Origin of the sequence: Cohnella phaseoli (genome assembly GCF_003386235.1) — a bacterium.
Classification (GTDB): Bacteria; Bacillota; Bacilli; order Paenibacillales; family Paenibacillaceae; genus Cohnella; species Cohnella phaseoli.
Window position 1 is genome coordinate 57672 of sequence record NZ_QRDZ01000008.1, and the last position, 57110, is coordinate 114781.

The 57110-nt window shown below is 49.2% G+C and carries 57 protein-coding genes and 2 pseudogenes (1 of these 59 only partly in view); 15 read left to right on the forward strand and 44 right to left on the reverse strand.

Annotated features, from left to right (window positions below; all coding sequences use genetic code 11):
* Positions 1-342: the 3' portion of a hypothetical protein gene (locus tag DFP98_RS11910; RefSeq protein WP_116060819.1), read on the forward strand. Its footprint begins 384 nt before the window's first position; only the last 342 of its 726 coding nucleotides appear in the window; its start codon lies beyond the left edge, outside the window; it ends in the stop codon at positions 340-342.
* Here DFP98_RS11910 and DFP98_RS11915 read toward each other — a convergent pair.
* The 4 genes from DFP98_RS11915 to DFP98_RS11930 form a co-directional block, all read right to left on the reverse strand.
* Positions 326-1156, reverse strand: coding sequence for an ElyC/SanA/YdcF family protein (locus DFP98_RS11915; RefSeq protein WP_220377083.1), 831 nt, complete (start codon positions 1154-1156; stop codon positions 326-328). The genes DFP98_RS11910 and DFP98_RS11915 overlap by 17 nt on opposite strands.
* 54 nt (positions 1157-1210) lie before the next feature.
* Positions 1211-3319: a penicillin-binding transpeptidase domain-containing protein gene (locus DFP98_RS11920; protein WP_181917640.1), complete on the reverse strand. Its 2109-nt coding sequence runs from the start codon at positions 3317-3319 to the stop codon at positions 1211-1213.
* Positions 3320-3597: 278 nt separating this feature from the next.
* Entirely contained in the window at positions 3598-4542 is a 945-nt protein-coding gene (locus DFP98_RS11925) for a hypothetical protein (RefSeq protein ID WP_116060822.1), read from the reverse strand.
* A 26-nt stretch (positions 4543-4568) separates the two neighbouring features.
* Positions 4569-5336 carry an RDD family protein gene (locus tag DFP98_RS11930; RefSeq protein WP_116060823.1) on the reverse strand — a complete coding sequence of 256 codons (768 nt, stop codon included), beginning with the start codon at positions 5334-5336 and terminating at the stop codon, positions 4569-4571.
* 61 nt (positions 5337-5397) lie between these two features.
* Between DFP98_RS11930 and DFP98_RS11935 the strand changes: the two genes are divergently transcribed.
* Entirely contained in the window at positions 5398-6375 is a 978-nt protein-coding gene (locus DFP98_RS11935) for a stage II sporulation protein M (RefSeq protein WP_116060824.1), read from the forward strand.
* Here the strand turns inward: DFP98_RS11935 and DFP98_RS11940 are convergent.
* From DFP98_RS11940 to DFP98_RS11965, 6 genes are all read right to left on the reverse strand, one after another.
* Positions 6335-7753, reverse strand: a complete 1419-nt coding sequence (locus tag DFP98_RS11940; protein WP_116060825.1) for a DUF58 domain-containing protein — start codon at positions 7751-7753, stop codon at positions 6335-6337. The two genes, DFP98_RS11935 and DFP98_RS11940, sit on opposite strands and share 41 nt — an antisense overlap.
* A complete protein-coding gene (locus DFP98_RS11945) occupies positions 7704-8624 on the reverse strand; it encodes an AAA family ATPase (RefSeq protein ID WP_116060996.1) in 921 nt (306 codons plus the stop codon). The genes DFP98_RS11940 and DFP98_RS11945 overlap by 50 nt, the downstream gene beginning before the upstream one ends.
* A 17-nt stretch (positions 8625-8641) precedes the next feature.
* A complete protein-coding gene (locus DFP98_RS11950) occupies positions 8642-9787 on the reverse strand; it encodes a DUF4350 domain-containing protein (RefSeq protein ID WP_116060826.1) in 1146 nt (381 codons plus the stop codon).
* A gap of 1 nt (position 9788) precedes the next feature.
* Positions 9789-10421, reverse strand: coding sequence for a DUF4129 domain-containing protein (locus DFP98_RS11955; RefSeq protein ID WP_116060827.1), 633 nt, complete (start codon positions 10419-10421; stop codon positions 9789-9791).
* Positions 10418-11329 (reverse strand): hypothetical protein, encoded by a 912-nt coding sequence (locus DFP98_RS11960; RefSeq protein WP_220377084.1) that lies wholly within the window; start codon positions 11327-11329, stop codon positions 10418-10420. Before DFP98_RS11960 ends, DFP98_RS11955 begins: the two co-directional genes overlap by 4 nt.
* 134 nt (positions 11330-11463) lie before the next feature.
* Positions 11464-11964 carry a DUF6022 family protein gene (locus DFP98_RS11965; protein WP_116060829.1) on the reverse strand — a complete coding sequence of 167 codons (501 nt, stop codon included), beginning with the start codon at positions 11962-11964 and terminating at the stop codon, positions 11464-11466.
* A 150-nt stretch (positions 11965-12114) separates the two neighbouring features.
* On the opposite strand from DFP98_RS11965, the gene DFP98_RS11970 reads away from it, so the two are divergent.
* Positions 12115-12822, forward strand: a complete 708-nt coding sequence (locus tag DFP98_RS11970) for a MerR family DNA-binding transcriptional regulator (protein ID WP_116060830.1) — start codon at positions 12115-12117, stop codon at positions 12820-12822.
* A gap of 136 nt (positions 12823-12958) precedes the next feature.
* Here DFP98_RS11970 and DFP98_RS11975 read toward each other — a convergent pair whose 3' ends face one another.
* From DFP98_RS11975 to DFP98_RS11990, 4 genes and pseudogenes are all read right to left on the reverse strand, one after another.
* Entirely contained in the window at positions 12959-13858 is a 900-nt protein-coding gene (locus tag DFP98_RS11975; RefSeq protein ID WP_116060831.1) for a HEAT repeat domain-containing protein, read from the reverse strand.
* A gap of 14 nt (positions 13859-13872) precedes the next feature.
* Positions 13873-14199, reverse strand: a pseudogene (locus DFP98_RS11980) (DUF2441 domain-containing protein); the annotation flags it as partial.
* 243 nt (positions 14200-14442) lie between these two features.
* Entirely contained in the window at positions 14443-15099 is a 657-nt protein-coding gene (locus DFP98_RS11985) for a GNAT family N-acetyltransferase (RefSeq protein WP_281275133.1), read from the reverse strand.
* A gap of 188 nt (positions 15100-15287) precedes the next feature.
* Complete coding sequence (locus DFP98_RS11990) at positions 15288-15857, reverse strand: dihydrofolate reductase family protein (protein WP_116060834.1); 570 nt, start codon at positions 15855-15857, stop codon at positions 15288-15290.
* A 366-nt stretch (positions 15858-16223) separates the two neighbouring features.
* Here DFP98_RS11990 and DFP98_RS11995 point away from each other — a divergent pair, with 366 nt between their 5' ends.
* Entirely contained in the window at positions 16224-17171 is a 948-nt protein-coding gene (locus DFP98_RS11995; protein ID WP_116060835.1) for a helix-turn-helix transcriptional regulator, read from the forward strand.
* A gap of 63 nt (positions 17172-17234) precedes the next feature.
* Positions 17235-17783: a DinB family protein gene (locus DFP98_RS12000; RefSeq protein ID WP_116060836.1), complete on the forward strand. Its 549-nt coding sequence runs from the start codon at positions 17235-17237 to the stop codon at positions 17781-17783.
* A 72-nt stretch (positions 17784-17855) separates the two neighbouring features.
* Here DFP98_RS12000 and DFP98_RS12005 read toward each other — a convergent pair whose 3' ends face one another.
* The 7 genes from DFP98_RS12005 to DFP98_RS12035 all read right to left on the reverse strand — a co-directional run bounded on the left by DFP98_RS12005 (position 17856) and on the right by DFP98_RS12035 (position 24840).
* Entirely contained in the window at positions 17856-18437 is a 582-nt protein-coding gene (locus DFP98_RS12005) for an SUKH-4 family immunity protein (protein ID WP_181917641.1), read from the reverse strand.
* Between the two features lie 115 nt (positions 18438-18552).
* Positions 18553-19776 carry an RNA polymerase sigma factor gene (locus DFP98_RS12010; protein ID WP_116060838.1) on the reverse strand — a complete coding sequence of 408 codons (1224 nt, stop codon included), beginning with the start codon at positions 19774-19776 and terminating at the stop codon, positions 18553-18555.
* A gap of 7 nt (positions 19777-19783) precedes the next feature.
* Positions 19784-20131 (reverse strand): YciI family protein, encoded by a 348-nt coding sequence (locus DFP98_RS12015; protein ID WP_116060839.1) that lies wholly within the window; start codon positions 20129-20131, stop codon positions 19784-19786.
* Between the two features lie 155 nt (positions 20132-20286).
* A complete protein-coding gene (locus DFP98_RS12020) occupies positions 20287-21630 on the reverse strand; it encodes an SMI1/KNR4 family protein (protein WP_116060840.1) in 1344 nt (447 codons plus the stop codon).
* 18 nt (positions 21631-21648) lie between these two features.
* Entirely contained in the window at positions 21649-22158 is a 510-nt protein-coding gene (locus DFP98_RS12025; RefSeq protein ID WP_116060841.1) for an endonuclease V, read from the reverse strand.
* A 107-nt stretch (positions 22159-22265) separates the two neighbouring features.
* Positions 22266-24182, reverse strand: coding sequence for an AraC family transcriptional regulator (locus DFP98_RS12030; RefSeq protein ID WP_116060997.1), 1917 nt, complete (start codon positions 24180-24182; stop codon positions 22266-22268).
* 91 nt (positions 24183-24273) lie between these two features.
* Complete coding sequence (locus tag DFP98_RS12035) at positions 24274-24840, reverse strand: winged helix DNA-binding protein (RefSeq protein WP_220377085.1); 567 nt, start codon at positions 24838-24840, stop codon at positions 24274-24276.
* A gap of 304 nt (positions 24841-25144) precedes the next feature.
* Here DFP98_RS12035 and DFP98_RS12040 point away from each other — a divergent pair, with 304 nt between their 5' ends.
* Complete coding sequence (locus DFP98_RS12040; RefSeq protein ID WP_116060843.1) at positions 25145-25762, forward strand: NAD(P)H-dependent oxidoreductase; 618 nt, start codon at positions 25145-25147, stop codon at positions 25760-25762.
* Positions 25763-25866: 104 nt separating this feature from the next.
* Here the strand turns inward: DFP98_RS12040 and DFP98_RS12045 are convergent, their stop codons facing one another.
* Together DFP98_RS12045 and DFP98_RS12050 are read right to left on the reverse strand one after the other, a co-directional pair.
* Positions 25867-26961 (reverse strand): sensor histidine kinase, encoded by a 1095-nt coding sequence (locus tag DFP98_RS12045; RefSeq protein ID WP_116060844.1) that lies wholly within the window; start codon positions 26959-26961, stop codon positions 25867-25869.
* Positions 26951-27652 carry a response regulator transcription factor gene (locus DFP98_RS12050; protein ID WP_116060845.1) on the reverse strand — a complete coding sequence of 234 codons (702 nt, stop codon included), beginning with the start codon at positions 27650-27652 and terminating at the stop codon, positions 26951-26953. Before DFP98_RS12050 ends, DFP98_RS12045 begins: the two co-directional genes overlap by 11 nt.
* Positions 27653-27841: 189 nt before the next feature.
* Between DFP98_RS12050 and DFP98_RS12055 the strand changes: the two genes are divergently transcribed.
* From DFP98_RS12055 to DFP98_RS12065, 3 genes are read left to right on the forward strand one after another with little or no spacing between them, the layout of a single operon-like run.
* Complete coding sequence (locus tag DFP98_RS12055; RefSeq protein WP_116060846.1) at positions 27842-28918, forward strand: D-alanine--D-alanine ligase family protein; 1077 nt, start codon at positions 27842-27844, stop codon at positions 28916-28918.
* Between the two features lie 14 nt (positions 28919-28932).
* On the forward strand, positions 28933-30123 hold the full coding sequence (gene alr / locus DFP98_RS12060) for an alanine racemase (RefSeq protein WP_246016515.1): 1191 nt from the start codon (positions 28933-28935) through the stop codon (positions 30121-30123).
* Positions 30075-30923, forward strand: coding sequence for a D-alanyl-D-alanine carboxypeptidase family protein (locus DFP98_RS12065; RefSeq protein WP_246016503.1), 849 nt, complete (start codon positions 30075-30077; stop codon positions 30921-30923). The genes alr and DFP98_RS12065 overlap by 49 nt, the downstream gene beginning before the upstream one ends.
* A gap of 188 nt (positions 30924-31111) precedes the next feature.
* On the opposite strand, the gene DFP98_RS12070 is transcribed toward DFP98_RS12065, so the two are convergent.
* From DFP98_RS12070 to DFP98_RS39730, 4 genes and pseudogenes are all read right to left on the reverse strand, one after another.
* A complete protein-coding gene (locus DFP98_RS12070; RefSeq protein WP_116060847.1) occupies positions 31112-31453 on the reverse strand; it encodes a DUF1801 domain-containing protein in 342 nt (113 codons plus the stop codon).
* A gap of 51 nt (positions 31454-31504) precedes the next feature.
* Entirely contained in the window at positions 31505-32161 is a 657-nt protein-coding gene (locus DFP98_RS12075; protein WP_116060848.1) for a DUF998 domain-containing protein, read from the reverse strand.
* A gap of 102 nt (positions 32162-32263) precedes the next feature.
* Positions 32264-32836 (reverse strand): dihydrofolate reductase family protein, encoded by a 573-nt coding sequence (locus tag DFP98_RS12080; RefSeq protein WP_116061000.1) that lies wholly within the window; start codon positions 32834-32836, stop codon positions 32264-32266.
* A gap of 346 nt (positions 32837-33182) precedes the next feature.
* Positions 33183-33338 (reverse strand): annotated as a pseudogene (locus DFP98_RS39730) (class I SAM-dependent methyltransferase); the annotation flags it as partial.
* 245 nt (positions 33339-33583) lie between these two features.
* On the opposite strand from DFP98_RS39730, the gene DFP98_RS12085 reads away from it, so the two are divergent.
* Entirely contained in the window at positions 33584-33988 is a 405-nt protein-coding gene (locus DFP98_RS12085) for a CcdC family protein (RefSeq protein ID WP_246016516.1), read from the forward strand.
* 53 nt (positions 33989-34041) lie between these two features.
* Here DFP98_RS12085 and DFP98_RS12090 read toward each other — a convergent pair whose 3' ends face one another.
* Positions 34042-34710, reverse strand: coding sequence for a TetR/AcrR family transcriptional regulator C-terminal domain-containing protein (locus DFP98_RS12090; protein ID WP_181917642.1), 669 nt, complete (start codon positions 34708-34710; stop codon positions 34042-34044).
* A gap of 96 nt (positions 34711-34806) precedes the next feature.
* On the opposite strand from DFP98_RS12090, the gene DFP98_RS12095 reads away from it, so the two are divergent.
* Complete coding sequence (locus DFP98_RS12095) at positions 34807-35178, forward strand: VOC family protein (RefSeq protein ID WP_116060851.1); 372 nt, start codon at positions 34807-34809, stop codon at positions 35176-35178.
* A gap of 97 nt (positions 35179-35275) precedes the next feature.
* Here DFP98_RS12095 and DFP98_RS12100 read toward each other — a convergent pair whose 3' ends face one another.
* From DFP98_RS12100 to DFP98_RS12140, 9 genes are all read right to left on the reverse strand, one after another.
* Positions 35276-35710 (reverse strand): SMI1/KNR4 family protein, encoded by a 435-nt coding sequence (locus DFP98_RS12100; RefSeq protein WP_246016504.1) that lies wholly within the window; start codon positions 35708-35710, stop codon positions 35276-35278.
* A gap of 275 nt (positions 35711-35985) precedes the next feature.
* A complete protein-coding gene (gene mle / locus DFP98_RS12105) occupies positions 35986-36828 on the reverse strand; it encodes an alpha/beta fold macrolide esterase (RefSeq protein WP_116060852.1) in 843 nt (280 codons plus the stop codon).
* Positions 36829-37304: 476 nt separating this feature from the next.
* A complete protein-coding gene (locus DFP98_RS12110; protein ID WP_342772486.1) occupies positions 37305-37754 on the reverse strand; it encodes a DUF2269 family protein in 450 nt (149 codons plus the stop codon).
* 71 nt (positions 37755-37825) lie between these two features.
* Complete coding sequence (locus DFP98_RS12115; RefSeq protein WP_116060853.1) at positions 37826-38410, reverse strand: TetR/AcrR family transcriptional regulator; 585 nt, start codon at positions 38408-38410, stop codon at positions 37826-37828.
* 38 nt (positions 38411-38448) lie between these two features.
* Positions 38449-39360, reverse strand: coding sequence for an SDR family NAD(P)-dependent oxidoreductase (locus DFP98_RS12120; RefSeq protein WP_116060854.1), 912 nt, complete (start codon positions 39358-39360; stop codon positions 38449-38451).
* A 295-nt stretch (positions 39361-39655) separates the two neighbouring features.
* Positions 39656-40396, reverse strand: coding sequence for an aminoglycoside phosphotransferase family protein (locus tag DFP98_RS12125; protein ID WP_116060855.1), 741 nt, complete (start codon positions 40394-40396; stop codon positions 39656-39658).
* 61 nt (positions 40397-40457) lie between these two features.
* On the reverse strand, positions 40458-42032 hold the full coding sequence (locus tag DFP98_RS12130; protein ID WP_116060856.1) for an ABC-F family ATP-binding cassette domain-containing protein: 1575 nt from the start codon (positions 42030-42032) through the stop codon (positions 40458-40460).
* A 14-nt stretch (positions 42033-42046) separates the two neighbouring features.
* Positions 42047-43786 (reverse strand): ABC-F family ATP-binding cassette domain-containing protein, encoded by a 1740-nt coding sequence (locus DFP98_RS12135; protein WP_116061003.1) that lies wholly within the window; start codon positions 43784-43786, stop codon positions 42047-42049.
* A 15-nt stretch (positions 43787-43801) separates the two neighbouring features.
* Positions 43802-45073: a DEAD/DEAH box helicase gene (locus DFP98_RS12140; protein WP_116060857.1), complete on the reverse strand. Its 1272-nt coding sequence runs from the start codon at positions 45071-45073 to the stop codon at positions 43802-43804.
* Between the two features lie 346 nt (positions 45074-45419).
* Between DFP98_RS12140 and DFP98_RS12145 the strand changes: the two genes are divergently transcribed.
* Entirely contained in the window at positions 45420-45659 is a 240-nt protein-coding gene (locus DFP98_RS12145; RefSeq protein WP_116060858.1) for a hypothetical protein, read from the forward strand.
* A 102-nt stretch (positions 45660-45761) separates the two neighbouring features.
* Here DFP98_RS12145 and DFP98_RS12150 read toward each other — a convergent pair whose 3' ends face one another.
* A complete protein-coding gene (locus DFP98_RS12150; RefSeq protein ID WP_116060859.1) occupies positions 45762-46085 on the reverse strand; it encodes a DUF2834 domain-containing protein in 324 nt (107 codons plus the stop codon).
* Between the two features lie 287 nt (positions 46086-46372).
* On the opposite strand from DFP98_RS12150, the gene DFP98_RS12155 reads away from it, so the two are divergent.
* The 3 genes from DFP98_RS12155 to DFP98_RS12170 all read left to right on the forward strand — a co-directional run bounded on the left by DFP98_RS12155 (position 46373) and on the right by DFP98_RS12170 (position 51261).
* Positions 46373-46927: a dihydrofolate reductase family protein gene (locus DFP98_RS12155; protein WP_116060860.1), complete on the forward strand. Its 555-nt coding sequence runs from the start codon at positions 46373-46375 to the stop codon at positions 46925-46927.
* A gap of 309 nt (positions 46928-47236) precedes the next feature.
* Complete coding sequence (locus tag DFP98_RS12160; RefSeq protein ID WP_116060861.1) at positions 47237-48685, forward strand: serine hydrolase domain-containing protein; 1449 nt, start codon at positions 47237-47239, stop codon at positions 48683-48685.
* Between the two features lie 959 nt (positions 48686-49644).
* Positions 49645-51261, forward strand: coding sequence for a stalk domain-containing protein (locus DFP98_RS12170; RefSeq protein WP_181917643.1), 1617 nt, complete (start codon positions 49645-49647; stop codon positions 51259-51261).
* 310 nt (positions 51262-51571) lie between these two features.
* Here the strand turns inward: DFP98_RS12170 and DFP98_RS12175 are convergent, their stop codons facing one another.
* The 6 genes from DFP98_RS12175 to DFP98_RS12200 all read right to left on the reverse strand — a co-directional run bounded on the left by DFP98_RS12175 (position 51572) and on the right by DFP98_RS12200 (position 56898).
* Positions 51572-52288 (reverse strand): response regulator transcription factor, encoded by a 717-nt coding sequence (locus DFP98_RS12175; protein WP_116060864.1) that lies wholly within the window; start codon positions 52286-52288, stop codon positions 51572-51574.
* A gap of 1 nt (position 52289) precedes the next feature.
* Entirely contained in the window at positions 52290-53771 is a 1482-nt protein-coding gene (locus DFP98_RS12180) for a sensor histidine kinase (RefSeq protein ID WP_116060865.1), read from the reverse strand.
* Positions 53772-53774: 3 nt separating this feature from the next.
* A complete protein-coding gene (locus DFP98_RS12185; protein WP_116060866.1) occupies positions 53775-54497 on the reverse strand; it encodes an ABC transporter permease in 723 nt (240 codons plus the stop codon).
* Complete coding sequence (locus DFP98_RS12190; RefSeq protein ID WP_116060867.1) at positions 54494-55219, reverse strand: ABC transporter ATP-binding protein; 726 nt, start codon at positions 55217-55219, stop codon at positions 54494-54496. The genes DFP98_RS12185 and DFP98_RS12190 overlap by 4 nt, the downstream gene beginning before the upstream one ends.
* 30 nt (positions 55220-55249) lie before the next feature.
* Complete coding sequence (locus DFP98_RS12195; RefSeq protein ID WP_116060868.1) at positions 55250-56221, reverse strand: hypothetical protein; 972 nt, start codon at positions 56219-56221, stop codon at positions 55250-55252.
* 293 nt (positions 56222-56514) lie between these two features.
* A complete protein-coding gene (locus tag DFP98_RS12200) occupies positions 56515-56898 on the reverse strand; it encodes a DUF3221 domain-containing protein (RefSeq protein WP_116060869.1) in 384 nt (127 codons plus the stop codon).
* Positions 56899-57110: the final 212 nt, after the last annotated feature.

Here is a 57110-nt window from a genome sequence, read left to right on the forward strand (position 1 = left end):
CGCAGATTTTTCGCTCAAATTCTTAAAACCAATGTTGGCCAGACACCGACAACCGCCCCGTTCTGGGAAGGCTCCGTTTTTTCGCAGATCGAACCTGCGATGGCTTTTCAATTTGGCCTTCCGATATTATTACTAAGAGAAACGGGTACGGACGTCACCAATGGCATTTGGGCGGGAGGCATTGCGCCGCTTAACATTTTTATCGATTGGGATTCCGACAATCAATCCGTCGAGGAGTTTTTCAGCAGCATTCAATGGAGAGAAGTTTTTGCCAACTGGTCGGCAGAGGTAAGAGCTTATTATTATCTCCGTACGGAGCCGCAGTTCATCGTTCAGACTTAAATTCCGTTGAATGCGTTTTGGAGGCATATAGAGGATTTGCAATCCTCGCCGAATCCCCATACTCCGCTTTTAATTGTTCAAATGCTTCCCACACGTTCACAGGAATCTCAACGTGCGCAATATAGTTTTTTCCGTTAGGACCGTAACCGTTAGCATCGTCTGATAATCTTGGGATCTCCCCCATCAATAAGGAAATATATCTGTCTATGTCCCACATGCCCCAAATACCCGACGGTTCGATCGCCAATTTTTCATTTCTGACTTCCACTCTAACCTTATACGAAGCAAAATTTATGACTTCGACTTTCGTATCCTGAAGGTATTTACGAAAACCGGCCTCCATTCTGCACTGCATCGTTGCGTCCTGGACAATAATGATGTTGTTCGGGGAAAGATTATTTTGATTCATAACATCCAACGCGTAAGTAATGTTATTTCCGCAATTCGTTGAATTACGCTCTATTAAAATGTTGTCAATCCCATACTTCCGTTTCATGTACTCGCTCATAATATCCGCTTCCGCTTTTTCCGCAGTTTCGATTTCGGGAAAAGCCCGGTGGACGATTCGACGCAAACTCTCCGTAGTGTGTCCTTCCCCGCCAACAATCATAAAGTTTTTGGCGATCTTGTTCGAGACGGCTTGACCTACTACATCACAACCATAAGCTATGCTAGCCCCGAACAAAATCAACAAATCCGTCTGCGAGATTTGATATTTTTCTTCCAATGCCATGCTGGACAAAGTATCTATGTCTCTTTTTCCAAGAAAATCGCCTAATACATTGATATTCTTTGCCATTTTATATAAATCCAACTTAACGCCCTCCATACAAGCCAAAACGTCTTTGGCGTTCTACTGCTTTTCCTATCAATGCTCAAAAACCCGTTTTACTTTAGCGGCCACATAGCGGCTGCCCCCGCGACCCTGTACGTTCTCGATCATCATAGAGATCAGCAGCTGCGGGTCATCCGCGTCAAAACCGACGAACCAGCCGTTTTCCTGCCCTTTTGTGCCCTTGCTCGCTTTTAGCTCCGCGGTTCCCGTCTTGCCGGCGATCGAAGCGCCGGCAATATAGGCGCCATGCCCGACCCCTTCCGGACTCGCCACCGCCTTCACAAGATCGGCCTTGATTAATTCCGCCGTATCCGTCGACATCGCTTGCTCCTTCCACAGCTTTCCCGCAAAAGCGGAATCGGCCTCCGACAGCTGCGGATAGGCGATATTGCCGCCATTGACAAGCGCGGAGAAGGCGAAGGCGACATGCAGCGTCGTCATCTCTACCTGTCCTTGTCCGTAGCCGGAGTCGGCAAGCTGAATATCGCCGGACGGCGCGCCTCCGCCGCCGGCAAGCTGCGAAGCGCTGAACGGATAGGTCAGCGGAAGCGGTTCGCCTATCCCGAAGCGTGCCGCGCCTGCGACGAATTGCTTTTTGCCGATGGCCAGCGCCGTCTGAGCGAAATAGATATTGTCAGAGTAGGTCAACGCCTTCGACAGATCGACCGGATTCAGTTCATGCACCCGCTTCACGTAATACTTGCCCCAGGTACTGTCTTTCTTCCAGGTCAATCCGGCAATTTCCTTCGCCTCGTTTGGATCAAGCGCGCCGCTGTCGAGCCCAATCGCTGCCGTTATGACCTTAAAGGACGAGCCTGGCGCATATGTCCGGGAGAAGCGGTTCAGGAACGGATGACGCGGATCTTCATTCCATTGTCGGTATTGTTCCTTGGACACGCCTTGAACGAAAGCGTTCGGATCGTAAGACGGGCTGCTGAGCAGCGCCAACACCTCTCCGGTCTTGGGCTGGATCGCCGCCACGGAAGCTTCATCAGCCTTTACTTCCTCATAGATCGCTTGCTGCAACGCCGCATCGATCGTCAATTTGTACGTCGTGCCGTTCCTGGCATCTTGCCCTGCGATCACGGATTTCTGCACGCCTGCCCTATCCGCAATAACAACCGCTTTGCCTGACGTACCGCGCAATTGCGTCTCAAGCATAAGCTCCAGCCCCGCCTTGCCGATCAGATCTCCGGTCTTGTAGCCCTGAGCTTCGCGCGTCTTCAGCTCATCGGCGTTGATCTCTCCAATATAGCCGATCAGATGAGCCGCCACTTCGCCCAGCGGATAACGCCGTACCGTAACCTTCTGAGCGGAAACCCCCGGAAGCGCTATGAGTTCTTCCCTCGCCGCATTATCGACCACTACGGCGATCGGAACGAACAGATTCGGCTTCACCCACGACGCGCCAAGCTTGCGGTCGATCTCCTGTACAGTCATGCCTAATTTCTTGGCCATCGACGCTTTAACCGTATCGGCCGAATCCCCGAGCTTGCCCGGCACAATGCCGAGTTGCGCCGCCTCGACGTTGACCGCCAGCGGATTGCCGTTGCGATCGACAATCTCCCCGCGTATCGCAGGAGTTTTCTCGATTCGCACCGTATCCCCCTCTTCCATACCGGGGAAAATATACGAAGGATTCCAATCGATTAGCCAGTTCGTTATACCGTCGTCCTGCACCGTCTTTCTGACCCGACCCTGGTTATCGAATGAGATAGGTCCTTCCTCCGTATCCATAGAGACGCGATAAGCGAACCCTTTAACAGCGGTTCCGGCCCCCGTCACCGCCCCGTCCTCTTCGGTCGGTAGCGCCGTTACGACCAGATTGGACACCTTAAGCGCATCGTAGATCGTCTGGTATCGCTTGACGAACTGTTCTTCCGTCAGATCATTTTTCACGAAAGGCGAGAGCAGCGCATACATCCCCGCATAATCAAGCCGTTCCCACGCTGACAAGTACGCGATCACGCTCCCCGACGAATCCGGCGCGACTGATGGCTCCGAAGAAGGAGCGTCCGTGGACGTTTCCGAAGCCGAAGGCTCCGGAGACGATTTGCCGAACAAATCGGAACAACCTCCGAGCAGGAATGAAAGCATCATAAGAATAATCGCCGCCAAGCGAACGCTGGATTGTCGTTTCATCTGAATTGCCTCCTCGATACCAAAATCACCGATCTGTAAACACATTGCTTATTGTTTATACTGCGATCGCGGTTCGATGTTTCTGTTACCCGGAAATTTTGTCCCGTAAAGTCTGTAGCGGCTTCGGCCCCACCTTGTAGAGGCTCCATGCAGTAAGGTAAACTTGTTTTCCTCTTTCTGAACTCACTATACAAATAAAAATCGGCGCAGTATTACAAAAAACCGCAGTCCACTTCACTTGTGAAGGGAGTAGCGGTTTATGGGCTTTATTAATCAGCTTACTTTTCAGACGCAATCCGATTGGCAGGAGCCGTCCAAGCGGAAGCTTCTTGACCAAAGAGGTCCAATTCCCGGATATTTATTCTAACCCCAGATCTAGCCGCTTCTCCCTTTTGCAGCTCAATCGTCGCTCTTCTATGTTCGGCAGGCTCCGATATTGAAGCAAGAGCTTCATCCAAGGCTTGCAAAAACTGCTTAAAAAATTCTTCCGGCGAATCCTGAAAGCTTGCTCCATCAAGCATCACGCGCATAATCCGATTGTCCAAGGTCCCCATGGAGACCAACAAGCCTTCACCTTGTTTTCCGTGTTCAATTACCCCTAATTTTCTTATATCCTTCATCCTACATTCCATGCGAATAGCGTCTATTTTACTTTCCATGATTACACAAACAAATGAATCCTGCGTCACGAGAAGAATCTTGTTTCCCTTCTGCACCTGATCCCAGCTCTCAAAATCTTTATAAAGCGCTCTCACAATATCTTTGGATGCAATAATCCCAAGCTCTTCGAGCTCAAATAAGGAAGCCTCGTCGATTGGAGTATGAAGATGGATTCTTCTTTTAAGATAATATTGGATAAAAAGAATGCCCGCTATTCCGCTTACTAACGCCTCATCCACAGAAATTCGGAAGAAAACGCACAATAATGCAATGATGGCTAGTCCGCATTGGGACAGGGTAAGCTGTTTCAGCTTGCCCTCTTTTGTTTTTCGAAAGTATCTGAAGCCTTGACCCGGATGATAATCCCTAATATCCTGGCCAAATCCCTTTAGCTTATCAAGACCTACGACTCCTGCTGCAACAAAACCGAACCCGATAACGGTAAGTAAAATCCCTCCGCCAAGAAGACCGACGATACCGCAAAGCCCGAAGAATAGAATCGCCAGCCAAATGACTTGCCTCTTTTTCTTTATCTCTCGTAAAACCTCATCTTGAGAAGTCATCTTTACTCCTCCCGCTTCCAGAATATCTAAATCCCCCAATCCCCGCGCAGCTGCTCGTACAACCAGATCAGAAAGATCGTATCGTTCGGCGCAATGTCTTGGACGACGCCGAGTCGGCCTGCAAAGTGTTGGGCGATCGGCTGAGCCAATTGCGCGAGGCGCTGCTGCGAGACAAACGGCAGCCGCTCCGCCCAAGTAGCGAGCAGCACCCAATCGGAATACCCGACCGCCCTGCGGCTCTCTTCATCCAGTTGCTGACGCGGCAGCGATAGGCGCCTTCGGTCGATTTGCTTGTTAATCTTCTTCCGCAGCTTAAGCCGTTCCTTCTCTTTCTCGACGACGACAATCGTTCCCGCCACCATATCCCCGATTCTGCGGTCCATGGAGCTGCTCATGACGACGATCATCCCCAGAAAATAGCCGACAGGCAGCATATCGATCAGCCGAAACAGATTGCGAATGAAGACCGCGAGCAGCCCGGCGTTCCGGCCTTCCATCTGCACGACGCGGATGCCGACCGCACGCTTGCCAACAGTCTGCCCGCCCATGTAGTATTCGCACCCGACATAATAACCGCCCGTGCCAACCGCCCCGATAATGAGCAGCGCCGCGATCGCGTAATCGCTGTTTTCGAAGAATATAGAAGCGAAAGCAAGAGCGATATAGACGGCGACCAGAATCAGCATGTCGATCAATTGCGCAATGGCCCGCATCCCCACTCCCGCCGTTGGGAATTCCAACCGGACCTGCTCGGGCGTTACGATCGACACTTCTTTTTCCAACGGATAGCTCATTCTTATGCTCCTCGTTTCCGGGAATTTATGGTAGGATAATAAAAAATAGGAGGTCTGAGCGATGGATCCCGCACAGCGAATTCAGCGATACAAAGAGGATTGGTCCGAGCTCGAGCGGCTGCTCGACGCGTTAAATCACATCCGCCGACCGATTAGCGCTGGCGATATCGACCGTTTGACCGCGTTGTACAAATCGGCGGCGGCACATTTGTCAGCCATGCGTACGCAATGGCCGAACGACCCGACCACGACTTACTTAAACCATCTTGTCGCCAGAGCGCACCATGTCCTGTACAAGCAATCCGACAAAGGCGCAAGCCGCATCGGACGCTTCTTGGGCACGTACTTTCCGTCCTTAATTCGTCGGAGACAGCCGTTCATTCTGATTGCGGGAGCGCTGTTTCTTCTCGGAATGATCGCCGGATTCGCAGCGGTAGGGTCGGACCCGCTTAACCTATATCTGGTGCTGCCCGCGAATATCGCCAACGCGATCGATCCCGCTGCGACGAACGCTCCTCGCGGCGATCTTCATAGCCCGCTCGTCTCGACGGAAATCTTCATCAACAACATACGCGTTGCCATGCTGATCTTCGTAAGCGGAGTGACGCTGGGGATTGGCACCGTGTATTTACTTGCCTACAACGGCTTGATCGTCGGAGCTCTCGCGGCCGTCTTCATGCAGGCCGGCGAAAGCTATGTTTTCTGGGCGTATATTCTCCCCCACGGCATTATCGAGCTGACCGCGATCTTCATCGCCGGCGGAGCCGGCCTATATATGGGGTACCGCTTTTTCGTACCGGGCGCATACCCGCGCAAGCGGCAGTTCCTCCAGGCTGCTAAAGAGTCCGTGCAGCTGCTGCTCGGCACGATTCCGCTATTCGTGATCGCGGGCATCATCGAAGGATACGTCACGCCATCGCAGCTGCCGTTGGGCGTCAAATATGCCGCTGCCAGCGGCACGCTGCTGCTGCTCGTTCTCTATTACGTTTACGGCCAGTTCAGAGCCCGTTCCGCGCTTTCAAATCCAGGTATTCGTTGACCGCGCTAAGCGCCAATCGGTCGGCCGGCACATCCATCACCTGAATGCCCAAGCCGGCCATTTGACTCACGTATTCGCTGCGATCGAGACGGAACTTATGCGCCAGACTCTGAATATAAGCAGTCCGCTGGTTCACCGGCTCGGTTCGCGCCCATTCTTGCAGCAAAGGATCGTTCAAGGAGACGAGAAGCGGCACATGGCTTCTGCGCAGTCGACGCGCGTAGACGGGCAGCTCCTGGTCGTACAGATAGCTCTCCATATCGGAGAACAACACGACGAACGATCGTTTCTTGGTCTGCCGCAGCACATGCGACAAAGCCAAACCGAATCCGGGTTCGACGAAATCGGATTTCAGGTCGTAAGCGGCCAGCGTCAGTTGGCGCAAATGCGGGAGACCGCGCCCCGGGGGGACGTACGTCTTGATTCGGTCGGAGAAAGCGAGCAGCGCGACGTAATCCCCCTGCTTCAACGCGACCGCGGCCAGAACGAGCGCAGCTTCGAGCGTGCGGTCCAGCTTGGTCTGATGCTCAAGCTCGACTCCCATCATTCTTCCGCAGTCGAGTACAATCGTGACGACTTTGCCTTTCTCGGGCCGGAGAATGTTCGTCATCAGTTTTCCGCTGCGGGCCGTCGCCCGCCAGTTCACCCGCCTCGGATCGTCTCCCTGCGCGTAGCTGCGGATCGAATCGAAGTCCGTACCGGACAGATGGGGCCTTGCCAGCCTGCTGCCATCAAGCACCAGAGAATCCTGAGCTGCAGCCAGGATTCCGCGTACCCGCGAGAGGTCCGGCACGATCCGAACTTCGCTTCGGCATGTCAGCCTCGTCTGCTTCTTCCACAGCCCGACTCCGCCCCAATAGCGAAGCATCGCGCTTCCGAACGTATAAGCTCCCCTCTCCTGCCCTGCGGCGTCGTATTCGAAACCGATCTCGCTTTCCTCCAGGCGGCCTCTCCATACCTCCTGCGGAATCCGAACATCCTGCTCGTCCTCCCGTTGCGTGCGGTAATCCGTGAAGGAAATCGGAATGTCATCGGCCAGCTCGACGTTTAGAGAAAAGCCCAACGCCGGATCGGCCAGCAGAGAAAGCCGAACCTTGAAGGATTGGCGTACGTCGGCCTCCTCCGGTATTGTCCTCTCTGCGGAGAACCGCTTCCGCGAGGGCAGCAGAAGCAGATCGACGACGCTGAATAGCGCCAGTACCAGATAAAATCCCCAGAACGAATAAGCGCCGTAACCTAGCGCATAGACGGCCCCGATCAGAACGGAACCGATAGCCGTAATCGCGACAAGGCGGCGAGTGGGAACGATCGACTCATCGCCAAATTGTCTATCGAGGAACCGGAACAGACGCGAGCGTTTCCTGGACGATGTGGTCACTGCTGCCGCCCTCCAATTCCGCCTGCGGCGTCAGCAGCAGCCGATGGCGGAGCGCAGGGCGCGCCACCAGCTTCACGTCGTCCGGCGTCACGTAGTTTCTGCCTTCGAGAGCAGCCCAGGCTTTGCTCGCCATCAGGATGGCAATTCCGGCGCGCGGGCTTGCTCCGAGCTGTACCCGCTTCGATTCGCGCGTTCTGCGTATGACCGCCGTAATGTAGTCGATGACCGAATCCTCGACGACAACTTCCGCCGCATGCGCCTGGGCTGCCCGAATCTCATCGAGCGTAAGCTCTGGAACGATCGCCTGATCGCGCTCCGTCGCGAACGGGACGTGCCCTCTTAGAATTTGCCGTTCCTGCTCTTCCCCCGGGTAATCCAGGATCAGCTTGAACAGAAAGCGGTCGAGCTGCGCTTCCGGCAGCGGATATGTACCTTCATATTCGAGCGGGTTCTGCGTCGCGACGACGAGGAAAGGCTCCGGAAGCCGGTGCGTCGCCCCGTTAATCGTCACCTGCCGCTCCTCCATCGCTTCGAGCAACGCAGCCTGCGTTTTCGGTCCGGAACGGTTGATCTCGTCCGCTAGCACAAGGTTGGCGAACACAGGCCCGCGGACCGTTTGAAATTCGTTTTCCTTCGTATGATAGATGACGCCTCCCGTAATATCGCTGGGCATCAAATCCGGCGTAAACTGGATGCGACGGTACTCGCCCCCCGTTAACGCCGCAAGCGTGCGCGCCATCTTCGTCTTGCCGAGTCCCGGCACTCCTTCCAGAAGCACATGTCCTCCGGCCAGCAGCGCCGCGGCCATGAGCCGGATATTCGTCTTCTGCCCGTACAGCCGCTGCTCCATCGCAGTCAGCAGTCTCCCCATGCTTGCGCTCATTCTCGTCACTCCTTCTCCAGTAACGCGATCATCTCGCCGTACTCTCGCGTCCGTTCGACGAAATCGCCATCCGCTCCCGCGCCGCGTTCCAACGCCTGCGCGTGCCGCAGCAGGCGCTCCAGCTTAACCGCCTGCGCTTCGCTTAAGCGGTCTTTTGCCAGCCGCTCCGCCTCTTCCGGCGCGGCTTCAAGGGGCAGCCCCCAGCGCGCCAGCAGCAGACGACGTAGGGCGCGCGCCTGATGCGCAAGCGCCTCGCTCTTGAAGCGGCGGCGCTCGTACCACGCAGCGACGGCCCGCAGCGTTTCGTCGCCGCGGCGCACCGTCCAGGCCCGCGGCGTATAGGCCGGGCCGAAGCGCTTGCCGCGCTGCCACAGCCAGAGCAGCAGCGAGACGGCCAGCCCTGCGCAGACGGAGACGAGCCACGCCGGATACACGGCCAGGAACCCCGGCGTCTCCTCATAACCGTGATGGTACTCGTCCACCCACAGGACGGTGCGATTCCCGTCGCCGACCAGCCACGGCCATACGAGCTCAAAATGATCGTGCTTCAGCACGTTTTCATTCGTCAGCCACTCGGGCGCAACCGCCGCGACAATCGTTCCTTCTCCGTGCGGTCTTTTCACCCCGATGACTCCGCTTGGGTCGCGAAGCAGCTCGATATCGCCGTCTTCCAAGGTAATTCGCTGCTTTATTGCAACCTCCGCCATTCGTTCGACAACTGCTTCCCCCTCCTGCCGCATCACGGTGGCGGTTCCGGATAAAGCGTCCGAGCGTTCGGTTTGAAATCCATCTCCCGCGCCTAGATTGCGGCTGAAAAGCAACAGCTCGTTCCCTCGCTCCACCCATTCGAACAGCTTCGCCCATTCGCCATCAAGCGGCGCGGCGGGCTCGACAATGAGCAGCGTCTGCCCTGTGCTCGCGGGCAGCTCGCTCCACGAGCGCTTCCATGTCTTGATCGGAGCCTGCTTCTCCTTAAGCAGCTCGATCACGCCCTTCGTCCCATCCACGTCAGCGGAGAACGATACGTAAGGCGCTAATCGCTCGGGCTGCGGTCTTACGACGATCAGTCCCAGTCCAACAAAGAGCATGACGCAGACGGCCAGCCCGATCACGTGTTTGTTCCGATGCAGCAGCTGCTTGATCGGCGACATCCTACCTCGCCTCCCTCTCCGCAATCAACGCAGCGATATCGCGTTGAAAGCCCTGGAAGCTTTCATCGTCCGCAGGCTCGTGCCCGTACCATACCCGTTCGAACAGCAGAGCGCTCCGCTGAAAATACGGCACCGCATTCGCCCGGTTCCGCTCCAGCTCATCTCGATAATCCCAGTCCGTTTTCCATTTCTCGATGCGAATCCAGCCAGCCCGTTCCAAGTAGAACAGCAGCGACAGGTACGAACAGCGAATGCTCTCCCGGATTTTCCCTTCGGCATGCGCAGCCTTCGCCATCGCCGCATACTGCTCATACGTCAACGCCATCTCCGATGCCCCCACAGGCGCCTTATGACGACGAGTTTTCCCATTGTACACGATCTGCCTGGAGAACCCGTAAATCGCCCAGCACAGTGCTACCAGCACCGCGCCCAGCACCACGAACAATCCGACGATCACCACGCTATTTGCCCCATGAAGGGAAGGAAAACGATCAATCGCCCAGTCCACCAGCGCTTCCAGCCAACCCTTGCGCGGGCTGGCGGTCTGTTCATGCACATATCTCGTAAATTCGTCCCTGCTCAGAATTTCGCCAAGTCTTTGTTTGTCTTCAAGCAGCTCGGACCGGTCGCTCATTGGTCGGCCGGAGGCGGCGGCGGCGTCATAAAATTCGGGCCGATCCGGTTAATCATCTCTTCAAGTCCCATTCCGTCGCGAACCCTAAGATCGAAATAGCTAACCGCATACACCACATAGAGAATCGGCGCTGTCAGCAAATTGACAAGCATCTGCAGCAGGGCGAAAACAATGCCGCTCATCGGCACCAACGCAAGGAGGAAACCGGCGACTAAATTAAACAAATAGATCAACAGCATCATGACCAGAAACAGTCCGAACAGTCTCCAGAAGCTTTGACGCGTCAAACTCCAGCTTCTTCCGAATCCAACCGACTCTTCTTGGAGTGCGACAACCGGAAGAAAGTACATGAAGCGGATTACGAAATAGTAAAAGGTGAACACGACCCCAACCGAAACAAGGATTATCCCCACACCACCCAAGATCGCGGCGACAATCATGCCCAAGATCATAGTCACGATCGCGATTGCAATAATAAAGCCGAGCATCATTAGAGCAAATAAGACCGAACTGCCGAGCAATCCCCCATACCTTTTAAAGGACATCCGCAGCAATTGGAGCGCCGACGGGGCTTCTTCTCCCTTCATGACATGGTATACGAGAAAAACGACGGAGGCGACGGCGACCGGCGTCAGAAACAAAAAGACTAAGCCAAAGAGAAAAACGACCCACCCTTGGCTGCCTTCTGAGAGCAGCGGTTCCGCGTCTGCGGAAGAATAATTCACAATACCTTCCATATTGAACATCGACTGGACGGTCTGCCCCTGAGTCATGGCTTGAAGTAAATAAAAAAGGCCATAGCAGATCAACATAATCGACATCAGTTTCGCAAAATGCTTGCGATACAATTGAAAGCTTAAATCGATCATTCTACCGATTCCCATTGGCTTTGGGACTTCATGAGGCACAGTAAAACCTCCTAAGTTTTTCTAAATTTCTCTCATTATACTACACTATGCGCAAAGCTTGTCGCTGAGTCAAAAAGAAAATTGAAAGGCGATGAGCGAGCGCTTCAAACGTTATTTCAGAAGCCCCCCGCTAGTCATATCCTCTGCGACTCCTTTATTCCCCTAACTCCTTGCACGATCTTTTCCTTGAGAAACTCAGACAACACAAAGACCATCGGTGCTGAAGGAATGTCGAATTTCAGATGGGAATGAGGAATTTCCGTAAGTAAAGTACCTACCGGGTCATCTTGCCTGTCGCGGATCACGTTCCAGAATATTCTCGATCTATGATCCTCCGTCCCCCATTTCTCAAGGGAGTTTCTGAAAACCAAGCGCTTTGCGATAACAAAATCGTTCTCCTCCAGCTTCACCATGGCACTAAATCCGGCGCTTTCCAATTGTTCGAATACAGTCGGCATAAGCTGATCCAAATAAAGGCCGTAGGCTGCATCTTCTATCTCCGCAAAAGCGGCCGTCAAGTCTGCATGCATCGATTCGTACAAGGACTTCCATTTGGACTCGATATAGCGGTTGGCCTCCTCACCGATTTCTTTTATCGTCATGTCTTGGCGGAATTTCGGAAAATATTTTTCCATTCACTTTCTCCTCCTTTTTGTCCTTTCGCAAAAATTGTACAACATGCAAGCCAATTGTAAGGATGACCAGATTGAAACAAGGAAAGTCTAATGGTTTCATAGAAAACCTTATAATCAACTTTAATTTTATGTTAGGAGGAGACTGAGATTATGAAAATGCGCCCTCAAAAAATGGCGACAAAATTTATGATTAGCCCCAGCACTTTACGAAACTATGAAGCTAAAGGCCTCATACCTCCCGCAGAAAGATCCGAGAACGGCTATCGTTTCTATACGGACTTGCATTCAGCCTACTTGGCTTGTATTCAAACCATGGCCCCTGCATTCGGGATGGAAGTGACGACGGAGGTGCTTCATGATCTTCAGCGTGACGAGATGCATAACGCTTTATGGGTCATCAGGGAAAAGGAAGTTGTTTTATACGAGGATAAAGAGAAATTGGAGCGGTTGATTGAAGAAATTCGGCAATTAGCGGACGATAATACATCTTCATTTGCCAAGGAGCGCCTTACCATCCATCAAGTATCCACGTTAATGAAGATACCTAAATCAACGATCCGATACTGGGAACACGCAGGTTATGTGATCGCGGACCGGGACCTGGAAAACAGTTATCGACGCTACCATAAAGGTCATCTTCTTAAAATGAAGTTGATCCAGATCATGCAGAACTCCGTTTATTCCGAAGAAACCGTAAAATCTAAGCATAGAATTGCCGCTGCAGAGCAGAGCGATTTGCAATGCGTCATGAAGCTGGCCGAGAATATCCGGACTTATCTGGATAAGAGGATCGAGTCTCAAATATGCGGAATTTCCAAACTCTATAGTTTAATTCAATTGATAAAAACGCCGGTCTAACTCCTTCCTCTGTACACGCATCTATCATTTGCTCGACTGTAATCATCACCGCACTGGCTAAAACGACTTCTTCGCCATGATCTCCGACGAATCTTTCGTTAATTCGGCCAACCATTTCGCCTCATGTTCAAACAGCTTATCCGCTTTCGAGGTGCTCAGGGCCGCCAGTAGTTTGTACCTCTTCCTTGTCCGGCGCTACTCTCCAAAGGAACGATAGGCCATGCATCAGCTCGCTCATTGGATGTTGCCCGCCCCCTTTGCGTTGACGAGACACAATTGTTTTAACCCGACTCAAAACGGTTTTCGTTTCCGAGTCGCCCCCCCATTGGTCGAGAGCTTCCATGGCGCTCCATTTCACATCAGGGGACCTGTCGTTTTCAAGCGCCGATACAAATAAAGGCACATGAGTAACATCCCCGAATTCGGCGGCAAAGCGTATCGCAAGACTGCGAATCTCGCCGTTGGGCGATTCGATGAGCGCCAGCACGTCGGGAAGCGCCTCCCTCAGACCGAGCTGTTTCAGTGCCCACAGCGTATAGACGATATCGTACTGGTCGTTCGAGTGACGAATGATTTCGATTAAGCGCCCCTTCACTTCCTCCGGCCGGCAACGGGCTAGCACCCGAAGCGCTTCTCTGCGGATCGAATCGTCGCTCGACTCCGACAATGCAAGGAACATTTCGGCATCCGGCACTTCCGGTACGCGCGCGAACGACCACATCATTCGCGACTTCGTTTGCATCTTGTTCGTTTTCGCAAACTCGTCCAGCATCAGACGGACAGCCTTGACATCCCCTGTATTTTTCGCCAGATGGCTCCATAGGAAGCAGGCGTTCCCCCTTGTTTCATCGTCTTGCGTTTCCTCCAAGACCTGTGCCGCAACATCGATCAAGGTCGGATCGTCCAACCGTTCCGCTTCGCGCAAAGCCTTCCAAGACACTTGATCTTCCGAATTCCGAACTTCTCTCCCTTGCTCATCCGTCTTGATGGTCATGCGGTACAGCAGGTCTCTAACGTATTGTATCTCTTGACTCATAAGCAGCCCCCTCTAGCGTATAAACAGGACAATCTTGAAGGGTATTCAGGATATTCTTGCAGTCTTACCATCTCAACTATAACTTCTCTAATAGCTCTAATCGTTTGCCCTACATAACTGATCGCTACATCGGCATTTTCTTTGTTCAGCTTCAAGCCTTCATCTGTATAATAACTGTATAGAATCTCAATAAAGTCTTCGCCTTTGGAATTCAAGCGTTCCTTCTCAAAGAAGAATTGATAAAGGGTATTTTTTTGCTTGTCATCAAAGTATAACATCTGTCCCAGCGACATTTTTTTCTTAGTAACAATATGATATACATATATTTCGTTAGCCACCAAGCACTCCCCCCATCACCATAATTAATTACTTATTTTACCACAATGGAAATCGACCCAGGCTAAGTATCGAAAGAATTCATAAGAACCATTAGTTCTGTTGAGCTTCTTCGCATTCTTGAGACTTGCAGCAACTTTAACATACACGAAAGGCCGCCGAAGTAATCGGCGGCCTCACTGTTAGTGTTAGAATATCGTCTCCCGTTAGCGGAAGGATCTACAATTTAACCTACTGTCTTGTAGATTCTAGTATATAGAAATATCTGTCCCATAGAGGTGAAGCTGAAGACGCTTTGCAACGGACTGCGACGAGTAATTATCCCATGACGTACTATACATAGGTATTCTTTGAGAATGGCGAATAGCTTGGGCCCAGGAAGAAGCGACCCGAATTGCATATCCTTTTCCTCGATAGCCCTCCAATGTCTCCACACCGGCCTCAGCAGCTCTATCGCTACTTCTTGCGCTAAAGCATACTGATACCGCCATGTTGTTTTCCATCACCATATAGCAAGGTTCTCGAGACTCAAGTTCCGATAACAGTGAGGAAAATCCATGTTCCAGGTAGCATTTATTATTCTCGGTGACTAGAGTAGCATCCGTGTAATCCGTACCGATCTCATTAAATGTGTAAGCAGGACCCATCCATATTCGGCGAATTTCCTTATCCATTTGTAATGTGTTAATCACATTGGACAGTTGCTCATTTGGGTCATACCTATCCATTATTTTCATGACGTTGCGGATCACGTTATTCGAGATATCATTTCGGAATCTTATTACTCGCCCATTATTCGTATGCCCCCAAAAAAACCGGGGTGCTGGATGGCGGACACGCTCATTAACTCCTGTGATTCTTCCAGCTTGATCATGAACATAGAGAACCTCAGCTTGAATGTCCATAAGTTCTAAATTGTTGTACAGACCATTACCTCCTCTATTGTGAGTCGCTCACCCTTTCCCGGTTTTTAATCATCATCAACGATCACTCGCTCTCTCCGTATTTTGTCACAAGAATATCATTTCATCGGAACAGTTTGCAGCATCTTCTTTTCGGTCTGTTTTTTGTGGTGTCACCCTGTACAGCACGGCTATTTCACCAACTCATAGCGAGCTGCGATAATACCTGAATTGAACGTTCGGCTGGATAGCAGCTTGAGCCTGATTTTTTCACCGGCGCCGTGGAATACTGTTTTTCCGCTGCCTAGGATGACCGGACAAATCGTCAACAGGAATTCGTCGATCAGGCCAAGCTCAAGCAGCGTCTTCGCCGCCCCTGGGCTGCCGAAGATAACGAGATTTTTGCCTGGCTGCTCCTTGAGTGCCTTAATTTCCTCTGCGATATTGTCTTTGATTAATGTGGTATTGTTCCATTCCACCTTGTCCATCGTGCTGGAGATGACGATCTTCTTAACATCCTGCACCCATTTGGCATGCTCCATATCGTGCGTCGACGCATTCGGATTGTCCAGCATCGCGGGCCAGTGGCTCTCCATCATCCGGTATGTCGTGCGTCCGTATACGGGAGAGCCGACTTCGGCCACGACCTCCTCGGCGTATTTCTCAAGTTCCTCGTTATACGGAATCCAATCCAGTCCTCCATTCGAATCCGACGCATACCCGTCCAGCGACACATGCATGAACAATACGAGTTTTCTCATGTCTGTTTCTCCTTCGATTTTGAATTTTTTGTTCGATTTTTTTGGCCGTTGGCCCGTATTTCGTCCTGCCTTCACGTTCACTATAAATCATTACGTTACGTAAGGTTCAAGCAGAATATCCGTCAGCTTAATAAAATATGGATACTCACGTTAATAAATATTGGATGCGTATAGGATACAATCCTGCCCATTAGCGAAATAGGCTGCCGAATGCCAGCAGTCTTGCGTCTTTGTGCTATCGTTTGTCGGATTGAACTAACGGGCAGAATACCCTAGTGATATACTTTCAGTGGAGGTGCTTGTATTGTTATATGATGACCTCTCATTTCTCCTGGATAAATAATCTCTCGGAAAAGGATGCAGCGCATGAACAAAACGGATCGTTTGTTAGCCATAGTGCTTGAGCTGCAGCGTAACAAAGTGTTACGAGCCGAGGATTTAGCCGCTATATTTGAAACAAGTGTGAGAACCATCTACAGGGATATTCAGGCTTTGAGTGAAGCTGGCGTATCCGTGGTAGGGGCGCCGGGACAAGGATACTCCTTAATGGAGGGGTATTTCCTGCCGCCAGTCAGTTTCACAGTGGAAGAAGCAGTGGCGTTGCTCATCGGGACAGATTTTATCGAGCATTGGTTTGATGTTCACTATGGCAGTAAGTCTCGAACTTCGAGAGGGAAGATTGAAGCCATCCTGCCAGAACCGATCCGCACTGAGGCATCCCGGATTCGCAAGAGCTTTCGTTTGCTTACTACTGCTAAAGATATAGCACGAATACAAGAGAAGGCATACTTGGAAGCGATTCGTCGAGCGATACTGGAGGAACGAAAAATAAGATTCCGCTATTCCAAACGAGTTGCCGAGGCTGACGGGAACCGCCAAAGTGTTCGTACAGTTGCTCCTTATGGACTTGTGCTTCATCAAGGATCATGGGTACTCGTTACACAGTGTGAATTGCGTCAAAACATCCGTCATTTCCGGTTGTCCCGTATGTCGGAGCTTGTCGAGCTGGAAGATAGATTTATATTGCCCGCAGATTTCCTTTTAGATGCATACCAGCCTCCAGACGATCGCAACGTCCGGGTGCGCATTTGGGTCCAGCCTGACATTGCCGATAAGGTAAGGGAATCGAACAACTTCTATATACACACCATAGAGGACCATACGGAAGGGTTGCTGGTGACCTTACGTGTTCGGCAGCCTGAGGAATTGCTTCATTGGGTGCTCGGCTGGGGAAGCGGAGTGGTTGTACTGGAGCCGGAAACCTTCCGAGATCGGGTTAGACACGAACTGAAAAAAACGTTAGAACGCTACTGACATAATGGTGTCAGTAGCGTTCTTTTATACTTAGAAAAAAGAGATTAGAGGCGATGATAAATAATGATAACAACAAAGATAGCCTTACAACGATTCGAGGAAACTGCGACACATTATATTCATGAACTGAACCAATTCAGTCTGGAGCAGCTGAGGCAAAAGCAAAGCGACAACGAGTGGTCAATCGGACAGATGTTTCAACATCTCATTAACTCGGCGCTTTATATGCAGCTTCGTAATATCGATCAGTGCCTGGTGCCAAGCCAAGATTCCATGGTGCCTGGAACGGAAAAAACCGAGGTTGGTGCGGCTATATTTTCTCAAGGGAGCTTCCCGCCCATTCGCATTCATGTGCCGCCTTCCCCGCAATATACTCCTGAGCAGCCAGAGAGTAAGGAGCAGCTCATTCGAGGCTTACACACTGTCATCCAGAGAATGAAGGACATTGAACCTACCCTTGAAAAAATATCCAAACAAATTACAGTGCCCCATCCGAGATTCGGCGGATTGTGCGCGGAGGAATGGTTTTTACTTGTCGAAATGCACTACCGTCATCACCTTCTGCAGTTGGACCGCTTAAAACAAGATTTGGCTATATTGCCTACCTTCTAATTTTACATTCTCACCTCATGCAGCTTTAAGAAAAATGATACGGCTGAGTTAATCGTGTCCATCGGCGAAGTCCTATAACAAACCGTCTTCCAATTGCTCAAGCACACAGCTCCACCAATGATTTTCGTCTGCCAGGCTGGCTGCGTCCTTCTCCTCAAACAAAGCCCGCATCCGGGCCAGCTCCGCCTTGCGGTCGAAGACCGGCCGTTTCGGACGCTGCGGGACGAATTCGCCACGGCGGAAGGCGGCCAGCCGTTCGCTCATTTCTTCCGCCGTCCATATCGTCGCTTGATCATCTTCGGAGTGACTTGTTATAAACGATCGGACGCTTGACAAGAACATCAGAAACAGACGGATATCCGAATTAACGAATCCTGATTCCCCGGAGGCCGGTTGGAAGGAATAGAGATGCCCGGAGCCTTGAGCCAACCCCAGAATGGCGCTTTCCGGTTCCCATTCGTATCCGATGGGCAACAACTTGCGTTCGCCAACTTGCAGTATTCCCCTATCTGCGAACGATTGGAAGCGAACGCCCAAGACGGTATCCGCAGGCTCGATAAAAGGAAGTCCTTCCTTAAGCAAATAGGCCTCTACCTTCTCAGGCAAATTGACGGATTTGACGAGATCCGGATCATACTCGACAACATGTTTCAAAGCTCCATCCCCTCCTCTTATTTCAGCAACGTGAATGATCAAGCCCGCTCAACATGCACGGAAGTGTAAGGCACCCCGATGGGGTACCTTAATGGATATTTTATCGATGCTACATTTATATTTCGGAAGCCTGGCGGCTTAGAAATTGTCGAACAGAAACATCCGTGCTCAGTCCAATAGCAAGGCTATAAGCAGAATAGGCGTCTTCTTTGCGGTTCATCTGTTTGTACAAGTGGCCGGCAAGCGCCCAATAAGGCTGATAGTTCACCACTTCCTCGGATGAGATAGCCTCCATTAAAGCAAGCCCTCGTTCCGCTCCATAAGCCTCTGCAATAGCAGCGGCTCGACCGACCAAAACTCCCAATGTAGGGGACATTTGAATGAGCCCCTCATATAAAAGCGCAATCTCCTCCCACTCGATGCTTCCGGTCCATAGACGTTGTGCATGTATGGATTGAATCGCAGCGATGAGTTGGAACCGACCGATTCGCCCCGTTTGCGAAGCGGCATGAAGATAACGCTCCGCCTCTACGATCAAGCCTTTCTCCCACCGTGAACAATCCTGCTCGGAAAGGGGGATATAGCTTCCTCCCTCATCATACCGGGCCGCACGTCGTGCTTCGCAGTAGAGCATAGTTGCCACCAGACCGTAAACCTCAGGTTCGCGAGGAGCCAATTGAAGAAGCAGCTTTCCTAGATAGATCGCTTCCTCCGCCAATCTTCTTCTGGGCGAATCGGCAATGGCCGCCTCGTCCCATCCACTCCCGTAAGCAGCATAGATGGCCTCCAGGACGGAATCGAGACGATCCGGGATCTCTTCTGCGCCAGGCATTTCAAAAGTGAGGCGCTCGGCACGGATTTTTGATTTTATCCTCGTAAGACGCTGGCTCATAGTGGAGGGCTTTACGATGAATGCAGACGCAATTCGAGCTGCATCGATCCCAAGCACCGTCTGCAACATAAGCGGTGTACGCATAACAGGATCAATTGCCGGATGAGTACAAAGAAACATCATCCTCAGGCGTTCGTCCGGAAAGACATCGTTTGAAGAAGACAGACGCTGTGCATCCTCCGATATGGCAAGGAGTGTCGGCAGCGCGTTTTCGGAAATACGAGCACGGCGGGCTTGGTCGATAAGCCGTCTACGAGCGGCCGTAGTCAGCCATGCTTCGGGCTTATCCGGAATGCCGATCTTGGGCCAGGCCTCCAGCGCGGCGAGAAAAGCATCTCCAATAGCATCCTCAACAGCCTGCAAATCCCGCCAATTCACAGCCAAATAGGAGAGTAATCGACCATAAGCAGCGCGAGCCGTTTCTTCAATGATCTGATTGGTTTCCATAGAGCGACTATTTCAACGCGGGAATGTTCTGTCTGACCTCAACCACATCGACAGGCCCTCGAGCAGCCCATTCTAATGCGGTGTCTAAGTCCGGAACATCAATCACGAATATCCCGCCGAGCTGCTCTTTCGTCTCAGGGAACGGTCCATCCTGAACTACCATCTCACCACCACGACGTTTCACCGTAGCAGCTGTCTCGGGAGCATAGAGACCTGAACCGAATACCACTATTCCAGCTTGCCGCAATGCATGTACATAGTGCGTCCAGCTAGCCAAGTATTCTTGTTTTCGGGCCGGATCCGTTCTTGCTGCAAAGTCCTCCTGACTTTCGTAAAACATCAAGGTGTAATTCATTGTAAAGCTCCTCCCTTTAATCCTTAATATAATTTGGTTTCGTTATAATGTCGTACCAACCGTTCCGATTTCTACATCTCATTAAAAATTTTTATTAATCGCTTTTGATTATCGTTTGCGGGAGGGGCTACTTTAAATTATTTTTAGGGAGCTCTTCATTTAACGGCATTCTTACCATTGTCAAAATAATCATCCGGCAAATTTAATTCATTCAAACAATTTATAAATTTGTCCCTGAAATTAGGGTTATCTTTATATTCCGGCCATGCAGCTCTATAATATGGCAATAACTTCTCATGAGGGATAATGCCCCAATATAGAATAGAGTTTTTCACAACCTCCTTGTCGCCGCCCATTAACATCTGTTCAATGATCTCCCAATCTTTCGATTTGTCATCGCAGCTGCGTGTGGCATAGATGGCGGCGTTTCGTATATTCGAGTCGGCGTGGCGCAAAAAGGGCGCAAAGTTTTGAAGTGTAATCGCGCCGGAAGATTCCAAAACATACCCCACATGGCGTAACGTTTCCGGGTCTTGTACCCTGTGGAGATTTTCCAATATCGCTTCTATAAATTCCGCTAAATCAACAGCTTTACCGTACCCGTTCAGGATCTGTAAGGCTTGCAATAAATCCTCTTCGCTATCCGAATGCAACATCTCCAGAAGATAGTCTCTCCCCGCGTCAACAGAGGTTTTGCAGATCAGCTGAATGGCTGTCGTGCGATCTTTTTGTCCACGATCAGCCACGTTTCTCAAAAAATCAATGGTTGGCTGTGAGATTTTCTTGATCTTGAACATTCCATCAAGCGCTTTTGATTTGATTTCTTCGTCAGGGGCGTTTTGATAAACCTGAATCAACGCATTTTCATCGCCCGGCATTCTGCTGCCAAACCATGCGATGTCGTAATCCAGTATAACTTCATCCAGCCAGCGCTCGTACCAGTCCAGGAAGTTGTCTTCATAGACAAAGAAAAAGGGATGGTCTGGATAAAAATCTGAAGTGTAGACGACTTTTCCCCTATGCTCCCCTTCAAGTACGAGATACATATCGTATTCGCAGCCTTGTGTGCCAATGCACATCATGCCGCCCAGCACCCTATTACGGACCGCGTCGTATTCCGGGTCGGAGATATCCTCATCATTAATCAGGGGCTCGATCAGAACGTTCCAATCCTCTTTTGTCATTCCGGGGTGTAGAACGCACTTTGTCGCAAGTGCATTTTTATCGGTATAGGAAGCGGCCTTTTCAATCGAATACATCCCGTAATACGGCCCGGCACCTCCATTTCCGACTTTCGTCAAAAACTGCGTATACGGCTTCGGGAGCGTGACCCGGTTCTTTGCTTGCCAGTCCGCAAGCTCTTTTTCTGTAAGCTTTTCATTAACCTTATATTTGTGCGAGGATGCTCCAAACACCTTCAAAGACGTATCTTTGCGCATGGCCTGTTCGAGTTTCTTTTTTATTCGATCAAGTTGCGTTTCTTTCTTCCAAAACAACATATTGAATCCCCCTGATGGTTATAGCCAGGCTTCCTTCGTTTGCTTGTCCAGCAATTTCAGCAGATGCGGAAATCGGTATTCTCCGTACATGCTTTGTATATGCTCGGCAGCGATTCCTAACTCCATGCCGACAGCGGTTATATACAAAGGCTTCGAGCTGCTGCCTCGGTAAATCTTTCTGACAAGTGCTTCGTTGTTGTGAAAAGCATTTTTGGCAACGCCGATCACTGGAATTTCCCCTAAATAATTTGTGTAAACATAATGTCCGAGCCCGGGCTTCTGCTCATTGTCTAAATAGACATAGCCATCCACAACAAGGGTATGTATTTGGTTTATATCTGTAAGCTTCAACAGCTCCTGTATGCAAGGGAGCTCTCGTTTATAGAAAAAGCCCGTTTCGTATTCGTGTGGGGTTTCCGTATAGGACGTGATGACTTCAAGCGGTTTAGAATCTTCCCAGCGTTGAAAAATAACCCCCACCGATTTCGCTCTATTTTCCTCATAATATACATCAACAGCGATGATCATGGATAGCGCTTCCTTCCTTGGAGCTTACGAAAAAGAGACCCCTTAGAAGTAATCTTGGTGGTCTCCCTGCTCTCGTATTCCATTTTACCGCTATTTCCTTCCGGCTCCTAGCGGCTTATTAGCCATTCAGCTAACTCTTCTGTTTGACTCAGAATAGCTATCGGGTCCCAATATCCGGAACGGTCGCTTGTCCATAAGAACACTCGATCATTTTTTATTGCCGGAAGCGTATTCCAAATTGGATCCTTTTTCAGTTCATCCAACTTTTTCGAGTCCGATGTCAGGATAATATAATCTCCCGCATACTTTGGCAGCACTTCCGCAGAGATTGACGCCCAACCGGGGTCAGCCATTTCGGCCGCAACATCTGCAGGAGGTTTAAATCCGAAGCCATTATAGATCGGTTGACCGCCTTTTCCGAAGTCTGCACCAACAGCCATTATTTCTTTTTCATCTAGCTGAATAACCGAAAATGTACTGTCAGCGGGAATGACTTTCAATACCTTTTCTTTAGCAATAGCGATACGGTTGTCATACTCATTCAGCCAAGTCTTGGCCCTTTCTTCTTGACCAAGCAGTTCGCCGAAAAAACTGATTTCCTCGTGCACCGTTTTTAGAGAAGCATAGGGTATTACCACAGTAGGGGCGATTTTAGACATCTGCTCATTTAGCTCAGGATAAAAATCGTCCATAATAATCAAATCCGGTTTAAGCGATAAAATTTTCTCTACGTTGCCGTTTCCGTCACCTATGTTCTCTACATCCTTCAAATACTGATTGAAGTATGGATTCTTAATATGATGATCGGATGTTCCAACGGGCGTTACACCTAGCGCTATGAGACTTCCAAGATACTCGCCGGCAACGATTCGTTTAGGCTGAGTAGGTATTTCTATCTCGCCATTAATGGTTTGAACAAGTTTAGTCTGCGGCTGCTCGGATGAAACGGGAGCATCGCTTGGACTTGGCTGTGATGTAGTAGTCCCTAGTGCGTCGTTCGTACCACATGCACTAAGCAACAAAATGAAGCTTAGCAGCAATGCGGACACTAGCGTAGTCCTTGAGTCTTTAAACATGAATAAATCTTCCTCTCCATCACCTTCGTGATGATAATAATTATCAATATCATCAGCGTAGCGAACTAGCTCTGACGAGACAATGGAGAATTCCACGTTTATAGGAGGACTATCTACTTGTTTCTGCTCTTTTGCATTCACTTCTCGATAGCGTATGGGAGAGACCCCTCTGTGCTTTTTGAACAATCTGCTAAAATAACTCGGGTCATGATACCCCACACCGGCCGCAATTTCCTTTAACGTAGCATCCGTTTCAAGCAATAGTTTTGCAGCCTGATCGATCCGAACTTTTATTAAATAATCGATTGGACTAATCCCTGTACGTAATCTGAAGTAAGAAGACAAATGGGAAACGCTATAGTTTAAACTTTCCGATAACGTCTCCAACGTCATCGCTTCTGCATAATTCTCATGAACAATCGTCGCAATTTGAGTCGCCAAATCACGTTTCTTAGAGTTCAAACCTTGTTTTGGCAGTTGATGCAGCAACTCATACACGAACTGATAAAATAAAGCTCCTACGCGAAGCCGAGTAAGGGTGTTAGACCTTCCCCACTCTTTTTCCATCTCACTCACTATCCGGTACAGGGGCATCGGATTATTCGGTGTTATACTGTAAGAAAGATCAAAGGAACGAGAGGCGATATCGGAAGGTGCCAGTGGCTGTACGCCGCCCTTGTAATAGATGCTATAGTAATCCAGATCTTGCATGTCTGCGTCAATATCAAGCACGTTACCTTTACCCGCATGAATCACAGTAAAATGCTGCATATCGTAAACATCTTGTCCCAGATGAACTGTAGCGTTACCGCGAATCGACATGAGAAATAAACTTGAGGGAACACGATAGGAACGAATGGAGTCGCCAGCCTTGATCGTGATGCGACGAATATCTATGACTTTGCAGCTCGCATAATTCCATGAAGCAATTAGATCGTTAATATTCATGCTCTCCCCCAAGCTTACCCTCTGCTTTCATCTTACTTGTGGTAGGGTTCATCGTATTATCATCTGCAGAGCGAATGCCGAAATGGCTTCGTCAATCCTCAAGGAAAGCAATGCGGATCAGTTCCTTGATCTTTCGAAGCTTTGTCGAGTCCAATCGCCGCAACATGTCCAGAATTTGGCTTACTTCACCAGCTGCCTGATCAACCGGATCCGTCCGTGATTCCCCCAAAACCGGATTCTCTTCCTGAACGTCAACGCCCTCATCGAATCGAACCCATGACATGTCCGCCGTATCCTTCATGCATTGCAAGAGAAAACGCATCTGTTCGAGGTCATAACGGCCCAGAAATTCACGAACGTTGCTTTCGATATGAATGTGTAGCTCATTGTGGAGATTGAAGACTTTCTGCCCCATCGGAGTTAAACGGAACAAGACTTCCTTCTTATTGTCGGGGAGTGATTCGATTTGAACGATTCCTTGCTCCGACAATCGCCTTGTAATCTTGGACACACTGCCTCTCGGGATACCGAAACGCTTGGAGATCGTAATGCCGTTCACTACCGTTGACTCCCCAATCGCGTCAACGATGTGCAGCATAAGGATGGTCGCTTCTTTTAGGAAAGCGATGACATCCTCATCCGAGGTGCGCGCCATCATCCAACGCCTTTCCTCGTCCTCTCCTTCAGCCTGGAATCGCTTCTGTATGACACCGATTTGGCCCATCATCTCCGTGATCAAGTACGCTTGTTCAACGTTTGCGTCTACCCTTGTGCGGGACATCCTTCGCCCCCCTTTCCGTTTCTCCTGTCGTTTCTTTTGTTACAGTATAGCAAGCAATTGGCCTGAATTAAATAATTCCAGGAAACATTATTGACAACGAGAAAACAAAAACATATTATGGTTTCAAATAAAACAATTATGTTTCTATAAAACAAAAAAAGACAGGAAGAGGTGCTCCGCAATGAATTTCGTAATCGTGTTCGACCATCCTTACGGTGCCACGGCTTCCGAGAATGTCCCGCATCGAAGAAGCTATTCCGCCGCGTTATTAGCCTCTGTGACGAAAGGTCTGCTCTCGAACCATCACGGCGTCGATCTGATCGATCTGCACGCGGACGGCTTCAATCCCGTCATGTCCGCCTCAGATCTAGCTGATTGGCGCCAGAAACGCTCTAGCGACCCGCTCGTGACCGACTATCAGCGGCGACTAATGGCCGCGGATCATATCGTGTTTATTTTTCCCATCTGGTGGGAAGGAATGCCTGCTCTCATGAAAGGGTTTCTCGACAGAGTATTTGTAAAGGGTATCTTCTATACCGAGACGAAGCCGGGACGTCCCTTCAAATGCTTACTGCCCCGCTTGAAGAGTGTAACTCTGTTGACGGTCATGGCCACACCGACCTTCGTTTACCGTTGGTTCCTCGGGAACCCGATTGCCAAAATGGTCTTCCGCGGCACCTTCCGGAAGATGGGCATCCACAAGCTGAAGTGGCACAACTACTCTGGCATGGAGAATCGCACGCTCGAGCAACGCCGCAATGCCCTGGACAAGACCGAACGGATTTTCGAGCGTTATTGAAGCCGTGTAACAAACAAATGATTCATTACAAACCAAGTCTGTTACGGTAAGTACTGAAGAGAGGCCTTTCGATGGATGGCCCTTCCCTTTACAGGCTGCCTCCGTTATTTTTTAAGGGGAAGCCTCACCGTAAACGTGGTTCTCCCTTGGACGCTCGTTGCGGAAATCGCTCCATTATGCAGCTCAACGATGTTCTTGGCAATTGCGAGGCCGAGTCCCGAGCCGCCCGTATTCCGCGAACGGGATTGCTCGCCGCGATAAAACCGTTCGAATAACAACGGAATAACGGATGCCGGCAAAGGCTCTCCGTAGTTCGTAATCTCCACGACGGCTTGCCCAGAGTCGCTGTTCGATAACGCGATATCGACCTGCCTGCCATCCTTTCCGTATTGGATCGCGTTGACGATCAAGTTCTCGAAGACACGGACAAGCTTATCCCCGTCTGCTTCTACGATGTTCGGATGATCGGGGAGAGTTAAGAGGCACTCCATCTCCGCCTGTTCAAATTGCAAACGGAATTGCGCCGCCAATTGCGCGAGCATCTGGGCGAGATTGATCGGGGCCAATCGAAGCCCCATTCCGCCGCTCGTCCTCGTGAATTCGAACAAATCGTCAATCATCGTTTTCAAGTGTATCGTTTTCTCGTATGCGATTCGAGTGTAATGCCTCAGTTCCACTTCGTCCCGGTAGCGATCCTCTTCGATCAGCCCTAAATACCCGACGATGGATGTCAGCGGCGTGCGCAGATCATGAGAAACGTTCGTGACCAACTCGACCTTCGTCCGCTCGGCACGCCGTTCCTCCTCGATAGACAGCCTCAGCTGTGCCGTCATTGTATTGATATTTTCCGCCAATACCCCGAGCTCGTCATCCCTGCGAATCGGAAAGCGGTAATCAAAATTCCCCGCGGCGATCCGTTCGATTCCCTGCGAGATTTCCATTAGGTAACGAATGGTTGAACGACTGAGAACGAACAAGTAGAAAATAAAAAGCAAAAGGCAGGCTGAAGTAAAGAGGAGCGGAATTCCGAACTCTTCCCACATCAGCCGCAAAAGCGATCCGAGGTAAGGAATATCGTATTTGAGCGCCGCGGCCGCGATCAATTCGAGGAAGCCAGCCGTCATGACGGACGCCAACGCGCTTAAGCCGATTAAGTACAGGATTTTGAAACGCAGACTCTTCCACGGTTTACGGATCAATTTTATATCCTACTCCCCATACGGTCTGGATCGGCTTGACACCGCCCAGCTCGCTCTCCAATTTATCGCGAAGCTTGCTGATATGAACCATAACGGTGTTCGTGGACTCCAGGAACTTGTCCTTCCACACTGCTTCGAATATGGCCTCCGCGCTGAACACCTGTCCAGGATGGCTTGCCAGAAAATACAAAATATCGAACTCTGTCGACGTCAAATTAACGTTCCGGCCCTCCACCGTAACCGTATGCGATTTCTTGCTTATATTCAGGGAATGGATCTGAATTTCGTCTTGATCCTGTGCCTGTTGGATCTGCACATTCAAATAAATGGACCTGCGGAGCAGCGACTTCACCCTGGCGATCAGTTCGAGGGCATTAAACGGCTTGACCATATAATCGTCCGCCCCTGTCGTGAGCCCCAAGATTTTATCGATATCCTCGGTTTTGGCGCTCAGCATCAGGATCGGAATACCGTGCTCCGCGCGCACCGCCCGCACGACCTCCAAGCCGTCCATCTCCGGCATCATGACGTCAAGGATAATCAATTGGATGGATTCTTTGGCGATCAAATTCATGGCTTCGCGGCCGTTGCTTGCCGTGAGCACCTGATATCCTTCGTTATTCAAATAAATTTTGATCAGTTGGGCGATTTCAAAATCGTCGTCAGCGATCAGTATTTTAATGGGATTCATGGGATCTCTCCGGTTTTTATTTTAATTTGGCTATAGTTTATCAGAAATAGTCTTCGCAACCGACCGCCCGTATTCACAAATAAGGAATTCTTAAGATTTCCTTTATGATCTTTTACGAACTCTCTTGGCCATCCGCGGTATCTTGAAGGTAGAGCAACGGACAAGAGTTCCGCCTGGAGGGTTATCGATATGAAAACAAAGCTATACGTTCTGTACGGAGGCAAATCCGTCGAACACGAAGTGTCGTTAAAAACAGCGGTTACGGTCCTTCATTCCATTGACGAAAGCCGCTTCGATGCTTATCCCGTTTACATTACTCGTGACGGCTTGTGGTGCACGCCCGGCCAACTTTCCAAGGTGGGATTGACGGTCGAACGGTTAATTGCGCAGCCCGAGCTTCGCGACCCGGCTCGGTCCATCGGCGAAATCCTGTCGGGCATGATGGCTTTGCCCGGTCCCAAAGTCGTTCTGCCGTTATTGCACGGCTCTAACGGGGAAGACGGCACGGTGCAAGGCCTGCTGGAACTGTTGAACGTTCCGTACGTCGGGAACGGCGTGCTGTCGTCCGCGCTTACCTTGGACAAGGCGATGTCGAAGCAGGTCTTGGCCCAAGCGGGCATTCGACAGACGGAATTTATGGCTTGCCGATTCGAAGAATGGAGATCGGATAAGACAGCGATTCTGAGTGAAGTGGAGAATCGTATTGGATATCCCTGCTACGTGAAGCCGGCTTCCCTAGGCTCCAGCATCGGCATCAGCAGGTGTACAAACCAAGTGGAGCTCCTAACCGGTATCGGCGAGGCGTTCTCCTACGATAAGAAGCTCGTAATCGAGCGCGAAGTGGACGGCAGGGAAATTCAAGTAGCCGTCCTCGGCAATGAAAGGCCCCTGGCATCGTTGCCCGGCGAGTTCATCCATGATCACGTTTTCTTCGATTACGAAACCAAGTACATGGACAAGCGGCTGGCGATGTCGATTCCCGCCAAGCTGGCGGACGGCCTGACCTCGCGAGTTCGTGAACTGGCCATCTTGGCCTACCAAGCCCATGGCTGTGAGGGCCTCGCTCGCGTCGACTTCTTCCTTGACGGAGATGGCGAATGGTTCCTCAACGAAATTAACGCTTTACCCGGATTTACGAATTTCAGCATGTATCCGGTCATGTGGGAACGTACCGACGGAACTTCCTATTCCGAGCTGATCGAGAAGCTGATTGGTCATGCCGTTGCCCGTCATGAAGCCAAACAAACGATTCGCTATGCGAGGTGAACAAGTTGAGCCAGATGAGCGAGGTGGTCGGAATGCTAAGTGACACGTGGGCCGATATCAGTCTGAGCCGCATTCGCGAGAATATGCGGAAAATCCGCAAGTCGCTGCCGGATTCGGTCAAGCTGATGGCCGTCGTGAAGGCGAACGGGTATGGGCACGGCGACCTCGAGTCGGCTGCGGCGGCCGAACAGGCGGGGGCGGATTATTTGGCGGTCGCTTATCTGGAAGAGGCGGTTCGGCTTCGCGATGCCGGCATGAAGCTGCCGATTCTCGTATTGACCCCCATTCGACCGGAACGGACGCCACTGGCGCTGAAGCTCGACTTGATACTGACCGTCACAAGTGCCCATTGGTTTGCCGAGGCCCGTGTCTTTAAGCCTTACTCTTCGGCGGGGAAGCTTCGGGTTCATGTGAAGCTGGATACGGGACTCGGGCGGATCGGCATTCGGTCGAGGAAGGAATGGGAAGAGCTCGTTCCGTGGCTGAGCGCGGAGGACGTCGAAGTGGACGGCTTCTACACCCATTTCGCGACAGCAGGTCAGGCAGACACCGCTTTCCTGGAAAGGCAGACCGCTCGTTTCGTCGAGATGAAGGAATGGGCAGTTTCGTCCGGCTTGAAGATCCGGCATTACCATTGCGCGGGCAGCGCTGCGGCGCTAAGGTTCCCCCATCTGGCGATGGATATGGTTCGAATCGGAGCGGCGATGTATGGCTTTTATCCAGAGCAGCTCGTTCGATCCGTCAAGCTGGAGCCGGCTTTAAGCCTGCATAGCCGTCTGGTCCACGTGAAAAAGCTGGCCAAAGGCGAATATCTCGGGTACGACAATTCGTACCATGCCGAAGAGGACGAATGGATCGGAACGGTGCCGATCGGCTATGCCGACGGTTGGACGCAGCGGATGCAAGGCACAGAGGTGCTGATTGAAGGTCGGCGCGCCCCGATTGTCGGCAAAATCTGCATGGACCAGCTGATGGTCAAGCTTCCGGGACCGTGCTCAGAGGGTACTCTTGTAACCTTGATCGGACTTCAGGGCGAGCAGCGAATTACGTTTGCGGAGCTTGCCGCCCATATCGGAATCGTGGCACAGGAAATCTCCGCTTCGCTTGGCGTCAGAGTTGCAAGAATCTATACCGATACCGAGGAGGATCACGCAAAATGGGACAACCAAATCAGATGGAGCGAAGTCGAACAGGCCGTCATTTGACGTACTCCACCGTACAAATAGCTAATTCCGAAATCCACCAAGGACATCTGGTCTTGATCAATCGCGAGCATCCCATTCGGCAGACGAGTTCTTCCGACCGTTTGTTGCCGCTTAGCACGATTCCGGCTATCCATACGCTGCACGACGGAATGCGGCTAGATAGAACCTGTTTGCGGAATTTGGCGAATCTGCTTGAGGCTTGTCAGGGAATGAACGAGGTTATCGCTGTCAGCGGCTATAGAACGAAAATAGAGCAAGAGGAGATTTATGAATCTTCACTAGCTGATAATGGGGCCGAATACACCGCACGTTATGTCGCATTGCCAGATCGAAGCGAACATCAGACGGGGCTGGCTATCGACGTCGGCAAGCGGAACAAGGATGTGGATTTCATCGCCCCGTCATTCCCTGACAGCGGCGTTTATAAGCGCTTTAAGCAGCTTGCCGCCCGGTATGGGTTTGTCCAGCGTTATAAGGAAGGCAAGGAGTCCCTGACACGAATTTCTTGCGAGCCGTGGCATTTCCGTTATCTGGGCTATCCTCACTCGGAAATTATGGAGCGGAACGATTGGTGCCTGGAAGAGTATATCGATCAGCTTGAAGCCTATCCCTACGAAAAGAACCATCTTATCTTCGAGGATGAGCGGTCATTCGCGGAGATTTATTATGTAGCGGCGGAGACGGGGACTTCTACGATCATTCCCCTTGAAGAATGCGATCGGTTCCTCTTATCGGGTAATAATAGGAACGGGTTCATCGTTACCGCTTTTCTGGACAAAGGCAGCCGAGTTCATGTCTAACCTGAATGACGACGGAATCGATGGGCTCAAACTTGAGGGCAGGCATCAGAATAGTGCTTGCTCCTATAATCGTCACGCCCCAGAAGTCTTGTAAAGATGGAATTTCTTCATAATATTTTGGCGCTATACATGTGTGCCGGGATTACCAATTTCCGTCTATCGCAACTTTGCCTGCGGCGCATTTACAGCTACAGCGAGTTTGAAGCCTGTCTGAGCAGCGACACCAATTGTTCTGAATCGAACGTATCCTCTTTACGCAGCTTCAATGTTTTTCTTTCCGCAGGGCCATCGAACACGCCCTCCGGGAATGTTAACTCTGAACAATTAAAAATGGTGAAACTAACGGTTTCTTTCGCTGTCGAGATAGCTGCGGCATATTTTCCATTTTTCAAAAAGTGAGGCTTCTTATACTGAATACGCTCATGTACATTGGGAATCGCTTGGTGAACCACTTCACGCAGACAGACGGAAAATTCCTTGTGCCACGGTTCTTTTAACGCCTCGATAAAATCGGTTACTTCCTGTTTCATACTTCATACGCTCCTTTAGAGTAGTAATATCTATAATCCTCTTAGTCTGGGTTATACTGCTACAAGAGCTTCAGCACGTAGTCTAGCTGCAAGAACCGAAACCCAACCGAAAGCAACAATTCCGGCGCACCCCATAATAACGCCAATCCAACTCGCGATGCTTGAGCCAATCATGATAAGCACAGGCGCAACAATACAAGAAGCAATACAATAGATACTCCAACCACGCTCGCCTTGTACAGCAAACCGACGTGCAAAAACGATGCCTGCTGCAATTAAACAAATAAAGGCTGTAAAGAACGCCACGGAATGAAGTGCTGCATGGCCGCTCATCGATGTCGGTATTTCCGCAGGGGCACCTGGGGGAAAGCTGAGGCCAGGATCTGGACGAAACAGACCTGCCAGGATCATGCCAATCCCATAGATTCCAATGAGCAACGACCCTAACGTGCCTCCCATTCGCCCGCGCAGCAGACGCCACACTCCAATCGCTGCACATACAGCAAGCGATCCTGTAATGAAGAAATTAGCGCTTTGAATCCATCCCGCATCCCCCAATGTAAGGGTACTGATGGCGTGCCGTCTAATATCGAATCCTACACGGGTAAACGATTGAATAATGGCTGCAAGGTAGAACAGAGGCGCTGAAACAACCCCGCACATCAGAAGCAGACGAATCCCCTTCATATGCCGCTTGTTTGTAACCATAGTAATTTTCTTCCCCTCTCATTCCCTCGCGGGCAGATATTTTGACCTTCTATTTAGACGACGAACCGATAACGGCAATTTCGACACACTCGCAAATTTTTTTTAATTCATTATCTCGGGCTGGTAGGTGTGAATCGTGACACCTGATTTTAGCGCTTTGGAATCCATGAGACGCATAGCAGCCTTCTCGCTTTCCCCTCTGAACAGCCGTTGTCCGCGACCTAAGATTACAGGGTGGACCCAGAGTCGGTATTCGTCGATGAGATGATTGTTCATCAGCGTTTGTGCTAGATCGCCACTGCCGACGACCAGCAAGTCTCCTCTAAGCTCCTGCTTGAGCTTCGCTGCTTCTTCGGTCGCGTCACCATGGATGATGGTGGCATTCCAATCCGCTTGGCTCAAGGTTCTCGAAGCCACGAACTTCGATATGCCATTCATCCGATCGGCCAACCCTCGCATGCCGGTCGCCGAAGGCCATGCTGCCGCGAAACTCTCGTATGTTCTACGCCCCAGGAGGAGCGCTTCAACCGCGTAGGCTTGCTCGATAATTAAGGTTAGATGCTCCTCGCCAACATATGGCAGCTGCCATCCTCCATATTCGAATTCATTGAGATCGCCAGGCGCCTGCATGACGCCATCCAACGTAATGAATTGCTGCATGATGATTTTCCCCATTTTCATACCCGTCCTTTCGGCTGTGCGATCGATTTACCGCTATTAACACAACGAACAAATAAACCGCTAATCGACATTCTTTCTTCATTAAGTTTCTTTTAGTGCTTTCCTCTCCTTTTCTACAAGGATTGTTACATAGCCAAACGTGTTAGCCATAAAAAACAAACCCAAGTCCACATAGGGGCTTGGGTTTGCATGAATTACGTAATAGAACAGAGCGAAACAAGGCACAGCAAAAAAAATCCGTACAGGTCGCAATCGATGTCCTCATATGGTGTGCCGTTGGAAATCAGTTGAAGCAAAATGACTGGCTTCCATTCCCCCCACGACAACTCTAACAGCTCATAAGTACGTCGGACAAAACATACTGTATCTGGACCTCTGAAGCTTTCGCCAGTTCCAAGGCATACTTTTTATTTTCTGAGGAAAAGTCCACCACTGTGACATCAGTTCCTAACAATGTCAGAGCCACCGCCTTGTTTCCATTTGAACCCACGATACTGCGGAAGATTGGCGCAGACAACCTTTGTCAAAGCACTAATTCCGGCCATGCAGCCTTGCTATCCGGAATGCTACAATATGACTTTGGTCATTCGGGTTAATGACTGCTGTCACTACTCGTGGATATGTAAAAGTAAGTAATATAAGTGTATCCAACATATGAGGTGAACGAAAATGAATGGAAGCTCCATTTATGTAATAATCGCTGCAATAGCCGCTTTGGTATTATGGAGAAGAATGCGAAGCATGTACCGTCCAATACGAGGCAGTGGAATTCGACTGTTGATTCCTCTGTTATTCACACTTCCTGGATTCACACTTCTATTTAACCTGAATGAGCCAGCTTGGGCTGTTGGGGCAGCCTTTGGACTAGGCATCGTGTTTTCGATCCCATTGATTTGGACCACCAATTACGAGGTAAGAGAAGACAACCTGATATATGCGCAGAAAAATTGGGGATTTATTGCGGCTTTCATCGGTATATTGATCATACGATTTGCTCTTCGCCAGGAGTTATCCGACATGGACCCCCAAGCTTTAATGACATTATTCATGATGGTAGCCTTTGGATACCTCATTCCATGGAGGGTCGTATCGTTTATCAAATTTCGTCGGCTGATCAGACAGTCCAACCCTGCCTTGTGTAACTAAAAGGTAAAGACGGCTCTAATTAAACTCATCCGTGTAGGTATCCAATGTAAATTCTACTGAAGCTTAGCCGCCAGCCCCTCTGTCAGAACATTAAGTCCGAACTCGAACTCCTTCGCCCAATCGGAGTTCGTCGTGTACGAAGCCAGGCGGATTACCGTAGGGAACTCCTCTGACGGCAGTTGACTATAATATTGGTTATAGCGTTCGCTTAGCTCCGCACTCGAGAGGGCACCCTGCTCGACATTTAACCGCAACCTTACCTCTTCTCCAACAAATCCGAGAACGTAATTTTTCAAAATTGAAGCTACCCATGGCACCTGCTGGTCCGGGAAACCGATAGATGACAATAGGGCGTATAGCCTCTCTACCTGCTTAAGGCGATCATAGCCCGAGGCTATACTGGAATTGAACAGATCCACCGTATCCCGGTGTGAGAGAAGGACTTTACGGAAAGACTCCCCCCAGAGCCCAAGCTGCTCCCTCCAAGATAGGGACGACTCCGGCCACTCCATAGAGCTGCTTATTCGATCGGTCAGCAGTCCCATCAGCTGGTCCTTGTCTTGGATATGATAATAAAGTGATGCGGTTTTCACCTGTAGCTTGTTCGCGATTTTGTTCATGCTTAATTCCTTGAGGCCGATCTCGTCCAGCAATTGCAACGCGGTCTGAATAATTCTTGTCTGGTCCAGCGGAGTATTGGTTGTACGAGTTTTCCTGGCCAATGGGCTCACCCTTTCACTTGACAAGTATAGCATAGAAGCATATTCTAATACCATTAGATTAATCTAATACCATTAGAATAACGGAGGAAATAAAAAATGAAGCTAAACCATCTGAACTTGTGCGTAAACAATATGTCGGAGGCAGTTACCTTTTTCGCTGATATATTCGGTTTTGAGCTTGCAGATCGGAAAGGTGACGCGATTGCAGTTATGAAGGACCAGGCGGGGTTTACGCTCGTCTTAAGCCAGTTGGTGGCCTTACGAGGCGAGAATCCGATTTATCCCGAGGGGTTCCATGTCGGGTTCTACGTGGATACGAAGGAAGATGTGGATCAATTTTTCCTTAAGCTTATGTCTGCGGGACTTGCTAGCAAGGAAAATAGTCCGAAGTCGATGCGTGGAGGTTACACGCTTTACTTCAAAGCGCTTGACGGCATTCTGTTCGAGGTTACCTCGTTCGCCGTCTAAGCCCTTTTAACGAATTCGGACTTCATTAAAGTTTCATCCTACCCGTTGAACAGGCTGCCGATTAATCCAGCAGCCTTTCATCCTTGTGATCTTCCATTTAAATAGAAATCTCGTCAGTAATCCAACCTTTAATAAAGTATTTTAAAGAGGGCGCAACACAAGAACGGCTATCATCTTCATGATTCCAAACATAGATTCTGTTCGTTTGAATCACCCCATTTAATATGGCATAGCCGAATAAGTCGCCGTTTCCCGCATCAGAAAAAAACAAAAGATGATCAAAGGGCATATATCTGCCCTTATATTCTTCAGATCGATAATGCAGGTTATCCTCTACGATTTGGTTAATGGACCAAATTAATGGACACTGATATTCATCGAACACTCCATTTGATTCTTGAAATAATTGCAATAACTCTTCGGGCAACTCCACATTAAGCTTTTCTTTAATTAGTGCCAATTCCACATCGTTTGCCGGATCTCTATAAAAATACTCTTCCGAAATGGATTTGATATAGTTCTTCCACACCATTAGTTAACCCCTCTTAGAGAAAAATAGAATATCAATAAAAAATTCAAGATTTCGTTGAATTGTCCTTCTACTTTGCTGTCATCTTGATAATCTTTCTTTTCAGTTACTGCGGCAAGTGGCCTCTGCTTCCACTGTTATTCAAACTATCATCCCTTATTAGCGTGATGGGCTACTTTAGATATTTATAGGAAGCTCTGCATTTAACGGCATGCCAGTGCGGAAAGGCCACCGAAGTATTCGGCGGCCTAATCGGTGATTCAATCGTCTTTAGTTAACTAATTTTGTATTGAAGTGTGCTTTGCAATAGAATCAATTACAATATCCCAGTCATCGTAATGAAGTTCATGCCCAGTTCCCTCTAAGGCCAGTAACACCGAACCTGGAATCTCGTTAGCAAGGTTTTTCCCATGGTCATAAGGGATAATGGGATCTTCCGTACCGTGTATAATCAGAGCGGGTACGTCGATTTCCCTTGTTCTGGCCAGATAGGACTCTCCGCCTGACAGCAAGGCGTGATTAGTCATGCTAGCCGGGTTTTTGCTCCTTGTAAATTCTTTTTTAGTCAATACACTAACTTTGTTCTCATCAAATGGATGCTTTGAACCTACGAGGATCCTTGATCTGCCAATCGCGAACCCGACTACCGATTGTTCGTTTGTCCAATCTATTGCCCCCATATTCGAGAAAAATTCCATAACCTTCTCTTCCATCGGGGGGAGATGCGGAGCAAAATTGGACGTTGATAGGAGGGTAATCGTTAGAACTCTCTCCGGATGCCGCAGAGCAATCATTTGGGTCAGCATACCGCCCATGGACATACCTATGATATGCGCTTGCTCAACCTTATAAGCATCCAATACTCTAATGGCATCATCCGCCATATCTTCAAAAGTATAATTCGGCTGACCCGGTTCGTAAGTTGTTGAACGTCCAACATCTCGGTTATCATAACGAATGACAAAACGACCTTCATCCGCCAGGCGCTGGCAGAATTCCTCCTCCCACCATATCATTGAGGACTGGGCCCCCATAATCAGCAAAATGGCCGGATTAGCTGACTCCCCGAAACTGTCTGTACATATCTCAATTCCATCTATCTTGATTAATCGTTCGTTCATATGGAATCCTCCAATGTTTTCGGATAAAAGAAAAAACACAGGCTATTGGCCTGTGCATCTGTAATCGAATAAGAAATTGGAAATGAACGCAACAATGTGATTCCCCTATGGATAACTCGCAGTCAAGTCACCGGATAGATCACAATATGGTTCATTACAGTTTCTTTAAATCCAGCCTATATGAAAGGAAAGCAGAGTTACCTCTGATCTCCATTACATATAACTAAATCGGGTTACCGTGAAGGCAAACCATTCTTCGATTATTATGCACACAAAATAGCCTTAAACCACTATTTCATTAATTGTGCAAAGAATATCGAAGAATTAGTTTAACACACGTAACCCCTCCGTTCGTATCAGTTAAGTGTATGCTAGCATAGGGTAAAGTTTTATGTCAACACTTGGGGATTTTAAATTCTGTCCGTTAATTTTCCGCCGTCACTTATAGTGTCCCGCACTTCTGGTTACACCAGCGTTTAAAACATCGGCTTAATGACCATCAGTACGGTTACCGCTAGGGACAGCAGTTGGGCAGTCGTCTCCATAGGCGAAATTCTCCGCATTGCCAGCCCGACATCGACGGATAATTCATACCCTTGCCTTTCGGATGCGAGTTGAGCGAGCCGTTTTGTACGCGGTTCGATCAAACCGACAATGGTGACAATTAAGATAAGCGATAATAGAATAGAGAGATTTAGCCACATTTCAGTGAGCCCCATTTTGGCAATAAACATTAACCAAATACCAGTCAGCACGAGTACCGTGCCGCCGATTTTAGTAAACAAGGCAAGCTTGGACGTAATATCTAAAATAAAGCGAAGCTGGTCAGTCGTTTTGGCCGATCTGCGGATAATAGGCACCATGAAGGCTGAACCGATCACTGCTACCGCAGCGAATATATGCAACACTAGCAACCATCCGTACAAACGAATCAACTCCTTTTTAGTGAATCGGCATCTCGTTCCGATAAGGAAAGCTCCCTTAACCACGACGATCTCTATTTCGTCAATATGTTCAGCAAACGATCGACTTCCTGTATCCAATCCATTCCGATTACCTTGGCGTCTTGAAGTATAAGACCGTTAATAACCGAAAAATATAGAATCAATTGCTTGTAAGCATCGCCCTCCGAGAATACTCCTTCTTGCTGCCCTCGGATAAAGATCGGGATAATCTGTTCGATGGTTTCCTGTGGGGAATACCTCTCGATGGCTTCCCTCGCCTTACTCGGAACGGCTTCCAACGTTAACGCCTGTTGAACGAGCAGGAAATATAGCTTGTGGTTCTCATCCAACATTTGAAGCGTAAACGCCTTTATTTGCTCAAGAGGCGAACCGGAGAACATTGCGATATCCCGAATGGCTTTTCGGGATTCCTCGATCGCCTCTTCCACGAGAAGCGCAAAGATCTCGTCTTTGGATGCGAAGTAGCGGTACGATAAACCTTGGCTAATCCCGGCCTCCTCCGCTATCATGCTCATTTTCGTGCCGACGAGACCTTTTTCCGCAAATATCTTAAGCGCCGCCTTTTTGATCTGATCCTTGCGTTCTTGTTCAGATTGCGTTTTTTCTATTCTTGGCATAGGTTATCCTTCTTCCTTTTTCGTACGTTAGTCTCGCATTAAGCCTGCGACAAAAGGATCTGCTCCTCGCTCGCTTCCCATAGCTTCTTCGCTGCTTCCACGTTTCTTGCCTGTACTGACAGCGTCCCCACACGTTTATCGACGTAGTAACGTCCATTCTCCAAGTTCTTGTTGTCGGTATCCGCCAGCCATACCAACGTCTCTGCACCCTTCTCGGGTGTTCTGGCGAACCACATCATTACGTTCGTCGTCATCCGGGCCATCCATCCGTTGTCCCGATTGAAATTCGTGGCGACAAGTCCGGGATCGAAGCTATACGCTGCCACATTCGTGCCTTTCAATCGTTGCGTCAGTTCTGTGGTAAACAAGATGTTCGCCAGCTTCGACTCGCCGTATCGGAAGTTAGGGCCGCCCTTCAGCTTCCCAAAAAAACCAAAATAACGCTTGCCGTTCAGATCGTCGAAATCGATGCCTTGCCTAGCCATTTTATGGCCGTGGGATGATGTCGTAATGATACGAGCATGTTCGCTCAGCATCAGTCTATCAAGCAAAAGCCTCGTTAACAAGAATGGCGCGATATGATTGACCGCCATGGTCATCTCAATTCCATCCTCCGTCAACTTATGATCGACAAACATCGCACCTGCATTATTGATCAGAATATCGATCTTGGGACATTTCGCTAATATTTCGTTTGCCGCGCGGCGGATCGAACGCTGTGAGGACATGTCGGCGATGAAGACGTCCACCGTGATCCGATTACCGAAGGTCGCCCGGATCCCATCCGCAACCTCGTTAGCTTTGGTCGTATTACGCGCAACAATACCCAAGTTCGCCCCTCTCGCAGCTAGCTCTCGGGCAGCCGCCAATCCAATTCCGCTCGTCGCGCCGGTAATCACCACATATTTTCCTCTTTCATTCGGATCATTTGTTTGATGAATTCTGTCCATTTAGAATTCCTCCTCGTTATAATGAATGATTCGTTCATTCATTAACTTACTCAAGTATAATGAACGATTCATTCATTTGTCAATGGGGGAACAGGCACAACTTCTTTCGTTACTTGCGGAAAAGCCTACCTGCCTCTGGGGATTCGGGCGGTGCATACCTATTCGGATGGCCGCACGCATTTGGAGCGGTTTAATTTTCCCCGTCGTGGTACGGATAAACTTGTTTGAAATTAAACATAGAAGAGGACGGAAAGTCAAAGCTCTCCGTCCAGGTTATAAAATCCCTTTATGTATCTCACCGGTACTCTTCAGGACATTCACCCACTCTAGCGGCAATAATTACAGATAGGTAATCTTGTATCCTTTCTCGGGTAACATTCATTTCCACAAGATATAAATCAGTTAACGTTTTCTTAAATCTCAGTAACCTTTCACTATCTTCAGCATCTTGTGGAACTGGTGTGTACTCCATTAGGAAAACAGTTCTTGCAATATCATATAAGGAGTCTCCATGGCATACGTTCATGAAATCTATAACCATTGTATGACCGCTTGATAATAAGATATTACCGGGATGAAAATCACCATGACAAAGTGTATCTCCATCTTTCAATTTAGCCAGGGTTTCCAATGCTCTCTCTCGATCAATCAAATTAGCAGATGCAGCGTTTAATATATTAGATTCTAAAAATTCTTTGTAACTCGGTACGTTGTTCACGCTGTTCTGAATAATTGTCTTATGCAGCCTTGCCATATATTTGGCACATTCTTGGAGGTCGCCTGTTTTCAAAACCCAATTCAACAGGGTTTCCCCCTCCACCCTGTCGTATATAATTCCTGTCTGCTCTTCAATACAAATGATTTCGTATACCTTGGGTTTTGCAAAATTTATAGCATTGATTGCTTTAGCGTTAAGAAACTCCCTTTCTATCGCACTTTTGGGATAACCCTTAACGAACAGCTTAAGCACCGTACCTTCTTCCCACTCATATACCGTAGCTGTATTGCCTTTACCGATTATTTTTCCATACTGCATCGTATGTCACCGCCTTTCAACCCTTATGTTATCTGCTTGCTACCGTCTAGGGGCTTCTCTCTTACAGGCTCTGTTCGGTCACTCCCGTTACCGGATCGAAGGTCAGCATCTTGGTCCCGATCTTATCGATAAAGAAGCGATCATGGCTTACCGTAATAACCGCACCGGGAAAATGGATCAGAGCTTGCTCCATCACTTGTATGCTCGTGAGGTCCAGATGGTTGGTCGGCTCGTCCAAAATGATAACGGCCGCACCCGAGAGTAGACACTTAGCCAGCGCCACCCGAGCTTTCTGCCCGCCGGACAGATGGCCGATCGCCTTGCTCAGATCCGCCTCCGAGAATTGCAGCATAGCCAGGAATTTGTTCACCTTTTTGCGCGGAGCATCCAGTCCCAATCCATACGTATTTACCGCGTGGCTGACGGTGTCCTTAGGATCGAGTTCCTCCCACATCCGGTTGAAATAGGCGTAGTTAACCCCCTTCTCCCAAACAACCTCCCCGGAATCCGGCTTCTCCTGCCCGGTAAGCGCCTTAATGAGCGTGGACTTCCCGCTTCCGTTCGGTCCCACGATGACCAAGCGATCTTCCTTCTGAATATCGAAGCTAACGTTCTCGAAGATCTGCCTGCCCTCGTAGGTCTGCCCGATCTCCTTCACTTCGCATAGCTTGTCGGGAAAGCGCAGCCTCTCGTAGATGTCGGTAATCAGCACGTTAACGGGATGCGGCTCTATCCGCTTCTTGTTATCCGCCAGCTTCCGCGAGAGACGGTCCTTGGAACCGGATTTCCGGTTCGCGCGATCGTCGATCGCCTCGGATTCCATGAGCAGCAGCTCTTCCTCCCACTCGAACTGGCGGTCCAGCTCCTTCTTGCGCATCTTCTTCTTACGGACGTAATCCGTGTAGTTGCCTTCGTATTCCTGAAAATGATAGTTCTCGATCTCGATCGTGCGCGTGACAACCTTGTCGATAAATTGCCGGTCATGCGATACCAGAATCATGGCTCCCTTGAATCGGTACAGCCACTGCTCCAGCCATGCAATCCCTTCCATATCCAAGTAGTTCGTCGGCTCGTCGAGCAGAACGACATCAGGCAGCTCGATTAGCATCTTCGCGAGCGCCGCACGGTTACGCCATCCCCCGGACAACTCATCGATTGGCTGATTGCGGGATCTGTCATTGAACCCCAACTTCGTAAGCACCGTATTAATCTCGACGGACACGTTCCAGCCATCGAGATGATCCATCTGCTCGAATAACTCCGCTTGTCTTGCCAGCAGCGCATTCATCTCGCTATCGTCGGTAACCGCACCCAGTTTATCTCCGACCTCTTGCAGCTCTCGTTCAATAAGGGCAACCTGCTCGAAGCAGGCTTCCAGTTCTTGTTGAACGGACAAGCCTCCGCTGAGTTCCGAGAATTGCGAGAAATATCCGATTTGCACCTGAGGATCTATTTCTACTCTGCCGGACGTCGGCTCTTCCTTGCCCATGATGAGCTTAAATACCGTCGACTTGCCGGCGCCGTTCCGTCCGATTAGGCCAATACGTTCCCCTTGCATCACTCGAAAATAAATGTCGCGGAAGATCATGGACTCTTCATACTTCTTCGTGACGTTCTCCAACCGTATTACGCTCATGGCGATCACCCCATCTACAGCAGCTTAATCAGCTCTTCCAGCTCGTCAACCCATCCTTTTGCAAGTTCGAATTGAGTATCTTTTAAAGCCAATTCTATTTTCATTTCAACCGCTTTTTTCTTTTGTTCCGTTTCTAAATAGTCTTTATCGAAATGACTGGCATAAATCATCTGTCTAAATTTTCGCATACTCATTTTTCTGATCGTCTTATCCTCAATGATTAGAACATAATCCATACCGTTTACAACGGAATAGAAATCATGGGAAATCATGAGAATCGCGCCTTTATAGTCTTCAATGGCTTTTTCCAGCGCGATTTGTGTATAGGTGTCTAAATGACTTGTCGGTTCATCAAGAAGCAATACGTTCGCTCTACTGGCAGAAACTTTAGCCAATTGAAGGATGTTTTTTTCTCCGCCGGATAAAGATTTTATCTTCTGACTCACGATTTCTCCTTCAAAGCCATAGTTTGAAAGATACGATCTAACCTCATCATAAGTGCTAAACCCAGTATCCATGAATTCTTCTAATATTGTATTGGAATCATTTAGCATTTCGCCTTGGAGCTGAGATAGGTAAGCCACTTTAGCATCGGTATTTATTTCAATTGAATCATGATTATTGCTAAAGATTTCTCGTAGTAAAGTCGTTTTCCCGGTACCGTTCGGACCGATAATGGCCACTTTATCCGTCGTTTTTATCTCAAAGCTAACCTTGTCTAAAAGCAGCTCGTCAAAAGCAACGCTATAATCATGGACCTTGACAACAATGGCGTCTTCCATTTCATTATCCATATCGAAACGGATATTCGGTTGCTTAATCTCAACGAAGGGCGCTTTAATTCTACGCGCTTCCAACCTCTCTTGATAACTAACTCTAGCTTTTAACGCTCTACCTCTAGAGGCATCTGCATTATAAGTTGCAATAGCCCTTAGATTATGGATGATTTTCTCGTTTCTTTCACTCTCATCCTGTTCAGCGACTGCGAGCTCTTGCAACTCGATTTTTGTCTGAAGCAAGGAGAGATTATACTCCATATACCGCCCATCGAACTCTTGGATCTCCCTATTTTCAAGGTGTATCATTTTGTTAAAGCAATGATTCAATAAATATCGGTTGTGCGTAACAACCAGCAGCATTCCTTTGTAGGAATTAATCAGTTTTTTAAGCGCGTTTAGGTTTTCGAAGTCTAAAAATACATCCGGTTCGTCCATAATCATGAAGTCGGGACGATTAAGCATTTCCTTCATCACTTGAATAAGCTTGAATTCCCCGCCGCTCAGGTCGGATACCTGATGATCTCTTCGCTTCATGAGGTTTGCCAGATTTAGCTGCTTATGAATGTTGCTTTCAAAATCTTCCCCGCCCATTGCATCAAATGCGTCTAAAGCGAATTGATACTTTTCCAATAACGGTTCTATATCCGATGAAGTTTCCATTTCCGTGCAAATCGCTTGAATTTCATTTTGAATCTCTATAAATCGTTCTCCTATATATTCAAACACTGTTTTTTCTTTAGTGTTGTCTAGTTCTGAGAACTGACTTACATATCCAATTGTGCAATCGGGGTCGATTTCTAATTTGCCATCGAATAGATATCTTTCCGGGTCCATCAGGATATCAATCAATGTACTTTTCCCACTGCCGCTTGTTCCAATAAAAGCGCAATGTTGATCTTCCTCTAACGTAAATGAAATGTTGTTATAAAGTTCTTTTTGCGGAAATGAGAAGGACAAGCGTTCAACTTTTATCATCATATTATTCCCTTCTTACTTTCCAGCATTGGATCGCCGTCTACGGCGGCGGCCAGCCTCGCCGCTATGTCCGCGAGTATCGTCCTTGGATGGCGCACTATTGACTTTGACTCGGTCCACCGTGACCGTCGCAGGTTCCGGCTTCGTAAGGGTCATCGGGTAAGGATGATCGGCAATCACCGGGATTCTCTGCTTCGTCAGCTTCTCGATTTCCTTCAGATAAGGAATCTCCTCGTTCTCGCAGAACGAAATCGCGATCCCGCTTAAGCCCGCACGCCCAGTACGGCCGATCCGATGTACGTAAGTCTCTGCTATATTTGGCAAATTAAAGTTAATAACGTGCGATAGTTCCTCAACGTCGATGCCTCGTGCCGCGATGTCTGTCGCCACCAGCAAGCGTGTCGCACCGCTTTTGAAGTTATTCAGCGCCGCTTGTCGGGCATTCTGGGACTTGTCGCCATGAATCGCTTGCGCAGTAATCTTCGCTTTCGTCAAGCCTCGCACTACCCGGTCCGCACCGTGCTTCGTACGGGTGAACACGATAGCGCTCGCGATCGACTTATCCTGCAGCAGATCGATTAACAGCGGCAGTTTATTCGGCTTGTCCACATAATAGAGGACCTGCTTAATCCGCTCCGCCGTTGAGGAAACAGGAGTAATCTCGATTTTCACCGGATTCTTCAGCAAAGTGTTAACCAACGACGTGATCTCAGACGGCATCGTCGCAGAGAAGAATAACGTCTGCCGCTTGGCCGGCAGCTTGGCAATGATTCGCTTCATATCATGAATGAAGCCCATATCAAGCATCCGATCGGCTTCGTCCAACACCAGAATCTGCACGTGACGCAGGTCAACGAACCCTTGGTTCATCAGGTCGATCAACCGTCCCGGCGTGGCAATCAGAATGTCCGTGCCTTTCTCCAACAACTGCTCCTGAGCCCTCTGCGTGACACCGCCCACGATCACGCCGCAGCGCAGATTCGTGAAACATCCGTAAGATTTGGCATTGTCGGAAATCTGAATAGCCAACTCACGCGTAGGCGTCAGGATCAGTGAGCGTATAACACGCTTGCCTTTCGGGGGACCCTGCTGTGTACTCAGCAGTTGGATGATCGGCAGCAAGAAGGCCGCTGTCTTGCCGGTCCCTGTCTGGGCGCAGCCAAACAAGTCACGGCCTGCCAGCACTGGGGGAATTGCCTGCTCTTGGATAGGCGTGGGCTGCGTATAATTTTCCTTAGCTATTGCTTTAATAATCGGGGGTATCAACTGCAATTGTTCAAATGTCATACGATCTCCTTCTTCAAGAACCCGTCTCAATACACAAGTTTCTCTACTAGTATTATACCCTAGAAAAGGAGTAGAACTGCACTCCCACTGAAATAGTGAAAACGTTTGATGACCTCATCATCATTACCTCATTGAGTTGACCGGCACGATATCATAATCCCCAAACCCCATCCTGTCAAGAGATAATGCGTGAATGAGCGAGAAAACGGGGGCGCCCCACTAATAGTTTCGAATTAGGAATGAATTTCCGAGAACGAGAGGCATTTTCGCTTTTTCCAAATCATCCAGTTTCACGTAAAATTTTCTTCAGGCAATGGGAACGGGTAGACAGAAAAGGAGGTTCTGCATGAACAGAGTGGACAAAATCAGATTTATGCTCCTTTACGACAAAACGCCCGAAGCAGAATGCTACGGGTACATGGAGTTGAATCGGGATGGCAATATGATCGCGCTCTACAATAGGTATGGCGAGGAAATAGACATGAATGGCGGACATGAATTTGTCAGGGTACGGACAATCGGCAAATTCGATGATGAAGACCGCGATGATTTTTATTCCTTGTTAGAAAGCGATGATGCAGGATAACTTGCATGACAGGCCGGCCATTCGGTTAACCGAAGAAATCAAATATCACATGAACACTTTAAACTGATTCGTCTAACCCTGTTTCTTTTCCCATCTTTGATGTTATTTTAGAATGCTTTTCTCCAGGTGTAATTGTCGAAGAAACAAAAACAAGGGAAGACCCAGTGAAGGACCTACCAGTAGCGTACCTGCCATCGGCAGCCATAAATATTTCATTCTCTTTCTGGTGCCTTCTAACAGAATGAATCCCATAAGCACGATCGCGGTAACTAAAACATCCATCCATGCAAAAGCTCCGATACGCGTACTGGTTATGGCTTCAAATAGAAGAGTCAAATCGAAGCCGTTGCGCACGATCCAAGGGATAAATTGCGAATAGGGCAAGACGAGTCCCAATAAAGATAATACTCCGTAAAAGTACTTCATTTATAACCCTCCATTATTTTGTAATTCCAAAAAGCTCGCAAAAGTCCGTTTGAATTTCATATTCGATCTATCCTTAGTTTGTTAATGTAATATGAAACGATTTCATTATAACATTAACCCTCTACGTGAACGAACTTGGATAAACTATCGTTACCCGTTAGGAGTTTAACGTTCGGGCCACATCTGTTGCCTAGAAACAACATTCATACCTCCATATCCAATATGACATAAGGTGACATATATGAGGTCTATAATGGGTGTTAGATTAATGAAAGGAGTAACAACTCATGAAACGTAAAATAATTTTAGATTTAGCTGTTACTTTAGATGGGTTTATTGAAGGAAAAAAGGGTGAAGTTGATTGGTGCATTATGGACTCTGAGATGGGGTTTAATCATTTTTTAAATCAAATTGATACCATATTATATGGAAGAAAAAGCTATGATTTATGGGGAGAATTTACTCCGGAAATTGAACAAACGGATTCTGAAAAAGAATTTTGGGAATTGGTTCATAGTAAAGAGAAATATGTGTTTTCCAGGACGCAAAAGGGGACGGATAATAAAGCAATATTCATAAATGACAGTATTCTTGAAAAAGTAAATGAATTAAAGAATAAGCCTGGTAAAGACATCTGGCTATATGGTGGAGCAAGTCTTATTACGACTTTTATCAATTTAGGACTTGTTGATGAATTTAGATTATCTGTTCACCCTGTTGTTTTGGGAGAAGGAAAACCGCTGTTTGTGGATATAAAACAGAGGTTGAATTTAAAAATCGTTAGTACAAGAACGTTCTCCTCCGGTGTGGTACAACTCATTTATCATTTGGACGAGAACTAATCATTTTGCACATTCCTATGATAAAATTGTTAGCTTCAGACTACGGTCTTGGATCGCCGCTTTTTCATTACACTTAAAGCTTAGAAAATAGAACTCCGAGGGGGAGGGGCTATGAAAGTCAATGATATCGTTCCTAGCATAAGTGGAAGATTATAATAGCAATCTAATTTTTTATATCGTATGATTCTTCACATACAATAAGATTTTCCAATAATAAGCTTCATAATATAGATCTTATTACACTTTAGGGCCTTAAGGTGTACTGCGGTTATATTTTCCGTACGGGAGTTTTCTCGGAATGGAGAGATTATGAAAAAAAATATTGTCTTTATGATTGCATTACTTATACTGTTCACCGGATTCGCAACACCAAGTTATGCATTATCAGATTCGCAATCTGATTCCATACAAACATTGCTGAATGATGCAAGCCGTATATCGGGTGTTCCGGGAATATCCATCTCCATACTTGCGAACAATGAAGTGCTCTACTTTTCTTCCGGGTACGCAGATCGTGAAAAGGGACTGTCGGCAAGTGAAAATACTCTATATGAGCTGGCTTCGGTAAGTAAAGCCTTTACCGGCATGGGTATTCTGCTGCTGGAAGAACAAGGACTGCTGTCCATGTCAGACTCTATCCAGAAATATTTGCCTTGGTTTACGTTAAAGTATCAGGGGAAACAAGTTGATATGCAAAGTGTGACGCTCAATAACTTTTTACACCATACTAGCGGCTTAACAAATGGCAGTCACAGTCAAAACATTCCACAAGGCAATACGCCGGATATGTTGCAAAAAACCGTAGAAATGCTCGTAGATTCTAAATTGTCGTTCTATCCTGGTGAGCAGTATAATTACGGAACTATTAATTATGACGTATTAGGTCTGGTTATTGAGATGGTGTCGGGCCAAAGCTATGAAGACTTTATGAAGAAACAGGTATTTCAGCCACTGAATCTTCACCAGACGTATGTTTATAAAGAAGATGCTCAAGCCACCGGACAGTTGGCACAGGGCTACCGTTCTTCTTTTTTTATGACAACTCCATATAACGCGCCGGATTATGCCGGGAATAAACCCGCAGGCTACATCATTTCCTCTACAAAAGATATGGCGCGTTGGATGGGCATACAGATGGGGATGGTGCAGGACATACCCGAAATATTCCATACGGTTATCGAAAAATCACATCAGGGTGATCGGTCTGTTCCGGCTGTCAATGACATGTATTATGCGGCGGGCTGGTCGGTAAACGCCAACCAAACGAGGATAGAGCACCCAGGGGGCAATCCCGCTTTCGGAACCGAAGTGGTCATACTGCTAAATGAACAAACAGCCATCTGCTTGCTGACCAACGGCGCGAATATCAATAGAGACATGGTACTAAAAGTTAAAGACATATTAGACGGGAATCTGACGCAGTCCTATGGAATAAGCGGCACACAGCTTTTGGACATCTTTTTGTCGTCTGCCACAATTATTCTTTGCCTATTGGCTGTTCTGTTCTTTCTCTTGGGATTACGCAGAAGGAAAACGAATGAGCGGCAACCAATGACAAAAGGACGAATAATCGTAACAGCTATTTTGCTGATTGCTACGATTGTCCAGTGTATAATGTGCTGTGCATTGGATTGGTCAACGATACTTGTTTGGAAAACATATAGTGTTCTTACAGCTTTGATTTCGTCGGCATTATTAACAGCAAGTATGACATGGTTTGTATACACTCACCGATATAATGCCTCGCTCCGAAAATAAGCATTTCATTCGTTCGCTTTATTGATACTAACTCATCATTTGTTTGCTCATTAACATACATTAATACAACAAAAACATATTGAGCAATAACTCGTATTGGGGTGATTTGTGTGGGGATTAGTTATGTGCTTCTTGTTGTATGGCCAATTTTAATCCTGTATATCGTTTACAAAAAAAAGTATAAATCAGAACGGGAAAAAATTGGCATGATCTTATTAGGAATCCTATGGATCTTTCATCTATTTATTAACTTTCTTATCTAAAAAATAAATAAAAGATCTTACAAAGAAATATATAAAAAAATACATTGATCAATCGAAATCCGGAGCCCATTTCGGGTTTTTGCTTTTTAAATCAGACTCGACGCGATTTAGAGTTTAGTTTCAAGCGCGAACTTTTTAGTAAAATCCGGAGGTGGGGGTTAGGGAGTGTCGAGAGGGCCGAGTCCAGAGCAGAACCTCACCTTCCGTTCCTTCTCGGAAAACTTTGACACCAGCACATCTATGGGGAAGTTCGCCCTTCAGAACGAAATACGATTGTCAATAACGTAAAAATGGGAATGACCCCGAGAGCCAAGAAAGGAGAACACAACGGTAAGCTCCCGCTGGGGTATCGGGTAGTTCCCGCCCCCTACAACCTAACCAAAAAGCGGTCTAAAGCGGTTGCTGTTGTGCCGGAAGAAGCCATTATCGTCCGAAAGATATTCGAGCTATACACCACTGGCCGTGGATTAAAGAGCGTCGCCAATGAGTTTGCTGACTCCTATTCGCCACCCCTCCTCATCTTCTACATCTATAAGTCGAATAACATCTCCTATTCTTTACGGGTCATCTATACGAATTATCGTCGTAATCTGTTCGTTCGCTTAAAATGGGTTCGAAACTTTTTCTTGACAAAGATGTGAAAACTGTAGTTTATTAAATAGTAATTATTACGAATAAGGAGGATTTTGTTTCATGATGCGTTTGATGCCCTTTCTGCTTTCTTCTTTATTTCTGCTTTTGTCCGCCATCCCCGCCATGGCACACGGCACGGTCGAGCGCGTCCCTGAGATTGCCTCCGCTGAAGCCAGACTATTCGTTGCCGATAGCACGACGGGTGATCTCGTCACAGTCGATCTTCCGAGCGGTAGAACTCTATCTCGACTGTCTACTCCGGCTTCTATTATGAGTCTCGCCCTCGCGCCAGATGCCCGCCATCTGTTTGTGACGCGCGGACGCAATACGGATAAGGATTATGTAACCGTCGTAAACACCGGATTCGATCCGGAGACCGGCAGCGCCCGTCCTCCGTTTATCTCCCGTACCTTCGAGGGCTACTCGCCCGACAGTTCCCATCCCGTCGGCAACCTGCCGTCGATCGCCAACGAGTCCAAGGCGGAGCTGCTGCTGCTTGACGGCGACCTTGACTCCCTCGACGGCTTGACGGTACGCAAACTCGCGCTGGCAGGCAACGCCCATTACCACTATGCCGTGGTGGACGGTCTGCTCTATGTCGGTCATCTGCAGCAAGGCTTCGTGCAGGTGCTTGATCTGGAGACCGGCAAGGAAAAGACGCGAATTGCCGGCTGCCCGGTGCTGCACGGTATCGCCCAGGATGAGCAGACAGACCGCTTGTTCTTCGGCTGCCAGAACGAAACGCTGGTGGTCGGTACGCAGGGCGAGGAGACGGCAAAGGCCGTCGCACACATCAATTACCCGGAGAAGCAACGGGTCGCCGCTTTCCTCACAGGCAAGAATCGCGTGCTCTGGGGCTACACGGAAGGCACGTTGCCTCTCCTGTACAAGCTGGACGTCAGCCATGAGCCGTATGCCTACGAAACGATGGAGATCGAGCCTTCAATTCGCCAAGCCGTCTCCTCCGATCAAGCTTATCTGCTGAGCCTGCGCCGCAGCGGTACGCTGGAAATCCGCGATTCGGCCAGCGGCAAGCTGCTGCGCACAGCAGCAATCGGCAAAGGCTGGAGCGCCGACTTCCATGAGCATGTGGACAAGGCCGTTCTGCCGGACATTGCCACCAGTTCCCGATTCGCCTATGTCAGTCTGCCGAACGAAGGGCGCATCGCCCAGGTGGACCTGAGCAGCGGTACGCTCGTCCGTTACCTGGAGGTCGGCGGCGAGCCGACACGTCTGGAGTTGCTGGAGAAAACCGGCGGCGATGACACGCCGTCCTCCTCCCAGCCAGTCGAGCTTCCGACGGCAGCGGAAACAACAGACCCCTCGCTGACGCGCGGAGACAAGACTGTGCCGCTGACGGCTTCTCCGCTGATGCAAGATGATCATGCCTGGCTGCCCCTGCGCAGCACAGCGGAAGCTTTCGGCTTACACGTGAAGTGGCAAGCCGGGACCGGCATCTCGGTGACCGGTGAAGGACTCTCCGTGCAACTGACAATCGACGGCCAGTCTGCGAAGCTAGGCGGTGTGGCCAAAGAACTGCACGCTCCCCTTCAGCTCATTAGCCACACCGCTTACATTCAAGAGCATGATCTGGAAGTCTTGCTCGGTATCAAGCTGCTTGGCGCAGGCGGGCACGCCCATGCCCACGAGCACGATCATAGCACCGAACATGCAGACTGAAGATCGTTAAAACAAATGTCCGTAATCTCACCGACCAATAGGTTTTTGTCTCACGGATTATCTGCAAATAACGGTACAATGTGCTTTTCAATCAGTTCAATTCTATTCTTCGCACGCGAGGTGACAGACTACTCACGCTGAACGTTGTCGGGATGAAAAGCAAAAGTGGTGGGAGCCAGCAATAAAGACACGCCCCTACCCCTAAACCGGGTAAACCGTGCCCTTAGTAATCTGGGTTGTCCCTTTATCGTCATCTGGCGATAGGCGGGCAGCCCTTATTTTCTGTTTACATCGACAGAGATATCGCCATTTACATCTTAAAGCGATATCCCGCGCCCCATACAGTCTCGATAAACTGATGCTGCGAAGGGTCCTTCTGGATTTTGTCCCGGATCTTCCCTACATGGACCGTGACCGTGGCGGTATCGCCGTAATTGTCGATTCCCCAGACCTTATCCAGCAGCGCCTCCTTGGAATATACCCGATCCGGGTTTTCTGCGAGGAACAGCAGCAGATCGAATTCCTTAGTCGTCATTGTAACCTCCGCCCCGCGCATCGTCACTCGTCTTGCATCGATCTGGATCGTAAGCTCGCGAATGTTCAGCTCGCGCGACTTCCGGACATGCGAAGGGCCGATGCCTGCCGCGACACCGGTCAATCGATTATATCGTTCGAGATGCGCCTTCACCCGAGCCACGAGCTCCGTCGGGCTGAACGGCTTCGTTACATAATCATCCGCCCCTAGGCCGAGGCCCCGGATTTTGTCGATATCCTCCTTGCGGGCGGACACCATCAGTACCGGAATAAATTTTGTTTCCCGAATTCGTCGCAAAATATCAAAGCCGTCCATGCCCGGCAGCATGACGTCCAGAATGATCAGATCGTATTCTTGCTCCAGCGCCTTCTCAAGCGCTTGCCGACCGTCTGCCCGAAGGGTAACCTCGTAGCCATTCGCCTCGAGAAAATCTCGCTCCAGCTCGGCGATCGCTCGATCATCCTCAACGATTAACACTTTGCGCTTCGACATCTCACGCTCTCCCCGCTTCCTTGCTATCCCGTTTCATCGGAATGCTAACGATCACCGTCATAGATTGTCCCGGCTCGCTTCTCGCCTGAATCGTTCCGCCATGATTAACAATAATCTGCTTCACGATGGCAAGACCTAACCCGGAGCCGGCCACGTTCTGATTTCGGAAGGCATCCCCCCGATAGAAACGATCGAAGATTCGCTCCAGTTCGGCCGGGCCCATCCCGGGTCCGTTATCCGTAACCGTGAATACCCAATTTTCCAGCTGCCGCCCGAAGTGCACATGGACATGGGGATCTTGCTTATCCATGAATTTTATCGAATTGCCAACGAGGTTTAGCATCACGCGCTTTATCTTCTGGATATCCATCGTCACAATGTCCTCTTGTCCCGCCTCATATTCGCTCGTCAGACGTACGCCCGCGCGCTCGCACTCCATTTGAAGCTCGCTTATTGTCTGTCGATAGAACGACTCAAGAAGCACCGACTCCAGGTAGAACTGTTCCTGCTCGAGGTCCAGCTTCGACAATAAGAACAGATCGTCGATCATCCTGTCCATATCGAGCGCCTTGGCATAGATCACGTCGACATACTTCTTCAGCTTCTCCGGATCATCCGCGATGCCTACCCGAATCCCCTCCACATAACCCTTAATGGAGGTCAGCGGCGTCTTCAGATCATGCGAAATGTTCGAGATCAGCTCTTTGCGATTCTCCTCCAACGCCAACTGAACGTCGATTGATCGCTGCAGCTCGCTGCGCATTTTCTCATACGAGCGGATGACACCCCCCACTTCGTTGCGCACCTTGGATTCCAGACGGAAGTTCAAGTCCCCTTCGGCAATTCGCCGGGAGCCTTGTTCGAGCTGTCGCAGCGGCCTAACGATATCTCTCGTCGTAATCCAGATCAGCGGGACGAGAATGATACCGACAAGAATCGCGATGCCAAGCAACACGAAAAACTTGAATCCGCTTTTCTTGGACTCTGCCATCGTCACGTCAGTCACCAGGTAATACGTCAATGGATCGTCGATTCCTGGGAAATCGTAGGCTACCGACAGCAAGTCGCGTTCCTCCCACGCGCTCACGACGAACACGCGGTCTTTTTTCGACTGAGCAGCGGCCACATCCTGCCGAAGCTGTCTTAAGAACGCTTCCCCTTCGCTGAGCTCACCGTAGCTTTCCCAGCGCTCGCCTTGCCGGACGACAAGGAAGCCCTTGAACGGCTCCAACCGTTCCCCAATAGAGGCCGCGAACTCGGGGGACGTCAGCTCCTCCGGCGCGTACCGCTCCGCATAGCGCAAATCCACGAACAGGTCGATGCCCCGGGAGAAGGCTTCATGCGGGGACTGATCCTTCACGATCCCGCTTATGAGATACGAGAGAATCGCCGTGACGATACCGATTCCAGTCATCGCAACGATAATCGTCGTCAGAATAGTGCCGAATAAATATGTTAAAATAAGCTTCAATCGAATCGACATACATCAGAGCCCTTTTCTTTGGAAGGCCAACAAGCCCAATATAGTGCCAATGATATAGTAGGCTATCATAAATAGCAACGTTGAAACCGTCATCCCGGCATCCCCTCCATACAGGAGCGGCTGCAGCCAATCCGAATAGTTCGTTACGAAAAACCGATTCAACTGCGGCTCAAGAAATCCCACGACGCTCATCGCCATCCACAGCACGACGCTCACTACCAGCCCAACAGCGCTGCTCCCCACCCATAAGGACACGCTATTCGCCAATACAAGCAACAAGCCGCTGAATAAGACCGCGCCGCCAAGCTCCGCTATACCTGCTCCAAACGTGGAAGCTGCAGGCGCGCCGTGAAGAATGAAGCCTCCAATGAAGGTCGGCACGATCATACACAGAACGATTAAAGCTCCGGCCGCCCACCCCGCGAACAACTTCCCCATGAAGAGAAACTCCCGGCTAATCGGCAGCTTAAACGCATGCTTGATTGCCCCGTTGAATTCACCGATCATAAGGTTGCTGCCGAGCGCCACCATGAGGAAAGGAAGCACGACCGCGAGCAGCAGCTCGATAGCCGTTATCGGCAGGTTGTCTGCCAATCCAAGTCGGTCGCCGATAAAAACGAAGAGAACGCCAATAATGAAGGAGAGAAGCAGCAGTGCCTTCAGCTTGCCTCCGCGGAACAGCTTGCACAGCTCCTCCGCAGCGAGGTTATTCATCTGCGTAATCATACGGAAGCGCCACTCCTTTCCTCTGCGAGATGATGCAAATAATAGTCCTCCACACCTGCAAAAGACTCCCGGATCTGCGCGATGCCCGCCGTATGGACATGCCGCCCCTCATAAACAATGCAGGCATGCGTAATCCAATCCTCAATGTCGTGCACTTGATGCGACGACACAATGACGCTTACCCCCGTGTCGGCCACAAGGCCGCGCAGCATTGTCGAGATCTCCCGCCTGCCCTCAATGTCCATGCCGGAGAATGGCTCATCAAGCAGCAGCAGCTTGGGCCGATGGAGCAGCACGCTGGCCAGCTCGATCCGCTGCTTCATGCCGGTGGAGTACTTCTTAATCTTCAAGTCCCCGTACTTGGCCATGCCCACGAGCTCCAGCGTTTGCCGGATACGCGCATCGTCGACACCTGGATATAGCTTATGGTAGCACTTCAAATAGTCATATCCCGTGAGATAGAGGTACGGAGACGGCTCTCCGATCATCAACCCCATGTACGGCCTCGTCAGCTCGGGCCTGTCGGCGACGGAAGCCCCGTTCCAACTTGCTTCCCCGCGATCTGTCCCCACCCAACCGGCCATTGCCTGCAGTGCCGTCGTCTTCCCGGCGCCGTTCGGCCCCAGCAAGGCAACAACCTCACCAGCTTGCACGGTGAGGTTCAGCCCTTGGATGCCGCGACCGCCGGGGTAGACCTTCGTCAGATCGTTTACTTCGAACATGGTGCACAGTCCCCCCCGAGGTCGATTCTGTTAGCGGCGGTCGTCGAACATGGCCGCGTCTAGCAATTCTACGGGCTTGCCAGTTGGGTCATACGCATTCGGCGTCGTGGCATTGATGTCGCTAACGTTGCCTGCGCCTTTTAGCTCCACGCGGTGAGTGACGCCAGCCTTGTCTTTGCCGCTCACTTCAAGCTCGCCCTGCACGCCTTGCACCTCGTTATTCACATCGACCGTCAATTGCAGCCTCACATGTTCAATAGCAACGTCTTCCGTCAACTCCGGTAATTGCGTTTTCAGGTCGATCCCCTCAAGTCCTTGGAAGAAAGGAAGCCGTTTAATCTGCTCCCACTCCCCATGCGCTTCCGGCGCATGTGCACGCCCTATTTTGTCCTCGGCCGATGCCGCGTTCATAAGTAAACGCAGCGGAAGAGGAACGTCCTCCCGACTGATGTTGACCGCAATCGTCTTCGAGCCATCCGCCTGGTTCTCCACGCTGAAGTTGTCCTTCAGGTCGCCGACCAGAAAATCGAGGAGCGCTTCTTCCGCTTTGTTCATTGAGCGATCTCGGGACTTCCCCTCATCCGACCATTTGTGACGTTTGCCGGCATGCTTATCGTCCAAGTTGATCACCTGATAATGCAAATCATTCGTCCGGTCTACGAGATAGACCTTGTCGTCGCCACTGCTGTACAGGCTGGCTTGTCGTTCGACGCCCATGATCTCAAAATCGAGGTCACCGCTAACGTTGTGCTTGCTGCCCGCTTCCCCCATTTTCCCCGCGCCGTCCGCCTTCACCACCGTCTGGCCGTCAACCGTCAAGCTCAAATTTCCGTTGACCGTCGCGCTCTCGATAGCGGTCCCTGAGGCATGATTAGCTTTCAGCACCGCCTTGAATGCATCGTAGCCTGCTGTATTCGGACTATACGCGAAAGCTGTCGCCGTAAATATCGTCATGGCACCCACAGCCGCACCGATCATGATGAATTTGTTTTTCTTTTTCATTTTTCCTCGCTCCTTTAAGATTGTATGTTCTCTCGCTTACAACCTTAGTCTAAAGGAGGAGTCTAAAGTCCCTCGAAAGCAATTCGAAAAGTTTTCTAAAATCAGGGGATCGGGAAACACGAATAGCCCATCCCTAACAGCTCCTGATGTCAGCTTGGATTGGCGACTTGCCATCCCCCTAGAATGACCGTGAATTGCCAAAACAACGACTTATCCACAGATTTGAGTTATCCACATTCCGAAATCATGTTAAAAAGTTGACTTTCGGCCTAAACGAGAAAACAATGCGAAGATTAAGGAATCACTTCAATATTGGTAGCAGACGCTTCTCCCGGATACATGTCACTTGTGCTTCCCTGTATTATGAAGTTTACTTTGTCCCCTTTCCTAAGAGATGCATAAGAATCTTCATTAGACACAGTTAGCCATATTGCATTAGGTTTTGAAATCAGTAAGATTTCATCTGTTGTTTTTGATTGCAAATCTTCTTTGGAAATATATTTTACAACAAGAACTTTTTTGTTTTCTTTTTTGATAATAAAACCCGTCTTGTGATCCCACTGGTCTAGGTCATGGTTGATAGCGTTTTTACTTGACGTTGGATTTGAAGATTTACCACACCCCAATGTTAAAGCAATTAATACACTGAAAATAAGAACCACAAAAACATACCTCATCTTAATCACCCCTAGTTCAATTTAGCGACCTTAAATAAGCGGTCGCTAAATCAGCAGTTAATGTAATATTAATACGAAGGATCTGCATAAACACCAACATTCCTTGAGCGAGAAAGGCGAAATTCGCCCTATTTGTGATAAGGTTCAGCTTAACGGGGCTATCGGCGAAAAATGCGAAAAGAGCTTGTCGCGGTATAGAATTGCCAACAATT

Bases quoted from the DNA above. Each gene is read 5' to 3' on its own strand.
- DFP98_RS11920 (WP_181917640.1), bottom strand. From the start codon at position 3,319: ATGAAACGACAATCCAGCGTTCGCTTGGCGGCGATTATTCTTATGATG.
- DFP98_RS11925 (WP_116060822.1), bottom strand. From the start codon at position 4,542: ATGACTTCTCAAGATGAGGTTTTACGAGAGATAAAGAAAAAGAGGCAA.
- DFP98_RS11930 (WP_116060823.1), bottom strand. From the start codon at position 5,336: ATGAGCTATCCGTTGGAAAAAGAAGTGTCGATCGTAACGCCCGAGCAG.
- DFP98_RS11935 (WP_116060824.1), top strand. From the start codon at position 5,398: ATGGATCCCGCACAGCGAATTCAGCGATACAAAGAGGATTGGTCCGAG.
- DFP98_RS11945 (WP_116060996.1), bottom strand. From the start codon at position 8,624: ATGGGGAGACTGCTGACTGCGATGGAGCAGCGGCTGTACGGGCAGAAG.
- DFP98_RS11950 (WP_116060826.1), bottom strand. From the start codon at position 9,787: ATGTCGCCGATCAAGCAGCTGCTGCATCGGAACAAACACGTGATCGGG.
- DFP98_RS11955 (WP_116060827.1), bottom strand. From the start codon at position 10,421: ATGAGCGACCGGTCCGAGCTGCTTGAAGACAAACAAAGACTTGGCGAA.
- DFP98_RS11965 (WP_116060829.1), bottom strand. From the start codon at position 11,964: ATGGAAAAATATTTTCCGAAATTCCGCCAAGACATGACGATAAAAGAA.
- DFP98_RS11970 (WP_116060830.1), top strand. From the start codon at position 12,115: ATGAAAATGCGCCCTCAAAAAATGGCGACAAAATTTATGATTAGCCCC.
- DFP98_RS11975 (WP_116060831.1), bottom strand. From the start codon at position 13,858: ATGAGTCAAGAGATACAATACGTTAGAGACCTGCTGTACCGCATGACC.
- DFP98_RS11985 (WP_281275133.1), bottom strand. From the start codon at position 15,099: ATGGACATTCAAGCTGAGGTTCTCTATGTTCATGATCAAGCTGGAAGA.
- DFP98_RS11990 (WP_116060834.1), bottom strand. From the start codon at position 15,857: ATGAGAAAACTCGTATTGTTCATGCATGTGTCGCTGGACGGGTATGCG.
- DFP98_RS11995 (WP_116060835.1), top strand. From the start codon at position 16,224: ATGAACAAAACGGATCGTTTGTTAGCCATAGTGCTTGAGCTGCAGCGT.
- DFP98_RS12000 (WP_116060836.1), top strand. From the start codon at position 17,235: ATGATAACAACAAAGATAGCCTTACAACGATTCGAGGAAACTGCGACA.
- DFP98_RS12010 (WP_116060838.1), bottom strand. From the start codon at position 19,776: ATGGAAACCAATCAGATCATTGAAGAAACGGCTCGCGCTGCTTATGGT.
- DFP98_RS12015 (WP_116060839.1), bottom strand. From the start codon at position 20,131: ATGAATTACACCTTGATGTTTTACGAAAGTCAGGAGGACTTTGCAGCA.
- DFP98_RS12020 (WP_116060840.1), bottom strand. From the start codon at position 21,630: ATGTTGTTTTGGAAGAAAGAAACGCAACTTGATCGAATAAAAAAGAAA.
- DFP98_RS12025 (WP_116060841.1), bottom strand. From the start codon at position 22,158: ATGATCATCGCTGTTGATGTATATTATGAGGAAAATAGAGCGAAATCG.
- DFP98_RS12030 (WP_116060997.1), bottom strand. From the start codon at position 24,182: ATGAATATTAACGATCTAATTGCTTCATGGAATTATGCGAGCTGCAAA.
- DFP98_RS12035 (WP_220377085.1), bottom strand. From the start codon at position 24,840: ATGATGGCGCGCACCTCGGATGAGGATGTCATCGCTTTCCTAAAAGAA.
- DFP98_RS12040 (WP_116060843.1), top strand. From the start codon at position 25,145: ATGAATTTCGTAATCGTGTTCGACCATCCTTACGGTGCCACGGCTTCC.
- DFP98_RS12050 (WP_116060845.1), bottom strand. From the start codon at position 27,652: ATGAATCCCATTAAAATACTGATCGCTGACGACGATTTTGAAATCGCC.
- DFP98_RS12055 (WP_116060846.1), top strand. From the start codon at position 27,842: ATGAAAACAAAGCTATACGTTCTGTACGGAGGCAAATCCGTCGAACAC.
- alr (WP_246016515.1), top strand. From the start codon at position 28,933: ATGAGCGAGGTGGTCGGAATGCTAAGTGACACGTGGGCCGATATCAGT.
- DFP98_RS12065 (WP_246016503.1), top strand. From the start codon at position 30,075: ATGGGACAACCAAATCAGATGGAGCGAAGTCGAACAGGCCGTCATTTG.
- DFP98_RS12070 (WP_116060847.1), bottom strand. From the start codon at position 31,453: ATGAAACAGGAAGTAACCGATTTTATCGAGGCGTTAAAAGAACCGTGG.
- DFP98_RS12075 (WP_116060848.1), bottom strand. From the start codon at position 32,161: ATGGTTACAAACAAGCGGCATATGAAGGGGATTCGTCTGCTTCTGATG.
- DFP98_RS12080 (WP_116061000.1), bottom strand. From the start codon at position 32,836: ATGGGGAAAATCATCATGCAGCAATTCATTACGTTGGATGGCGTCATG.
- DFP98_RS12085 (WP_246016516.1), top strand. From the start codon at position 33,584: ATGTACCGTCCAATACGAGGCAGTGGAATTCGACTGTTGATTCCTCTG.
- DFP98_RS12095 (WP_116060851.1), top strand. From the start codon at position 34,807: ATGAAGCTAAACCATCTGAACTTGTGCGTAAACAATATGTCGGAGGCA.
- DFP98_RS12100 (WP_246016504.1), bottom strand. From the start codon at position 35,710: ATGGTGTGGAAGAACTATATCAAATCCATTTCGGAAGAGTATTTTTAT.
- mle (WP_116060852.1), bottom strand. From the start codon at position 36,828: ATGAACGAACGATTAATCAAGATAGATGGAATTGAGATATGTACAGAC.
- DFP98_RS12115 (WP_116060853.1), bottom strand. From the start codon at position 38,410: ATGCCAAGAATAGAAAAAACGCAATCTGAACAAGAACGCAAGGATCAG.
- DFP98_RS12120 (WP_116060854.1), bottom strand. From the start codon at position 39,360: ATGGACAGAATTCATCAAACAAATGATCCGAATGAAAGAGGAAAATAT.
- DFP98_RS12125 (WP_116060855.1), bottom strand. From the start codon at position 40,396: ATGCAGTATGGAAAAATAATCGGTAAAGGCAATACAGCTACGGTATAT.
- DFP98_RS12130 (WP_116060856.1), bottom strand. From the start codon at position 42,032: ATGAGCGTAATACGGTTGGAGAACGTCACGAAGAAGTATGAAGAGTCC.
- DFP98_RS12135 (WP_116061003.1), bottom strand. From the start codon at position 43,786: ATGATAAAAGTTGAACGCTTGTCCTTCTCATTTCCGCAAAAAGAACTT.
- DFP98_RS12140 (WP_116060857.1), bottom strand. From the start codon at position 45,073: ATGACATTTGAACAATTGCAGTTGATACCCCCGATTATTAAAGCAATA.
- DFP98_RS12145 (WP_116060858.1), top strand. From the start codon at position 45,420: ATGAACAGAGTGGACAAAATCAGATTTATGCTCCTTTACGACAAAACG.
- DFP98_RS12150 (WP_116060859.1), bottom strand. From the start codon at position 46,085: ATGAAGTACTTTTACGGAGTATTATCTTTATTGGGACTCGTCTTGCCC.
- DFP98_RS12155 (WP_116060860.1), top strand. From the start codon at position 46,373: ATGAAACGTAAAATAATTTTAGATTTAGCTGTTACTTTAGATGGGTTT.
- DFP98_RS12160 (WP_116060861.1), top strand. From the start codon at position 47,237: ATGAAAAAAAATATTGTCTTTATGATTGCATTACTTATACTGTTCACC.
- DFP98_RS12170 (WP_181917643.1), top strand. From the start codon at position 49,645: ATGCGTTTGATGCCCTTTCTGCTTTCTTCTTTATTTCTGCTTTTGTCC.
- DFP98_RS12175 (WP_116060864.1), bottom strand. From the start codon at position 52,288: ATGTCGAAGCGCAAAGTGTTAATCGTTGAGGATGATCGAGCGATCGCC.
- DFP98_RS12180 (WP_116060865.1), bottom strand. From the start codon at position 53,771: ATGTCGATTCGATTGAAGCTTATTTTAACATATTTATTCGGCACTATT.
- DFP98_RS12185 (WP_116060866.1), bottom strand. From the start codon at position 54,497: ATGATTACGCAGATGAATAACCTCGCTGCGGAGGAGCTGTGCAAGCTG.
- DFP98_RS12190 (WP_116060867.1), bottom strand. From the start codon at position 55,219: ATGTTCGAAGTAAACGATCTGACGAAGGTCTACCCCGGCGGTCGCGGC.
- DFP98_RS12195 (WP_116060868.1), bottom strand. From the start codon at position 56,221: ATGAAAAAGAAAAACAAATTCATCATGATCGGTGCGGCTGTGGGTGCC.
- DFP98_RS12200 (WP_116060869.1), bottom strand. From the start codon at position 56,898: ATGAGGTATGTTTTTGTGGTTCTTATTTTCAGTGTATTAATTGCTTTA.